Source organism: Alteromonas sp. CH_MED4-4 (assembly GCF_037029575.1).
GTDB lineage: Bacteria > Pseudomonadota > Gammaproteobacteria > Enterobacterales > Alteromonadaceae > Alteromonas > Alteromonas macleodii.
In genome coordinates this window covers 1-44,673 of sequence record NZ_JAYMEU010000036.1, presented here as the reverse complement: position 1 = coordinate 44,673, position 44,673 = coordinate 1, and the positions used below count along the sequence as shown (strand labels likewise).

Below are 44,673 nucleotides of genomic sequence, written 5' to 3'. Positions count from 1 at the left end.
ACCTCCAAGTCATCGACTCACCACCACAATGAGTCGGACAGTGCTTTCGCACTACGCGCCATGCCCGGCGCACAACGAAAAAAGCCCCGCATTAGCGGGGCTTAAACGAAGTAATAAGGCATTATTGTTATTGTTGTTTCGTTGCCTAATCGAGACTCTCTTACGAACGGCTGCTTGTGAAGTCTGGGTATGCTTCCAGACCACATTCGCTCATGTCTACGCCGTCGAATTCTTCTTCTTCGCTCACACGTACACCCATAACCGCTTTAATCACTAGCCATACCACTAGGCTCACTACGAATACCCATACAAAGATAGTCGCTGCACCAATTAGCTGACCAGAGATGCTTGAACCATCGTTAGTGAAAGGTACAAGGATAAGACCTAGAAGACCTACCACGCCGTGAACTGAAATTGCGCCCACTGGATCGTCAATCTTAAGCTTGTCTAGTGCAACAATGCTAAGCACTACTAAAATACCACCAAGGCCGCCGAACAAAGTAGCTTGTAATGGTGTAGGTGTTGAAGGCTCTGCTGTAATAGCCACAAGACCGGCTAGTGCACCGTTAAGTACCATAGTTAGGTCAGCTTTACCGAATAGAATGCGTGCTACGATAAGTGCAGCAATTGCACCACCAGCAGCTGCAGCATTTGTGTTCATAAATACAATCGCTACTGAGTTTGCACTTTCAACAGTTGCAGTAGCCAGTACTGAACCGCCGTTGAAGCCAAACCAACCCATCCACAGGATAAATGTACCTAAAGTTGCAAGCGGTAAGTTTGCACCTGGAATCGCGTTTACTTTACCGTCAGCGGTGTATTTACCCTTACGAGCACCAAGCACAAGAACACCAGCAAGAGCAGCAGCTGCACCAGCCATGTGAACAATACCTGAACCTGCAAAGTCAGAGAAACCAAGGTCGCCAAGCGTATACATACCGAATACTGCTTCGCCGCCCCATGTCCAAGCACCTTCCATTGGGTAGATGAAGCCCGTCATAACAACTGCGAATGCTAGGAATGCCCAAAGCTTCATACGCTCAGCTACCGCACCAGATACGATAGACATTGCTGTTGCAACAAATACTACTTGGAAGAAGAAGTCAGCAGAAGGTGCATATGTTGCTGGCTCTTCAGCGACACCTGTTGCGCCATCAGCCATGATACCGCTTAGGAATGGACCCCAGTCGCCGCCACCGTACATAATGCCGTAACCGCAAATCATGTACATAGTGCAAGCGATAGCGAATAGCGCCACGTTTTTAGTTAGAATTTCTGTGGTGTTTTTCGCTCGAACAAGACCTGCTTCAAGCATCGCAAAACCTGCAGCCATCCACATAACCAGTGCACCGCAGATTAGAAAATAAAAGGTATCTAGCGCATACCCAAGTTCAAAAGTGATTTCCATTATGGTTTTCTCCGCAAATATATCGTTGTGGCTTACAGCGCGTCGCTATCCGACTCACCAGTTCGAATACGAACGGCGTGTTCAAGGTCGTAAACAAACACCTTGCCGTCTCCAATTTTGCCTGTTTTGGCAGCGCCAACGATGGCTTCTACCAGGCGCTCTACTTGATCATCCTGAACAGCAATTTCCAGTTTGACTTTAGGTAGAAAATCCACCTGATATTCCGCTCCGCGGTAAAGTTCAGTGTGTCCTTTTTGACGTCCAAAGCCCTTCACTTCGGTCACGGTCAAACCGTCGATACCGATTTCTGAAATGGCTTCACGAACATCATCTAGCTTGAACGGCTTGATGATCGCTGTGACTAGTTTCATGAGTTGCTCCCAGTTTGTTTTGGTTATTCTGTGATTTATGGTCGTGTTTCCAACTATGGGAAGATAAACCAAGAGCCATGCCACAAATGATTAGCCAAATAAATCAAATACATACAAGCAAACGCTTCATGAACGCACAAAAATAATGCACACTAATGGTGCACTGTTAAAAATTTGCCCAATTTTGAAGCGGTATGAGGTTGCGGTAAGGTGAGAGGACTAAAAAGTGCGATGAAATTAGGATGGAACTATTCGATAGGGCCCATGGTCTGTTGTTTACTATGACGACTATCACCCCATCTTTCTTTGCGCCTGAGCGCAGCATTGAACACCATTCCGTTGCAAAGAAAATGGCGTGGCGCCCACTATTAATTTCGGGCTGTGCACATGTGTTTGGGGTCATCGTAGTGGTCATACTTTCTCAAATGGGCATCAACAACCAAAAAGCACGAGTAAATGTTTTGGAGCGAACGCCGGAGATAAGCGCCAGACTGTACTATCCCCCCGTTCCACGCCCTTCTGCCCAAGCTAAACCACAAGAAACTAAACCAATCGATGTTTCCCCTAAAAGGCAAGAAATTGAGTTGAAGCCTGACGCAACCAAAGCGACTGAAGCACTTGATAGTAAGAATGAAATTGTAGAAAGCCCTGCGCCCAAGCAGCAGAAAAATGCTGAGCCCGATACACAGCAGGTACCCATTGAAAGTAAGCCGACTAGTACACTGCCGTCGCCCACTTTATCAAAAGACGCAAATCGGCGCGCAGGCTCGTTGAATCTGTCGGTAAAAGATGGCGCCGCCCTCTATTTTGAAAAGTATCACAGTGACAAAGTCGCTGAAGACGCAGAACAAGCAGCAAAAGCATTTCAAGAGCGTAAAAATAGTCCTGTGCTTAGCGGGCCAAGCTCACAGCAAATACAAGCTAATGAAAATCGACGCCCTTCAAAACGCGTAAACTGTAGCAGTACGACCAATAAAACTTTGGCGATATTGAGTGGAATTGCTGGTGGAACCTTAGAATGCACCAAAATGGACGACCACAAACGTTTTATAGAAGCCAGAGTCAATAAACTTCCTAAAGACGAAGAGATTAACTAGTTGTCTCTATCAACGATTTACCGTCATGTGAGGTAAGCCCTTATCACAGTCACTTTCTTTTGAAAAACTTAGGGGGTCGCCCGAAATACGCTTTGAACCGGCGACTGAATGCTGCAACATCTTCATACCCTGTTAGCTGAGCTATACCCAACATTGGTGTATCGGTATTTCTAAGTAGTGCTTTGGCCTTTTCCATCCTCACTTTTACAAGGTAATCTCGTAAACTATGCCCGGTGGCTTCTTTAAAGCGTGTTTTGAATTGCGTTGTTCCCATGCAGGCTATCCGTGCTAACTCCACCTGTGTAAAGCCTCGGGCAAGGTCGCGATGAATATGGCTTAATACAGGAGTCATTCGCTTATCCATGCTGCATCCTTTCAAGGATGTTTCTAGCAAGGTTAAAAATAGCGCCAGTATTTCTTCATGGCCTTGGTCAGCAAACTGGCTAATTTGAATCTCTACAAACGATAAAAACGCCTGTAATGCGGACGTTACCTGAAATATCGGGTGCAACCTGTCATTTAAATTAACTGGCACATACTCCAAGTCCGCCACAATAAATTTTGACAGTTCGTTAGCGCTAAAATAATGGACCTCATTCGGCGCTATGCATACGCCTTCGCCTACGCCTACCCGCCCGCTAAAATTATCGATTTCTATCAAGATATGTCCGTTGATGGGCAGCACTAACTGAAAGTAGTTGTGTTTATGGCGGCACGTTTGCTTCGTATATGAGCGTACGGATAGCGATGGAATTGGGCTGTCAGTCATTTTATTGCTCCCAACAGTCCATAATAGGTAGTACTGATCTTTTGCCTAACTCACCGTTTATTTGCATCTATTTCCTTGCCGTTAACTCAGTACTCTCTGCCGTTAGATTAAGCACTTTTATTCATTTTGTCACAAATACGTGCAATATTTGATACGCCTAGGAAGGCGTCGAACACTACGTTTAAGGAATAAATATACATTTAAAATAAAGACAATAACGGAAAATAAATGAATATAAACTTACGTCAAATAGTCGGCTTGGCAGGTGCGTTTTTACCCGCTATCGCCATGGGTCAGGTCTCCAATGGAGACTTTGAAACATGGACGTCTGGCGCACCTAATTCATGGTCAACTATCGACTCCGGCATTAGTGTAGCTGAAAACTCGGTCTACTCATTCTCGGGAAGCAAGTCTGCTGCAGTTACCGTCAATACGACAACACAAGGTTCAACTGACTTCCGTCAGACAATCAATGTAACCGCCGGTCAAAATTATGAATTTTCAGTGAGGCTATATCACACTGAAGGTGCTGTAAAAGCACGCCTATATGTAGACGGTTATCAAGGTTATTCTGACAACAGCTTAACCGGAAACTGGCAACAGCTTACTTTCTCTTATTCCGCTACAGCGTCAAAAGAGATTGAGGTGGGGTTACGCTTTTATGATCAGACTGGCTTTGATGGGTCAGAAACCGTCTATGTAGACGCATTCGAGCCGACTACGCTTGGGTCAGGTGGCAATAACGGTGGTGGAAGTTCGTGTGCAAGCCATTCAGGCGTTTTGAACTTAACTACCGACAATTACGGCAGTGAAACCAGTTGGCAAATAACTAACGCAAACAACCAAGTTGAAGCCTCTGGCAGCAGCTACGCTAGCAACCAAAGTTATACTGAAGCGGTTTGCCTTACTGATGGAGAATATACCTTTACCATTAGTGATGCCTATGGCGATGGAATCTGCTGCTCCTATGGCTCTGGCAGCTATAACTTGCTAATAGAGGGCGTGTCTGTTGCTAATGGCGGCTCTTTCGGCGCGAGTGAAAGCACCAGCTTTAGCGTTGGCACAACGAGTGGCGGTGGCAGTGGTGGTGGTTCATCAGAACTCACTGGTTACTATGCAAGTGCCAACGGTCTGTCAGGCTATACGTTAAAAACCGAGCTTTACAACATTATCAAAAATCATAATACACAAAGCTATGGCGACCTTTGGACATTCTATATTTCATACACAAGCGACAGCTACTATGAAAATGACGGCTCCATTTTGGACATGTATTCAGAAAACCCAAATGGTAGTGACGCTTACAGCTACACGGCTGGTTCTGACCAGTGTGGCAGCTATAGTGGAGAAGGCAGTTGCTATAACCGCGAACACGCCTTCCCGCGCAGCTGGTTTGGCGGTGCAGTCTCGCCGATGAATACTGATGTTCATCACGTTTTTGCAACCGACGGCTACGTTAACGGTCGCCGAAGTAGCTATCCGTACGGTGATGTCGCAAGTGCTACTTATACGTCATCGAATGGTTCCAAACTGGGCGCTGGCTCTTCTGCTTCTGGTTATACAGGCACAGTTTTTGAGCCCATCGACGAGTTCAAAGGTGACTTCGCTAGAGCGTATTTCTACATGGCGACACGTTATGAAAACGTCATTGCAAATTGGGAAACGAATAGCACCTATGGCGACGCAGTGTTGAATGGTACGAGTGATCAAGTATTTGAAAGCTGGTTCTTAACTCTGCTTTTAAGCTGGCATTCTCAAGACCCTGTAAGCCAAAAGGAAATCGATAGGAATGACGCTGCCTTCAATTTCCAGAACAATCGAAACCCTTTCGTTGATCATCCAGAACTGGTAAACAACATTTGGGGTAATTAACTTCAACATGAGAAGAGCACGAGCGTGCTCTTCTCAACTCACACTTCCTCTGATTTCGCCTTTTCTGTTGGAGATAGCCCTGAAAACTGCCTAAAAAGAACCGTGATTTATCGGCATTATTCCTGATTGTATATTACCCATGTTTTAAGTACGCTAAGCTGCTATTTACTGGGGATTACTCTAACTGTAATACATAACAAAGGATATTCGACGTGGCCGCAGCTAACTTACTTGCCCTACTTGATGATATAGCAACGTTAATGGACGACATCGCAACCATGTCGAAAGTCGCGGCGCAAAAAACAGCGGGCGTCTTGGGCGACGATTTAGCGGTAAACGCCGACCAGGTCCAAGGCGTTAAAGCAGACCGAGAGCTACCTGTTGTATGGGCAGTAGCAAAAGGCTCACTTATTAATAAAGCAATATTGGTTCCTGCGGCATTAGCCATCAGTGCTTTTGTGCCCTCACTTATAACCGTCCTTTTGGTACTGGGCGGGTTATATTTATGTTTTGAAGGTGCAGAAAAACTGCTGCACAAATACCTTCCCCACGAAGATGAAGAGAAAACACGAGAAGCCAGAATAGAAGCGCTTACCCACGAAGATGTGGATATGGTAGCGTTTGAGAAAGATAAAATTAAAGGCGCTATACGCACCGACTTCATACTATCTGCTGAAATCATTGTTATTGCATTAGGTACTGTGACCGATGCAACACTTACTACGCAAATTGGTGTGCTAGTAGCATTAAGCTTAGCCATTACCCTTGGCGTTTATGGGCTGGTAGCGGCACTAGTTAAAATGGACGATGTTGGGCTTTACATGCTTCGCAAGTCGTTAACAGGTTCAATGAACACCCTTCAACGATTTATTGGCAGAGCGTTATTAGTTGCCGCCCCCGCATTAATGAAAACCCTTGCGGTTGTAGGCACTGTTGCTATGTTTTTAGTCGGTGGTGGCATCCTCACCCACAGCGTTGGCTTTTTGCACGTTATTACCGACTGGTTTACCGCACTTATTCCAGACGCATCGCTGGTTATGTCTATACTTGCTGATGGTGTTGTTGGTATTGCTGCTGGTGTGATCATTGCGCTAGTAGTGACAATGGTTTCACAATTGAGAAGTAAAGCGTCCTAGACCTATTCACTCTTTTATACATTGGCGGCGCCGCTCTTCTTTATAGACTAGCGCCCCTATTTCTGACCTTTCTCATGGTCACCAGTGTCGCTGCGCAAGTGTTAAAAAATTTGCGTTAGTCATTTTGACCACCTCTACATTAAATTCGCTAAATTTTAGTATTTCTTTAATCCCCCAATTCCACCTTCATTTTTTATCAAAAGTTAAAATTTACTAAATTCATATACTTACCTTATTTTTACGAGTTGGCACATCCCTCGCTATAAACTAATTGTTAATTGATAACGACTTATTATCGAAACCTTTAGCAACATGATAGCTGCCACGCAGTATGTTCAAGTGCAGTGTCTAACTTAATTTTTGGAGATTACTATGTTTATCGGTCGCAAAACTTTCACTGCACTAACTTTAGCAACTAGCGTATTGGGCGCATCAGCGTTCGCTGACGACACTCAGAACAACATTGTTTCGCATACAGATTTTATCGTTGAAAGCGCCATGCATGACGTAAAGCAGAACTTGGACCTAGGCGTGACTTATGACGTGTTAACTGCAAGCCATACGTTTGAGCCAGAAGTAGAAGAAGCAAATGCATTGGTTGCTGACATCACTATTACGCCGATTGAGCCTATCAGCTCAGACGATAACGACGCATAAGGAGAATGCACATGTTAACCGCCGCAACCTTATTTATGGTGGTACTCGGACCGGTTATTGCGTTTGTAGTCAGTGCGCTGGTGTTTTCAACAGCGCGCCTATTCCTTCAGAAAGGTCACTGAAAACGCAATAAAAACAAATAGGAACCTAACCGACTACCGCTAAAAGATTTGCCTTCCCTGGGCCTTTTACTCCAGAGGGAGATAGAAAGCACGGACTGTATCCCAGCCAAGTGATTGTGTTTTCTATCTTCTTACTGGAGTTTTTTTCATCCGAATATCCGTTCCCACCAGCTTTTATCATCCTTGTCGCTGTCTTTGTCTACAGGACGGCCTGAACAATCTTGTTGAGGTGGAGGAAGCACATCCAAAATAGCCGGTACGCTTAAACTCCCAGCACATCCTGCAACCACAACCGCGCCGGTCTTGGCGTCAAAATGTGCAATGCCTAAGCCTTTTGGGAAACGCCTTGATAATGACTTGGGTGACTGAGATTTCATGTAGTTTATAAAGACGGGCAAGGCCCCACCTGCACCGGTCAAATTAACCGGTTGGTTGTCATCATTGCCTACCCAAACCGTAACCACATTGTTTCTATCGAAGCCACTAAACCAGCTATCGCGGTAATCGTCTGTGGTGCCCGTTTTGCCAGCCATATTCACATTCCCAAAATTCCAACCGATGCGCTTCGCAGTACCTTCGGTGGTTACTTTATACAAGGCATAGTTGAGCAAATAGGTTGCTGCTTCATCGGTGCGCTGAGCAAAAAACTCCGCCTTTTTCCAAAGCAGCGCGTTATCTGCTGTTACTACAGAAGTCACCGTATGAAGAGGTATGTAACGCCCATCATTTGATAAGGTCTGGTACATTTGGTTTGTACTAAATGGTGTCAATTCAAAAGCACCAAGGGTCAACGACGGTACTTTATCTACGGGGGTGGTTACCCCTAATCGCTCTATCGTATCGGCTAGCGCATCAAGCCCTATCTGCATGCCTAAATTAACCGTAGGTATATTTAAAGACTCGACTAGCCCTTGAAGTAAAGGCACCTGGCCTCTGAATTCTTTATCGTAGTTTTGCGGGGACCAGGTTTTTCCATTTCGACTTTCAAGGGTAATGGGCTCGTCTTTAAGCGGCGTTGCCAGGTTAAATTGTGTAGGATCTTCTAGTGCGGTTAAGTAAACCGCAGGTTTAATCAACGAGCCTATAGGGCGTTTTGCGTCTAGTGCTCGGTTAAAGCCTTTGAACGCAAAGTCTTTTCCGCCAACGATGGCGCGTACTTCACCACTTGCACTATCTGTGACTACCATTGCGCCCTGTAATGGCACTTTCCTGTCTTTTTGCAAACCGTCTAGCGTACCCGACAATGCACTTTCAGCGCGGCGCTGGGCTACGATATCAAGTGTTGTAAACACTTTTACGCCCGAATCTCTTAAGCTAGGCTCAGCCAGAATTTCATTGAGTTCCCGACGAACCTGCTCCATGAAAGCAGGGTGTTTACCGCTTGCTAGGCTCGCCCCACTGGCGAGCCCTAACGGCATATTCACAAAACGTTCGTAGTCTTGACGACTAATTTCATTTTCATCAAACAGCATGCGCAGCACTAAATCACGACGCTCTTTCGTGCGCTCAGCATATTTGCGTGGGTTGTAATAAGATGGGCCTTTAATAATAGCAACCAACGTGGCTATTTCGGGCGTACTTAGCTCGTTAGCTGGTCGGTCAAAATAGAAATAGCTGGCAAGTCCAAAACCATGTACGGCCATATCGCCATTTTGCCCCAAAAACACTTCGTTTAAGTACGCTTCAATAATTTCTGATTTGCTGTAACGGGCATCAATGATCACCGCCATAATGGCTTCTTTTGCCTTACGCACAATGGAGCGCTCACGGGTTAAAAACATGTTTTTAACCAGCTGCTGCGTTAGCGTACTGCCGCCTTGAACCGTTCGTCCGGCTGCAATGTTTGCCATTAGAGCCCGCAATATTGAAAGCGGCGCAACGCCATGGTGATTATAAAAATTGCGGTCTTCCACCAGGGTTAGCGCTTTTGGCAACATTTCAGGAATGGTGTCTAACGTTACCAGCATACGGTCTTCTTGAGAGCCACTTGTCATGCGCGTCACTAACCAGGGTTCTAGCTTTGCAGAACCGTAAGGGCGACCTTGTGACTTGTCATAAATTTCCCCAATACGCGCGCCCTCCCACGTTATTACTAAGTGACGCAAAGGCTCTGCGCCTTCTGGAAACTGAAACGCGCGGCGCTGTACAGTCAGCACCTTATTTTGATAGCTGTATTCACCGCTACTGTCGGCAAAGGTTACCTTGCGGTAACCCAGCAAATTAAGCTCATCAATGACTTCTTGGGGCGTTATCTCTTCACCTTTGCTGATTTCCAACGGACGGGCGAAGATCTGCGCGGGAACTTCCCATTTATTTCCAGAGAACGCATGCTTAATTTGGGCGTCAAGGTAGAAGGCATACGCCCCAAGCACAACCAAACCAATAAGAGTGACTCGCCAAAACAGTTTGAAAAACCACGAGCGCTTGGCCGAGCCTTTGCCATTGCTTGATGCTTTACTTTTTGAAGATGGATTGTCTTTTGTCTGTCTTTTTGCCACGTGAAAACGCCATGAAGATCATTGAGGATGACATCGCACATATTGCGATATGGATTTAACGAACGCCTTTAAAACGTTAGTTTTAATAGTATCAACATTACCATTCGGGCCGCCTCTCAACAACTGTTTCCAAATATGCACACTCCGAATTTGTATACTTCTGAAACGTCCCATGGCGCTAATATGTTGAAGGACTAAAATGAATTTTACTCGCGTTTCACGGTCACAATGCGATAGCATGCTGGCAAGTAACACAGGAACCGTACTATGCGCTTAGCTTCATTTAAGTCTTCTTTTTTCTCTACTCGTTCGCCTAAAGGGGCCAAGTCTTACGCCTCATTTCTTCGACCGTCACTTCGCACGTCTATGGCGCTGCTTCTCGCGGGTGCGACAATGAATTCAGCGCTAGCCAATGAACAATTCGCTAGCTGCACTGCAGCGCTTGCTGATAAAGCCAAGCAGGAAGGGGTTAGCCAGCAGACTATCGATGATGTGTTTCCTCGTCTTGTTCACCAAGATCGTGTGATTGAGCTAGACCGAAGCCAACCAGAATTTGTACAAACCTTTCCGGGGTACTTCAGCAAGCGCGTTACCGACTGGCGTACCGAAAAAGGTAAAGAGATGTATGCAAAGCACGACAAGCTTTTGCATAAGCTAAGTGAAAAATACGGCGTGCCTCCTCATTATCTGCTTGCTTTTTGGGGGCTAGAAACAAACTTTGGCTCTTACAAAGGCAAAATGCCGGTACTCGATTCGCTTGCCACTTTAGCGTGTGATAAGCGACGAAGCACCTACTTCACCCAAGAGTTTCTTGTTGCTGTGAAATTAATGGAGCGAGAGAAGCTGCAAAAAGAAGACATGATTGGCTCGTGGGCCGGTGCCATGGGGCACACCCAATTTATGCCTTCGGCCTATACCCACTACGCTATTGATGGCGATGGCGACGGACAAATAAACTTGTGGGCAAGTGAAGAAGATGCGTTGTCTTCTGCGGCAAACTTTCTTGCCAACTTGGGTTGGGAGCGCAGCTTCCGCTGGGGTCGTGAAGTGCAACTGCCTGAGAACTTTGACTATCAAGAGTCAGGCTATAAAAATAGAAAATCTCTCAGTGAATGGCACGCCCAAGGCGTGAAAAAAGCTGATGGTTCTGAATTGGGCGAAGGCGATACTACAGCCTATGTTATTGTGCCAGCTGGTCACAACGGCCCTGCCTTTATCGCCTACAAAAACTTCCGCGTTATTATGCGCTGGAACAACTCAGAGTTTTATGCCATTGCCGTAGGTGTATTGGCCGACCGCATCGCTGGCGCGTCTGGCATTAAAGCCACGTTACCTGATCTACCTGCGTACAATCGCAAAGATATTATTGCCCTTCAAAGCAAGCTGAATGATTTGGGCTTTGATGTGGGTAAGCCTGACGGCATTATTGGCCCCGCCACCCGCGAAGGCATTCGCAATTACCAAATCAGTAACAACATGATTGCGGATGGGTTCCCAGGACTTGAAGTGATGGCTGCACTTAATATCGACCTTGAAACGACGACTTCTTAAATTTCATATATGATGCGCCATTTCTGGCGCGCATTCACTGTTTGGTATTTTCAGTGGCCTACAAGGTGTAAACCACTCACTTTGTTGGTTACTGAAAGTACTCAAACGTTAGGCTCGAAAAATAGGTTTCGAAATCTGCAGCCGAGCTATTTGTAAGTGGGACTCCCCAAACTGTATTCAGAATTACAGGTCCTTCGACGTCAAATTTAAATGTCGCCTTGCCCTCACTATCCGTTTTAACCGCTTGCTCTTTAGCGCTGTGATCAACCAAGGAATACGCATCGATAAGCGCGTTACTCAAAGGCTTACCTTTAAATAATACCTGAACAGATAGCGTGTTTCCTGCAAGCTTGTAAGGATGTTCAAGAGGCACTATTTCCAATGTGTGGCCAATGGGTTTTAATACGTTGTTCGTTACCGTATCGCCAACTTGCACAATGGTTTTCGCCTTTCTAGAGTACAGCTCTTTGCCGGCGATATCGTTTTGTCCCCTTGCCTCGCGGTGCGCCAATACCTCAGTTAAGCCTTCTTCTTTTGCATACTGATTAAACTTCTTCGCTTTTAATGTGCTTGTGGCGTGATAGCTTTCAAACCCTATGACGTGAGTACCGGATGGGAGCTTGGTTGTTTTTGCCATGCCCGGCAGCATTGAAGTTTTAGGTACAACACTGGCAGCCATATCAGTTACACCGTCAAAAGAGTAGGTGCGCAACGCGACTATTCTATCCCATGCAAGGTTCCAATGAGAGGTATCTTCCTTATGACCCACTTTAAACTGCAATGCCAGCGAATTCGGTTCTTGAGAACGATATGCTGTGGGTTCTAGCCAAAAATCGTGAGCTTGAACGTTAATTGAAGTAGCAAATAAAAAAGCAGCAGTGGCAATACAAGATAGTTTCATTGCGTAGTTTAACCTGTAAATAAGAGTGAGGTTTCATACTCCAACTTAGCGCAAGTTTCAGCGCACGACCACTGTCGTAAAAAACATACTGTGTACGAAACTGGCATATAGGAAAATGGCGTATAGATACTACTTTTGTTTAAAATAAACAAAAATCACCTGAAAACGATGGTTCGTGTAGCCGTATCAGCGCGCTACATATGCTTTTTTGTTTTGCTGGTCGGCGATGCATTTGCGGGGTCATCTGGCCAAAAGTGTTTTGGATAGCGCCCCTTCATTTCTTTTTGTATTTCCTTATAACTGCCATGCCAAAAGGCGGCTAAATCACTGGTGGTTTGTAATGGCCTACCTGCTGGCGACAGCAGCTCACATACAACGGTAATTCGCCCACCCGCTATCGTTAATGGCGTGCCTTGAGAATATAACTCTGGCATTTTGACCGACAGCACCACATCTCCATTATCGCGATAATCCAGGCTAGCCTCTCTGCCGGTTGGAATAGTCACGTGAGTTGGCAAGAGTGTGGCTAAGGCATCTTGTTGAGGCCAAGAAAGACCATTATTCAAGGCTGTTTTCCACGGTAACTGCTTAAGGTTTTTGATGTTTTTACAGTTTTTTAAGACGGGTGCTAAACTGTCTTTGGCCTCGTGCACGAGAGCGTTCAATGACAACGGCCACGGATCGGGTTCATCGAAGGCTTTGTCTTGTGGCAAATTGAGCTTCCCAGCCATTGCCACTCTTCGCCACCATTGCCAGTCTGCGTCAGAAAGCGGCCAGCTTGATAGAGGAAGTGAATCAAGATAGGCGAACCATGCGTTGCATAACGCATCATCCCAGAATGCTTTTTCACGACTTTTTTCCTGTCCAGAAACCGGTATGCTATTTAACGTTATCTCATAAAAGCCCGTACTTACTCTGGCTTCCATTACCCCAGTATCGCTGTTAAGAATAACGCTGCGCTTTTCTTTGAACGCGTCAGGAAAGGCTAAACGCAACCAGCTTTCAGGCACTGACTGTGCCAAGCGTATTGCCACCGTGCTTTTTATCAGCTGCCCATCAAGCACTGCCAGCCATGGTCCATCGCCATTTTCGCTCTCATTAAAAATGGACGCACTGCCAGCGGCAGTGAGCTCTGCACCTTTGCCACTTGCCAGCTTGTATTCGACTATACCGGTCTTAGGCTTACCATTTGTTGTATTCGAGCTCTCTGCCGATTTATCTGACGCACTGCGCCTATAGCCCACCTGCAAAGGAAATGCGATAGCGATACAAAGCCCAAGGGCTTGCTCGTCTAGTTCGTTAATATCAGGCTTAAAGCGTTGTGCTTTTCCTTCATTATTTTGCACGTAGCGCGCATAACGGGTAGCTTGCTGTGTAAGCTGACTGCGCGTGTTGCTATTGGCGTGGAGCAGCGCATCCATGACATTTGTTGCGCCACCTACACTGATATTACTCTCGCTAAGAGCCACAACAAAGGGAGCAGCGTGGCGAAGCGCTTCGTTGTCATCAGCACTAAGTCCATCAATCCCTTGTTTAACGGTCAGCAATAAGTGGGCTAAATGGGGCTGACAGGGTAACTGGGCCAGCGCTCTTCCATAGGGAGTAATGCTGGATTGTGAGATAGCATTAACCCGCTGAAGCTTTTGTTGTGCAACCTGTTGCTGCGCTTGTGTAGGCTTCGTCAACAATGCCAAGGTATCTGGGCTACTGCCCCAGGCTAAGGTATCAAGCAAAAAGCTACTTAAGTCTTCCTTTTCAATTTGCGCCGCATTGTGTTTGGCCAAACGCTCGAAGCTGCTTTTGCTACACAAACGATAGCAGGTTCCGGCCATTACACGCCCCGCGCGCCCCGCTCTTTGAATGGCGGATGCTTGCGAAATGCGCTGCTGGGTAAGCGCAGTTATGTCACTGGACGGATGATACTGAGCACTGTTTTCCCATAGGCTATCAATAACCACCGTCACGCCTTCAATGGTAAGACTCGTTTCAGCAATATTGGTAGATAATATGATTTTTCGTCTGCCTTGCGGGTCTGGCGTAATAGCGGCTTGTTGCACAGATTTACTCAACGCTCCATAGAGCATGTGAACGTCTATGCCCGCACTCTCAGCAACGCCTTTTATATCCTTAGCAACGGCATTAATGCTTCCTCGCCCAGGTAGGAAAACCAAAATATCACCGTCGTGTTCGCCTACTGCCTGCTTTATGATATTGCAGGTTTTGGGTACTAACTCATGCGCCTGCACATCTTGTGTGTAGCGAATGTCAACGGGAAACATGCGCCCTTGCGTATTCAAGTTCACTACTGGCAGTACGCTATGCGCATTGAGCAACATTTGAAGGGGTGCTACATCCAAGGTAGCCGACATTACAACTAATCGTAAGTCATCGCGAAGCCCCGACTGTACTTCAAGCGCTAGTGCCAAACCGAAGTCACTGTGAATACTGCGTTCATGAAATTCATCGAATACAATAGCAGCTACCCCAGCAAGCTCAGGGTCTTGCTGAATCATGCGAGTCAGCACCCCTTCGGTTATGATCTCAAGCCGAGTGGCAGACGATGTTTTCGACTCCCCCTTAATGCGATAGCCAACCGTTTCGCCCACATTTTCATCTAATTGCCTAGCTAAATAGTCCGCAAGGTTTCTCACCACCACGCGCCGTGGCTGCATAAGTAATATTTTTCCTTTAAGCGATGATTTCAGCAGTGACAAAGGAAGTACGGTGGACTTTCCCGCGCCCGGAGGAGCCCCTATGATGACGTTGCTAGCGGCTACAGCTTCTTCAAGCGGCGTAACGAGTTCATAAGCGGGTAAGTGAGAAAACGGCTGTAACATAAAGGGCATAAAGGTGTTATAAGTTGATGGGTATAGTGTACCTGATTTGAGCAATGCACCCGAACATCACTGCTATTTTTTTAAATTTGGCAAATAGCTTAATACTTGCGTCTTGTTTTGGAAATCGCAGGTAGCGCCATGATAAGCTTAAGTTTGTTTGGACATTAACGTGATGTACAAGCTAAAGGGCAAATTGGAAGGAGGAAAGCTATGCGAAGCTTTATTGGTTTAGATCTTAGCGCCACAGAAAAACTTGCTCTAGATAGCTGGCGCCAACAGGCATTGCCTGAAGTTATGCCTCGGCAATGGGTAAAAAGCGAGTCTACCCGTTCTCGAAAGTCTACCAATGCGCGCTACGAGCACACCAATAGCCAAGGGCCCGCGCAACCGTACGCAGTGCCGGCGGCGAACTTCCACATAACGCTTAGCTTTTTAGGTGAGATAAATCATCGGCAGCACGAAGCGTTGGTGTATGAACTCGATCAGCTTGTGAGCGAACCCTTTTCTCTAACCCTCGATGCGACGGGATTATGGAACGGTCCTAAGATACTCTTCGCTTCGCCGACAGATGCGCCAAAGGCGCTAGGTGAACTCGCCAAATTGTCGCGAAAAGCAGCCCGCAAGGCGGCAATAGAGGTAGAAAGCAGAGAATATAAGCCTCACGTTACGCTTGTCAGAAAGGCTACGTCGAGCTTGCCTCTTCCCCTTTACAGCCCCAGTGTAGACGTTCACGTTTCGGCATTTCACCTTTTTGAGTCTGTCTCTACACCGCAAGGGGTAGTCTACCCTATCCGCCAGTCTTGGCCGTTGAAACACAATATGTCGGTGAGAGAAAAGCTGCGCCGAGGGATAACCGACGAGTAAAGGCAAACGCAATACCGTGCTGATTTGGGTAAACTGATGCCCATTTGACTCGCACCTTTTCAGCTTAAGACCTCGTGTGATTATGAGTTATAGCAATTTAAGCTGGTTTTAAATTACCTATAGCCTTTACAACGCCTAGCGTCACGGGTAAAAAGATAGCCTGTTTTTTTATTCAAACTGCCCACATGCAACAAACATTTAGATTAGTTATAGACTGCCCTGACCAAATCGGGCTAGTTGCCAGCGTGTCGCAATTTTTAGCCGACCATAACGCTACCATCGTTGAAGCCAGCCATCATACCGATTTACAGACTGGCCGCTTTTTCATGCGCCATGAAATTAGTACCGACTCGCTAAAGTTAGATCATCAAAGCTTTGTTAAAGAGTTCACCCCACTTGCTAACGAATATCAGATGAACTGGAAGCTGAGCGACTCTAGCAAAAAGCAGCGCGTTGCGCTGTTAGCTAGCCTTGAGTCTCACTGTTTAGTTGACCTGCTTCACCGCTGGCACACAGGCGAACTACACTGTGATATTCCGGTGATTATTGGCAACCACCCGCAAATGAAACAGTTTGCAGACTGGTACAAAGTCCCTTTTCATTGGGTAGACTTTAAAGCGTTAGGTAAAGAGACCGCTTTTGCTCAAATCACGACCTTACTTCAAGAATACAAAATTGATTTGACCGTGCTTGCCCGCTTTATGCAAATTTTACCTGACACGCTTTGCCAAGAATTGGAAGGCAAAGCCATTAATATTCACCACAGCTTCTTACCCAGCTTCGCAGGCGCTAAGCCATACCAGCAAGCCTATGATCGCGGCGTAAAGCTAATCGGCGCAACCTGTCACTACGTAACTAAAGATTTAGATGAAGGCCCTATTATTGAGCAAAGCGTTAAGCGTATTAGTCACAGCGACAGTGCAGCTGATATGGTGCGTAAGGGTAAAGATTGTGAAGTAACGGCATTAGCTCATGGCGTGCGCTACCACTTAGAAGACCGCGTGATTATTCACAGAAATAAGACCGTGGTGTTTGCGTAAGTTTTTACACTGATAAAATAAAAAAAGCCCGCGAGTAAACATTACTTTCGGGCTTCTCTTTACACTTTTTTCGCTCTACACTTTTTTTGCTTTACACTTTTTTCGCTTTATTTAGACATTCTTTTTTACGTTGTTAAATCCATCATCACCAAGCACCTCTTGAAGTCTCGCTTTTATTACGGCTTCCTTATGAGGGTAGTGAAAGTCAAACCCTTTACCGTTGCCGCTTTCCAAAATGACTCCAAGGTAATGGTGAGAAAAATTAAGCGCATAGATAGTATTGGCGTTCACCCTGAGGGGTTGGCGATCAAGTCCCTGTAAAAAGTGAAACACCACAAAATCACCATCTTTTTCTATCAATTTTTCAATGGGATATCTATTGCCGAAGCGCCTGCTTCTTAAATAAGAGAAAAAGCCTATACATAGCCCAACACTACCTAGGGTAGCCGCTAGTTTAACTTCACCTTCTGCAGTGATATTTAAAATAAAAAGAGCCAGTAGAAATACTGGAACACCAAGAAATAGTGCCTTGTCGATGGGTTTGCGTTGCATCGTCTTCCCTGTGAAATTTTGATTCCCTTTAAAGACGCAATAAATCACAAAGCGGCTATGGTTTCAATACAAGCAACGGTTTCAATACGTCCACTTTCTTGTCATTAGGTTAGTGCAGTTATCGGTCTGACATGAACTACTTTACGCTTCAAACAGGGCTGGTGCGCATGGCACGTCTTAGCTTCATGTAATACCACAGGTTCGAGGCTGCAAACAGGGCTTCAGTAATGGCTAATCCCCACGTTTGCGTAATTATTCCGTACGCAGTGAAGTTGATGGAGCCAATAATCATGCATACCCTTAAACCCGCTTCCTTACAGTGAAGTTCACCAAACCGGTACGCCATAAAAGTTAACACCGGCATAGCTTCAACTAACGATGTTTTACCGATTAGGTTATTCACCGTCAGCACAATAACCATCATAGAGATTAATGTAATGTAGGTTGCCACAGGAGACAGAAGTTTTTGTTTTATTAAACGATAACTGGTACTCAGCCCCGCCACCGTAATTACTACAGCTCCTCCCCACGCTTGCTCGAAAACCAAAAGTGAGCCAATAGCAATACATAACCCTAAATTCAGTAGCAGTAATTTACGTTCAGTGTTCGACCAAAAGGAAGCCAAAGCGAATGCAACGGGAAACGCGTGAAGAAGTAATTCAAACATGATGATCACAGTAAAAAAGTCAGTGGTTTACGAGCTGCGGAAGACAGCTATTCAGAACGCGCGCAGTGTAATTTCCAACCAGCATAAAGCCAATCAAAATTTGACCAATTTCGACGAATTGCATATCAGCGCGATTTCTCTTCAAACCGCTGTGCTGCAAGGAATTACGTTAAAGAGCATTTAACTTATTTTTACATTATCTTAAGATGGTTTTTGTCATAAAACGTATAGATAAAAACAGACAGGAAAACTCATGGGTAAATTTAAATCATCACTCACCGCTATGGCGGTTGTGGTTGCACTCGGTGCATGTTCAGAACAAAAAGCACCTGAGACCACCAGCACAGATGTACAAAATACAGCGACATCTCAACAAGCACAGTTTGATAACGTGCTGCTTCAAGAGTTTAAAGGCCCGTACGGTGGCGTGCCTGCTTTCGATAAAATGAATTTGGAAGATTTGAAGCCTGCGCTAGAAAAAGCCATGGAACTGAATCTTAAAGAGATCGAAGCCATCGCAAATAACGAAGCGCCACCAACCTTTGAAAACGTCATTGTTGAAATGGAGCGTGCAGGTGCAGAGCTTGGTCGCGTATTCACGTATTACGGCATTTGGAGCTCAAACAAGTCTAGCCCTGAATTCCGCGAAATTCAGGCCGAGATGTCACCAAAACTGTCAGCTTTCTTCACTCAAATTACGCAAAATGAAAAACTATTTGAAAGAGTGAAGACGGTGTACGAGTCTGATGAACTGAAATCGCTCACGCCAGAAGAACAGCGTATTACGTGGATGACATACAACAGCTTCGCGCGCAACGGTGCGACGTTAGATGGCGAAGCGAAAAAGCGCTATGCTGAAATTAACCAAGAACTTGCTACGCTGCACACCAAGTTTTCTAACAACGTGCTAGCAGACGAAGAAAACTACGTTACTTATATTACTGAAGACCAGCTTGACGGCCTACCTGCCTCATTTGTAAAGGCAGCAAAAGCGGCTGCCGAGTCTCGTGGCGAAGAAGGTAAATACGCGATCACCAATACGCGTTCGTCTATGGACCCGTTCTTGACCTACTCAACCAATCGTGAGCTTCGCGAAAAGGTATGGCGTACTTATTATAACCGCGGTGACAATGCCGACGATTTTGATAACAATGACATTATCAAGCGCATCCTAACCCTTCGAGATGAGCGCGTTGAGCTGTTGGGTTACGAAAATTACGCACAGTGGCGTTTAGAAGATCGTATGGCGAAGAACCCAGAAAACGCCATGGATCTGATGATGAAAGTATGGCCTGCCGCTATTGCTCGCGTTGAAGAAGAAGTGGCCGACATGCAAGCCATTGCCGATGAAGAAGGTGCAGACATCACTATTGCACCTTGGGACTACCGCTTCTATGCAGAAAAAGTGCGTCAGGCGAAATACGACCTGGACTCAAACGAAGTAAAGCAGTACTTACAGCTTGATAAGCTGCGCGAAGCGATGTTTTACGTTGCAGGTCGCTTGTTCAACTTCAACTTCACACCTGTTGAAGAAGGCAAAGTACCCGTTTTCCACGAAGACGTGAAAGTATGGGAAGTAACTGACAAAGACAGCGGTGAGCATATCGGTCTTTGGTACCTTGACCCATTCTCACGCCAAGGTAAACGCTCTGGTGCTTGGGCAACGACGTATCGCTCTTACACCACGTTCGATGGCAAGAAGACCGTATTGTCTTCAAACAACTCGAACTTCGTGAAAGGTGCTGATGGCGAAGCTACACTTATTTCGTGGGATGATGCTGAAACCTACTTCCATGAATTTGGTCATGCTCTTCACTTCTTAGCGTCTGACGTAGAATACCCGTCTTCGCATTCTGGCGTACGCGATTACACTGAGTTCCAGTCTCAGTTATTAGAGCGCTGGTTGACCACCGATGAGGTAATCAACAACTATCTGGTTCACCATGAAACAGGCGAGCCAATTCCAGCAGAACTAGTTGAGAAGATTAAGAAGGCCTCAACCTTCAATGAAGGCTTCAAAACCACTGAGTACATGGCTTCTGCCATTATGGACCTGAAGTATCATACTACCGATCCTAGCAAGATTGACCCTGATACTTTTGAGCGTGAAGAGCTTAAGAAGCTTGGTATGCCAGAAGAAATCGTTATGCGTCACCGTTCACCTCACTTCGGTCACGTGTTCTCGGGTGAAGGTTATGCTGCGGCCTATTACGGCTACATGTGGGCAGAGGTTCTTACTGCTGACGCAGCAGAAGCCTTTATGGAAGCACCGGGTGGTTTCTACGATAAAGAAGTAGGCGATCGCTTAGTGAAATATCTATTCGCCGTACGTAACGCAATGGATCCAGCTGAAGCATATCGCAAGTTCCGTGGTCGTGACGCCAAGGTAGACGCATTGATGCGTGACCGTGGTTTCCCTATTCCTAAGGAAAGCAAAGAGTAAGTTAACGTCCTTACCCTTCCTAGGTCCTGTTGTTATTCGCTGTACATCAAAGAGCAACAGGCCCTAGCTGTGGCTAATTAAATATTTAGCTTCAGTACGCCATTGGCCCTCTTGTTTTCTTCGTAAAGCAGAGGGCTTTTTTGTAACTGACGTTTTTGTAAAGCCTCATCTTTCTATTGACCTATTGGTCAATTATGCTTCACAATCTCTTTGCCCTAGCAAAAAGTATAAACTTTGCAGGGAAAAGGTCGATAACTTGTCTGCGCTTTAAAAATAACAATAGCACTAGCGTAAGAATCAGAGAGTAGTACTGACCCGCCTAGGACTCAGTATCAGACGTTGCTGTGCCTGCAATGCCACGTCACCCTTGATCATAAATTTCAGCATTAACTTACGTGGTCGAAAGTCATGACTTTCAGTATAAAACAAAAACTCATTATTTCTCTTATTGTGGCGGTGCTCGCTGCTGCTATTCTTGTAGGTTCTATTAGCCAATGGATTGCCCGTGATCTCGTTAAAGAGAACATGGAAGAACTTCAGCTTCCTTCATTACTTAAACAAGTTGGTAACCGAGTGGACAGGGAAGCAAGTGTAATGCTTACCGTTGCTCACGGCATTGCTTCTAACCCCGACATTCTTGCCTGGTCGTCGGCAGGCGCAGATAGCGCTGGCGAACGCCGTCTCCTTAGCTATTTAAGTAATATCGTTGAATTTAACGATTTAACGGTAGCCTCATTTGTAGACAGAACCACCTACAAATATTGGAACCAAGATGGTTTCTTGCGGGTGCTACAAAACGATGAATTTGATGGGTGGTTTTTCGCTTACAAAAATAGCGGCGAACCAATTTCACTAAGCCTATACAACGAACCGGGCCAAGGTTACCGACTTTTTGCGAATTACCAGCAAGTAAACGGCAGAGGTATGTCGGGTGTCGCTAAATCGGTCGATGAGCTGCTAGATATCATCAATGCGGTGAAAATTGCGCAAACCGGCTTTGTCTTTCTTGTTGACGGAAACGGCACCATTATCGCGCATCCCAATACCGAGTTATTAGGAAAGGCTAAGTTAGCGTCCATAAGCGATTCAAGCACATCAGGGCAACTACTCAATCGTCAGAGCTTTGCTATGGCCACCAGTGACGCGGCAGGCGACACGCAACTGTTTGCCAGTACCTATGTGGAGAAAGCCGGTTGGTACGTGGTTGCACAAGTACCCGAGCATGAGCTTTACGCATCACTAAATGCAGGCAGTCGCCAGATTATCATTTGGGCTTTGGTGATAGCAGGCGCTTTCGCACTTATTGGTATTTGGCTAGCAGGCACGCTTACCAAGCCACTTGAATCACTAGCCGATGTTTTCCAGCAGCTTGGCAGAGGACAAGGCGACTTACGCTCTCGTATTCCTATGCCAGAACAAAAGGAAATTGCCCGATTAGTGGAAGGGTTCAATAACTTTATTGATCACCTTCACGGCACCATTTCGCAAGTGGCGAAAACAAGTCACGCACTAAAGGCGTCAGCACAAGATGTTGCGAAGCAGTCTCATCAAACAGAAAACTCTACCAAGAGCCAGCGCGATCAAACCTTACAGGCGGCAGCCGCGTTAACAGAGATGGGCAGTACGGTAAATGAAGTAGCCCAGTCAGCTACCCATGCTGCGCAAAATGCGAATATGGCTACAACTAATTCCGCTCACGGTCGAGAAATTACCCAACGTGCAGTACACGCGATAAACGGTCTTTCGGGTCAAATTCAAGATGTGTCTCGGGTTATTCAATCGCTAGATGAACACACCGCAGCCATTGGCGGTATCCTCGATACAATTCGAGGTATTTCAGAGCAAACCAATTTACTTGCGCTAAATGCTGCTATAGAAGCAGCTCGGGCTGGCGATCACGGCCGAGGCTTCTCAGTCGTTGCTGATGAGGTGCGAACACTTGCACAACGTGCCGCTCAAGCGACTGATGAAATACAGGTGAAGATCGATAAGTTTCAGCAAGACTCTAAATCTGCCGTTTCGCAAATGGAGTCAAGTCGAGCACGCACAACCGATGTGGTAACCGCAACCAATGAAATAGACAAATTGCTTCAAGATATCGCCGAAGAGATTGCTCACATTAATGATGTGAACACGCAAGTGGCGACGGCTACGGAAGAGCAAGCCACGGTGGTTGAAGATATCAGTCGAAACATTAATGACATTAGTGCATCAAGTGAAGAAACCCTGAATGCGACTAAGATATTGGTTAGCGTGAGTGACAAGCTCGATGAACTGGCGCAAGAACTCTCGTCTGAAGTGAGCAGATTTAAGCTATAAGTTTACTTATGCCTTATGAATGGCAAAGCGGTGAGATAACACAACCTTATGCGCCACCATTTAGAAAGTGATGGCGTATTCTACTTTTACTTGATTGTCACGGCTGGAACGCCATGGCAATTGCATTGATGCTCCTTCACTTTCCCACGACTCTCTCATAGCTCCAACAGTAAGAAGGTGCTTGTCTTCCTTGAATGGAATTTCTACGTAAAGGCCTGCTGATGTACTGGTAGGCAGACGAATTGTATCGGCAACCGGAATGCTCATCTCATGACGGGGGCGTACTTTATGGCTTAACCCCAACCGATAATCACCTCTATCCCACCAGCTAACCACTTCAAATTCGTGGCTTCTGACACGCTGAGACATAACACCGTAGTCAAGCAACCCTTTGTTGTAATGGACAATGGCTTCAACGTTAAACATTGGCGCCAGTTTTTGGCTAAATGCAAGTTGATACTGCTTTTGTTTGCAGCCTTTGAACTTAATTTTATTCTTAGTGAGAGTTAGGGAAAACGTATCGTCACTGTCTGAATATTTGTTGAGCCATTCTTGTGCCTTTTCGACCACAGAGGCATTAGCTGCACCCGCCAATAAAAAACATGGACAAAAGCACATTGCTAAAAAGGACTGGTTTAAACGTCTCATTTTTCGCTGCCTCTCAAATTGTGGTTGGCTACAACTTATTCGATCACAATTTCAGTATAGACAGGAAAGTAGGCAGTTGGGTATTAGCCATTTTACTAACATCGACTAAAAGATAACTTTAAAAGAACAGCTGCTGACAATGAAAGAGCGCTTATTCACAACCGTGAATAAGCTTGGGGGGATTGGCTGCCAGACTTCAATCAGCTCGCTTTTTTATAGCGTTGCTCGTTACGGCGTTACCTGTTTTGGCGCTACTTGTTATGGCATCACTCTGGCGCTAGACAACGATGCTTCGCGCCCTTCCGTAGCTTCTTCGCTGAACCAATATGTGCCGCTATTATCCACGCATATGCCTTCAACTTGTTTATATTGCTCAAGCGGCCATACATCAAGAAGGGCAAAGTCGCTTGATACTTGAGCCATGAAAGTAGCAAAGTTTCCAAATGGATCTGATTTGTAGCCGGTGATAACAAACCTATTTTGGTGCTGATCGAAGTCTACCCCAGTTACCACGCCCGGCAGTCCATCAATGGACGCAAACGTACTAATGGTTTGCTCAGCTTCGTCTTCGTTCACTTTATAGATATGGGTTATACCAGTTTTCCAACTTTTAGAAAAAAGAAGCAGGTCATCGCCATGCTTAACCATCGCCTCTGAGTCAAAATCATGTGCATAAGGAATGTTATTCGAAGCGTCATTACCCTCGTATTTCAATGTAATAGAGGTGATGTCATTCACATTTGAGCGGTTTACTTTATGTATTTCGACCTGCTCTCTTTTGCCTTTATTGTTTCCCACATCCGCAATGTAAAACGATGAAGCGTCAGCGGTTATTGCTTCCCAGTCTTTATTGGTGAGCGGTAAGCGCGTTCGTTCAATAATTTCACCCTGGTAATTTATACGATAAATGATGGGAGCATTACCTGAGTCATTTAATGAGTACATGCCGTCCGTTTCGCAAAATAGACCCGATGTTTCTGAAAGTTCTTCCGGCAACTCAACGATATTTTTTATTTGTAACTGTGCAGAAGGGATGGGATATTGAACTGCGCATGCCGATGCTAGTACAAGCGATGCTGATAAAGCCGCGAATTTAAAGTGAGTGTTCAATGAAAGGCTCCGAAAAGAACGATAAGTGACGAATAATATCAAACCTACCCACTCTCTAACATGCATTTTAGTGCGCTAAATAAGGTCTATTGGTCTAAACTTTTAGCCCAAGCGTATATCGCTATAAACTTAGGTTGGCCTAAAGTCTCTGTATGACAAATGTTTAGGCTGATATACCATGGAATAATATCAACACGTTAAGGACTCACTTTGTCAGACCCGCTTCTTTCACTCGTTGCAGTTGGATTGCTGTCAATTACCTGCCAATACTTAGCCTATAAGGTTAGGCTCCCTGCTATTTTACCGTTGTTAATTGTCGGTATTGTGGTTGGCCCTGTTTTTGGCGTGCTCAACGCGGACGACTTATTCGGTGATTTGCTGTTTCCTGTCGTTTCTCTCTCTGTTGCCATTATTCTTTTTGAAGGGTCACTGACGCTGAAGTTCAGCGACATCGCGGGTCATGGGAACATGGTTCGAAACCTTTGCTCTGTGGGCGTGGTTGTAACCTGGCTTGTCGCAGCCACTGCAGCGCACTACAGTCTTGATCTTACTTGGCAGCTATCCTTCCTATTCGGAGCCATTGTTACCGTAACAGGCCCCACGGTTATAGTGCCCATGCTCAGAACCGTGCGACCGAAAACGAATTTGGCCAATATCTTACGCTGGGAAGGGATTGTCATAGACCCTATCGGCGCTCTGCTCGCCGTACTGGTTTTCGAGTTTATCGTTGCATCGCAAGAAACCGCCATTACCCATACGCTGATAGCGTTTGGCAAAACCATTGGAATTGGCTCCGTACTTGGTCTCGCTTCTGGCTATCTGCTTGGCCTGTCTATTCGCAAAGACTGGATACCGCACTATTTGCTTAACACCGCAGTGTTAACCGTTATTCTGGGTGTGTTTGCAGCGTCTAATTATGTTGCGCACGAGTCTGGCCTTTTGGCCGTTACCATATCTGGTATGGTACTGGCTAATATGAAGGACGTAGACGTAGAAGACATTCTTGAATTTAAAGAAACCCTCAGTGTTTTACTTATTTCAGGCTTATTTATTCTGCTTGCAACGCGTTTGAACTTACAATCGGTAGTGGATGTAGGTTGGGGCTCCGTTGTAGTGCTTGCCGCCATTATGTTTGTGGCTCGACCTTTGTCCGTATTGGCGTCTTCCGTCGGTACCGGACTCAAGTTAAACGAATTAGCCTTGCTAAGCTGGATTGCACCTCGCGGTATTGTTGCAGCGGCGGTATCAGCCCTTTTCTCTTTAAAGCTTGAAGAAATTGGCTATGAAGGCGCGGGTATTATCGTTCCTATTGTCTTTATGGTGATTATTGCAACAGTGGTAGTACAGAGCCTTACTTCACGCACTGTTGCGTCGCTACTTAAGGTGAGAGCGCCTGCGCCAACTGGCTATCTGATTTTCGGTGGCAGTAAATTCAACCGCGCCTTAGCGACGGAAATGATAAATCAAAAGCTAGACGTTACCATTGCAGATACTAACTGGGACGCAATAAGAGAAGCGCGTATGAAGGATATCCCAGTATATTTTGGCAACCCAATGTCTGACCATGCAGCGCGACATCTTGATCTGAATACATTCGGTACCGTGCTGATTATGTCGCCTTATAAACAGCTTAACCCACTTATTGCTTATCACTTTGAATACACGATGGGCAAAGACAAAGTATGGGCGCTGACAAATAACGAACAATCTACGCGACCAAGTCACCAAGTTAGCGAACAATACGCGAAAAAACTTACTCTGTTCGATGAAGGCGTTACTTATGGGTATTTAGCATCGGCCATTGCCCGTGACTCAATGGTGAAAACCACCCGTTTATCTGAAGAGTTTACTTACGAGCAGTACATTAAACAGTATGGTGAGCGCGCTACACCTCTCATTGCGATCAACGCTGAAGGTAAGAGCTATACTTTTATCAACGGTAACAGTATTCAGCCTAAAGCAGGATGGCGTCTGATTAGCTTGATTGAACCAGAACGAAAAGAAGAAAAAGTAGAAGTGCAAAAGTAAGAAAACCTCCTGCCCACCGGCAGGAGGTCTCTCCCTGGAAAACGCGCAACGCAGTGCCCTTTTTAAAAGGTGCATATTTATTTGGATTTTACTGTTGTTACGCTGTCGCACACTTTATAGCAAGCAGCGAACCAACTTTGACAATCCTTGTATAATCAAATAGATAGCTAAAAACCAAGTCCCTATTCATTATCTTTTAGCTGTCACAGCGCCTAATTTGGTGCATCAGACGCACAAATGCGGGGTTCCTTTTTTGTTCAATAACAACGAGTTGCTGTTTTTGACTGACGGCATTTAACGAATACTGCGATGTATACACGCTAAAGTAGAATCTAACGCGCCGCTGTTATCCTGTAGTACCTTTTTACCGGCCATTCCCGCTTTTTCAGCTTTACTGGGTGATTCAAGCCATTCTTGTACCGTTGAAGAAACGCGAGAAGCATCTTCTACAATGCTTAATGCGCCACATTCTTTTAAATAGTCGCAGATAACAGGGTTATTATAGGTGTGAGGCCCCATCATTATTGGCAACGAGAATGCTGCCGGCTCAAGGGCATTATGGCCGCCTCTATCGGCAATAGAGCCGCCAACAAAGGCAAATGTTGCTACCGCATAAGCATGATTTAACTTACCCATTTCATCCAACAGGATAACGTTCACATCGTCTGGAACGTTATCCACCTCTGAACTTTTGACGAAGTTCAAATTATGCCTTTCAAGTAATTTTGCTACGGCTTCAAAACGCTCTGGATGGCGAGGGACGATAATCACCCGTAGTTGGGGGTTCTCGTCCCATAAAACCTTTGCAGATTCAACGATAACGCTCTCTTCAGGTTCGTGCGTGCTGCCTGCAACTAGTATTGGCCTTTCACCCTTAGCTAACCCAAGAAAATGTGCAGAAGAGCTCGCTGTCTTTGCGGCTTGATCAAACTTAATATTATTCGTGAGGGTTAGCTTATCTTGCGCAACACCAAGCCAAGCATAATTATCATAGTCTCTCTGCCCTTGAGCACATACGTGAGACAGCTTAGCCAACATAGGGTTAAATAGCTGTCCGATTTTTTTATAACGTTTGGCCGATCGCTCAGTCATGCGAGCATTTATTACCATAACGGGAATATTGCGCTTCCAGCACACGTGAATAAGGTTTGGCCATAGTTCAACTTCTGTAATCATTACTGCTTTGGGCTTAATGCGTTTCAGCATTGAAGACATAGTCAGCGACAAATCATAAGGCAGATAGAAATGGTGAACGGTGTCTTTGAATATATCTCGAACGCGAGCAGAGCCTGTAGACGTGGTTGTAGTAACGGTTATTTGCGCGTCTGGCTCGTGTTGCATTATTCGCTTTATTACGCATGAAGCAGCCACGACTTCCCCCACTGAAACACAGTGAAACAAATAGCCATTCTGCTTGAGCGGCTTTGGGACTATACCAAAACGCTCAAATCTCCCTCGATGCGAGTCATCGCTTGCTTTCGTGGCTTTTATCAATAAATGAATAAATGCGAAGGGAATGGCAATCGCCAATACAAGCGAATATCCCCACCGGCAGAGCGTTTCAAGTAGAGTAGGTTTATAGCCACGTGTATTGGCAACAACCATAAATACATCCTTTTTGATACAGATACTTCGACGGCACGACTACAAGTGATCGACTATCGATGTTGAATTATGCTTTTCAAATACGGTGTGCTGGGCACTGCGAAACACCCACTCCCAGCGATAAGCAGGTAATTCTAGCTATCTAGTGCCGCAGTTCCCGATAGATTCTTTCGACATTGTAGTGGCTAAATAGCCCGCGTCTAGGGCAAAGCGACCCTATACGTAAGTAAATAGTGTATATGAGAAAGGCAATAATATATTGATCACTCGCTTTATGCGTATAGCGATGTTTAAACAGCAAGATATAACCACAACCATATAAGAAAAGCCGCAAAAAAACGGTCTTAAATAAAAAAGCAGCGTATACAGAATATTAAATAAATTTTAAGGAAGGCATTTGAGTATACGCGTCCTTCACATGGAACTTGGCATACATCTTCACGGTGGCGCCGAACAAGTTGCATACCTCATCAATGCGTTAGAGCACCATGATGATATATCACTTCACTTGGTTTGCGCTGAAGACAGTGAGATTCGTCATACGGCTTTTGGGTATTGTGAAACGCATACCATTAAGTATGCCGGTGAGTCAGACTTCCTATGTGTAAAGCGTTTACTGGAAGTCGTAAATGGGGTTAACCCAGATATTATTCATGTGCACAGCGAACGGGGTTCGGATGTATGGGGTGCCATGCTGGCCAAAATTTCAGGTGTGCCTACGGTTTGCACAAGGCGAATAGATAACCCCGAAACTCACTTTTCATTTTATAAGTACAAACAGTTCGATGCAGTTATCAGCGTATCTGAAGGTGTGAGGAAAGTGGTTTCACTACATTGTGAAGGCGTAGAACATCAGCGCGTTATATATCCAGCAGTAGACTTAACAGAGTATTCCCAACGCAAAGATAGCGGTTGGCTGCGACGTACATTCTCTATTCCTGAAGACCATATCGTCATTGCAAACTTCGCTCAGTACATATCTCAAAAAGGGCAAGCGGATATCATTTTGGCTATGCACGATGTATTGAACAAGCATGAAAATGTAACCTGTTTATTGTTTGGCGAGGGAAATCTAAAAGAGAGCTATCAATCACTTATAGAACGCCACAAGCTAGACGAGCATGTGAAGCTTTGCGGTTTTACTAAAGAGGTAGCTAAAATACTCCCTAATGTAGATATTCTAGTTCATCCTTCCTATTCAGAGGGTTTAGGCGATATTTTACTTCAGGCAGGTGCTAATAAATGTGCAGTGTTATCTAGTCCTGTGGGGGGAATACCCGAAGTTATCAAGCATAAGGAGACAGGTGTAATGGTAGCGCCGGGAGATATTGACGGAATTGGGGAGAGCTTAATTAGTCTAATTGAAGCCCCTGATGAAAGAGCACAATATGGAGAGGCTTTGTATAAGCTTGTCACAAGTAAATTTGGTATAGAAAGGATGTCCAATGCCTACGCTGATTTATACAAGACGCTAGTCTTCAGCGGCGCTGATAATGAACACGCTTAAACCTAGGTAGCACGTATAAGAAACTGCAGATACAAAAAAGCCGCTCGAGAGCGGCTTTTTTAAGACTTTGAAAAAAGTTAGCGATTAAACGCCAGCTTTCTCAACAACGTCAACTAGCATCCAAGATTTGCTCTTAGATAGTGGGCGACATTCACGTACTGTTACTACGTCACCTTTATTGCATACGTTGTTTTCGTCGTGGGCGTGAAGCTTAGTAGAGCGCTTGATGAACTTCCCGTAGATTGGGTGCTTAACAAAACGTTCAACTACAACAGTGATAGACTTATCCATCTTGTTGCTAACCACACGACCTTGTACTGTACGAATTTTTTGCTCAGTCATTACGCATCAGCCTTTTGAGTCAGAATGGTTTTAACACGCGCGATGTTACGACGTACTTTTCTCAACTGATCAGTTTTTTCAAGCTGACCTGTTGTGTGCTGCATGCGTAGGTTGAACTGTTCGCGTAGCAGGTTAATCAACTCTGCGTTCAGCTCTTCTACGCTCTTTTCTTTCAGTTCAGTCGCTTTCATTACATCACCGTCCGAGTTACAAAGGTTGTTTTAAATGGCAGTTTAGCCGCTGCCAATTCAAACGCTTCGCGTGCAAGATTTTCAGGAACACCTTCCATCTCATATAGCACACGACCAGGCTGAATTTGGCATACCCAGTACTCAACGTTACCTTTACCTTTACCTTGACGCACTTCTAGAGGCTTCTCAGTAATTGGCTTGTCAGGGAAAACTCGAATCCAAATTTTACCTTGACGCTTAACGTGACGAGTCATAGCACGACGCGCTGCTTCGATTTGGCGCGCAGTCATTCGACCACGACCAACTGCTTTAAGGCCGTAAGTACCAAAGGCAACAGTATTACCCGCTGCTAAGCCGCGGTTGCGGCCTTTGTGCATCTTACGGAACTTCATGCGTTTTGGTTGTAACATGATTAGCCCTCTCGCTTAGCGTTGCGGCCTTTCTTCTTAGGTTGAGCAGCTGGTGCTTGCTCTTGAGTTGTAGGTAGACCACCTAGAACTTCACCTTTGAAGATCCATACTTTAACGCCGATGATACCGTAAGTAGTTGACGCTTCAGAGGTTGCGTAATCGATATCCGCACGGAAAGTGTGCAGAGGAACGCGACCTTCACGGTACCATTCAGAACGTGCAATCTCTGCTCCGCCCAAACGGCCGCTAACTTCAACTTTGATACCTTTCGCGCCTAGACGCATTGCGTTTTGTACTGCGCGCTTCATAGCACGACGGAACATAACACGACGCTCTAGCTGGCTAGAGATGCTGTCAGCTACTAGCTGGCCATCTAGCTCTGGCTTACGTACTTCAGCGATGTTGATCTGAGCTGGCACGCCGGCTAGCTTAGATACGTAGTTACGCAACTTCTCTACGTCTTCACCTTTCTTACCGATTACAACGCCTGGACGAGCAGTGTGAATAGTCACACGGATGCTCTTAGCAGGACGCTCGATCACGATTTTAGAAAGTGAAGCGTTCTTTAGTTGCTTAGTCAGATACTGACGTACCTGATGATCGTTATACAGGTTGTCTGCATAGTCTGCAGTATTAGCGTACCAGGTAGAAGTCCATGGTTTGCTGATACCCAGGCGTATACCTGTAGGATGTACCTTCTGTCCCATTATCTACTCCTAGTTATCCGCTACAACCACAGTGATGTGACTGCTGCGCTTGAAGATACGATCAGCACGGCCTTTAGCACGTGGCTTGATACGTTTCATAGTTGGACCTTCGTCAACGAAAACTTTAGACACGCGTAATTCGTCGATGTCTGCGCCTTCGTTGTGCTCTGCGTTAGCAATCGCAGATTCCAATACTTTCTTTACTAGCGCTGCGCTTTTCTTCGGGCTGTACGCAAGAAGCTCTAGAGCTTTCTCAACGTGCATTCCGCGAATTTGATCCGCAACCAAGCGTGCCTTTTGAGCCGACGTGCGGGCAAAACGGTGTTTAGCTAATGCTTCCATCTTCCTACCCCTTAACGTTTAGCTTTCTTATCCGCGACATGGCCGCGGTAAGTACGCGTTGGCGCAAATTCGCCCAACTTGTGGCCGACCATTTCGTCACTAATAATGACAGGTACATGTTGGCGACCGTTATGGACCGCAATGGTCAACCCAATCATATCTGGGATGATCATAGAACGACGAGACCAAGTTTTGATTGGTTTACGTTCGTTCTTTTCCACTGCAGCCTCTACCTTCTTCAGCAAGTGAAGGTCAATAAAAGGACCTTTCTTGAGAGAACGTGGCATGGTGAATCCTCGCTATTACTTGTTTCGACGACGTACGATAAGCTTATCAGTACGCTTGTTGCTTCGGGTTTTCTTACCTTTGGTAGGAACACCCCAAGGAGTTACTGGGTGACGACCGCCTGATGTACGACCTTCACCACCACCGTGTGGGTGATCAACCGGGTTCATGGCAACACCACGAACGGTAGGACGAACACCACGCCAGCGTGTAGCACCAGCTTTACCTAGTGAACGAAGCATGTGCTCTGCATTGCCAACTTCACCGATAGTGGCGCGGCAATCAGATAGAACTTTACGCATTTCGCCAGAGCGTAGACGTAGGGTAACGTAGTTTCCGTCACGTGCTAGGATCTGAGCATAAGCACCAGCAGAACGTGCGATTTGCGCACCTTTGCCAGGCTTCATTTCAATTGCGTGTACAACAGTACCTACAGGGATGTTACGCATAGGTAGAGTGTTACCAGACTTGATCGGAGCGTCCGAACCAGACTGGATTGCATCACCTGCTTGCATACCCTTAGGAGCCAGAATGTAACGACGTTCACCGTCTGCGTACAATACTAGTGCAATGTTTGCAGAACGGTTTGGATCGTATTCTAAACGCTCAACTTTAGCTGGAATGCCGTCTTTGTTGCGTTTAAAGTCGATTACACGGTAGTGTTGCTTATGACCACCACCAATGTGACGAGTGGTAATACGACCATTGTTGTTACGACCGCCAGATTTGCTGTTCTTTTCAAGCAAAGGTGCGTACGGTGCACCTTTGTGCAGGTCAGGATTTACGACCTGAACAACGTGACGACGACCGGCAGAAGTTGGCTTAGCTTTCAATAATGGCATTTCTAATCCCCTTCTTACTCAGCACCACCGACAAAGTCGATGTCCTGACCTTCTTTAAGAACCACGTAGGCCTTTTTCCAGTCGCTGCGCTTACCGAAAGACATGCCGTGACGCTTGGTTTTACCCTTAACGTTCACAGTACGAACACCTTCAACTTCAACTTCAAACAGTTTTTCAACTGCAGCTTTGATTTCGGCTTTGTTCGCGTCTTTAGCTACTTTAAATACAACTGTGTTGTTCGCTTCAGCAGCCATTGTAGACTTTTCTGAAACGTGAGGTGCTACTAGCACCTTCAGTAGACGTTCTTCTTTCATGCTAACGCCTCCTCAAGTTGTTTAACCGCATCAGCAGTCATTAGCACTTTTTCAAATGCAATCAAGCTCACTGGGTCGATGCCTGCTACGTCACGTACGTCAACTTTGTACAAGTTGCGCGCCGCTAGGAACAAGTTCTCATCAACTTCAGGAGTAACGATTAGAACGTCATTTAGTTCATATTCGTTAAGTGCAGAAATAAGAGCTTTAGTCTTAGGTGCGTCAACACCGAACTTCTCTACAACAACCAAACGGTCTTGACGGATTAGTTCAGACAGGATGCTCTTGATCGCACCGCGATACATTTTCTTGTTAACTTTTTGGTCAAAGTCACGAGGCTTTGCTGCGAAAGCACGGCCACCGCCAACCCAAATTGGGCTACGGATTGTACCAGCACGAGCACGGCCAGTACCTTTTTGACGCCATGGCTTCTTACCGCCACCACGAACTTCAGCGCGAGTTTTCTGCGCTTTTGTACCCTGACGAGCACCTGCACCGTAAGCTACAACTACCTGGTGTACCAGGGCTTCGTTGAATTCACGTCCAAAGGTCGCTTCGGATACTTCAAGAGCGCTTTGCGCGTCTTTCAATGTTAATTCCATCAGTTCACTCCCCAGACGTTACGCTTTAACAGCTGGCTTTACGATTACATCGTTGCCAGTTGCGCCAGGTACGGCACCTTTAACTAGGATAAGGCCGTTCTCTACGTCAACACGTACAACTTCCAAAGACTGAGTAGTCACTTGCTTGTTACCAAGCTGACCAGCCATTTTCTTGCCTTTGAATACTTTACCTGGTGATTGGTTTTGACCAATTGAACCAGGAGCACGGTGTGACAAAGAGTTACCGTGTGTCATACGCTGAGAACTGAAGTTCCAGCGCTTGATAGCACCTTGGAAACCTTTACCTTTTGATGTACCAGTTACATCAATTTTCTTAGTGTCGTTAAAGATTTCAACAGTGATTTCACTGCCTACTTCAATATCGGCACCTTCGTTTTCTTCTAGGCGGAATTCTACTAGAGTGCGTCCAGCTTCAACACCAGCTTTAGCAAAGTGACCTGCTTCAGCTTTGTTGATGCGGTTAGCTTTCTTAGTTCCAGCAGTAACCTGAAGAGCGCGATAACCGTCAGTTTCCTCAGTACGAAGCTGAGTAACGCGGTTTGGGGTCGCTTCAATAACAGTCACAGGGATAGACGTACCATCTTCAGTGAAGATGCGAGTCATACCCACTTTACGACCGACTAGACCAATCGCCATTGTTATAACCCTCTCTTATTAGCCCAGGCTGATTTGAACATCAACGCCAGCAGCCAAGTCCAAACGCATCAACGCGTCAACTGTTTTATCAGTTGGCTCGATGATGTCTACCAAACGCTTGTGAGTACGGATTTCATATTGATCACGCGCGTCTTTGTTAACGTGCGGAGAAATCAGAACTGTATAGCGTTCTTTGCGAGTAGGTAGAGGAATAGGACCACTTACCTGAGCACCAGTGCGTTTCGCAGTTTCAACGATTTCAGCCGTAGACTGATCGATCAACTTGTGATCAAACGCTTTCAAACGAATGCGAATTCTTTGATTTGGCATCGATTAAGCTCCAATCGAAAGAACAAAAAAATTCACCCTTTCTCTTCCATTTATTCCGGAAAGAAAGGATGTGCGTAAACCGATGGTTCCCAATCGGAACCCTGTTCTTTTTTCTAGCACGCCAGCAACAGGCTAATCAGTGATGATGAATCCGTTACTTCGGCGACCACCCTAAAAGCAGTGAGGTCGCGGCTAAAAATTACGTGCCCTAATTGGGCAGTGGGCGCGAATTATACAGAAAGGCAGAAGCAATGCAAGAGGCAGTTTGCTTTTTATACACATATTTTTACGCTATACCAGTGTATGTAACTGTCTATAAGTAGTATTGTTGCTTTCGTGGTATAGGTATATCTTGTTACCCTAGCTTAACAGGCACTTGTAACGCCAAATGCATAAAGGACTAGGCGCCAACATTATTAGTAGTGAGAATATGGAAGTAGTGAATAACCAGCAAACTTTTGCACAAATAAAACGCATTCTAAATAACCACTCCACGTTACTGGATGCATATGGTTTATTAGAGCCAATTATCCTCGGTTTGTTTGATGCCCAGCGTATGAGTATTTTTCAACGTCGACGTCAGCATCAAGATTTGGTCGCGAGATTTAAAACGGGTAAAGAGACGCTGGAAATAAAAGTGCCAATTAGCCCAATGTCGATTGCTGGTTATGTTGCCCTATCACAAAAGGCTGTGGTTATTGACGACCCGTATAATCCTGCACTACTTCAAAGCATTCACCCTCGCCTGCGCTTCGCCGACAAGTTCGACAAAGACAATGACTTTAAAACCCAGAACATTTTATGCGTACCTATAATGAATGCGGGCGTGTTGATGGGTGTTATCCAAATCATCAACAAAGTCAGTGGTGGTTTTACTGAAGAAGATTTAAAGCTAGGCAATGCCCTTGCACTTATTCTTGGCGACAAGTTCAGATTTGAATTAGGTGGCACAAACAACCCTTTCGATCTACTAGTCCACAAAAGCTTATTAGACGAAGCTACATTAAACGATATTCAAAGTTCTACTCCAGACATTCGCGCTCTTATACAGCGTCTTGTATCGGAACACCGCATCTCTGAAGAAGAAATTGGCAACTCGCTTTCTATTCACTATCAGGTGCCTTTTATTCCTTATTTACCTGATAAGTATCACAGGTTCGAAAATGAAAGCCGTCTGAATGTTTCTTATTTAAAAAGAAACTATGTGGCTGTCATTGCCGATGCCCATGACAAGCCCATAGTATTGATGGCTGAACCTAATAATGCGGCGCTACTTATGGAAATAGAGAGCGCCATGGGTATTGATAGCTACGAGATAGCTGTCAGCCTACCAAGCTTAATTCTTCAATACCTGGGTGAAAATAGCGGTGGCGGTGGCCCCGGCGAGATGAGTGATATTCTCGACGAGATTGGTACATCAACTGAAGATAACGACGACCAGGTCGATGAACTTTCTGACGACGCCCCTGCTGTGGTGCGCTTAGTAAGCCGTATTCTGCACGATGCAAAAAGACTCAACGCGTCAGATATTCATATAGACCCAGAGAAAAATGCGCCCACTCGTGTACGTATGCGCGTGGACGGTGTGTGCCGCGACATGAACCAAGTGCCTAATTCGCACCACAGTGCGGTTATTGCACGCATAAAGATAATGTCGAATTTGAACATTGCCGAAAAACGCGTACCTCAGGATGGCAAACTCGCGTTTAGAATGAATGGTCAACTTGTTGAAGTTCGTGTTGCCACCATTCCTACGGTTGCCGGTGAAGGTGTGGTTATGCGTATTCTGGCATCTGGCGGTGCGATGCCTATTGATAAGATGAACTTGGCACCGAACAACCGTGCGCGTTTAGAAGAAATGATTAAGAAGCCTCACGGCATTCTTCTCGTTGTTGGGCCAACGGGTTCAGGTAAAACCACCACGCTTCACGCTATATTGGGATATTTAAACACGCCTGAAAAGAAGATTTGGACCGCTGAGGACCCGGTGGAAATCACGCAACCCGGCCTACAACAGGTACAAGTAAGCCCCAAGATTGGCTTCAACTTTGCTGCTGCCCTGCGCGCATTCTTACGTGCTGACCCTGACATTATTCTTATTGGTGAGATGCGTGATAAAGAAACCGCGCATGCAGGTATTGAAGCCTCGTTAACCGGTCACTTAGTACTGTCTACACTGCATACTAACTCAGCCCCTGAAACGATTACCCGTTTACTTGACTTGGGTCTCGACCCTGTGAACTTCTCCGATGCCTGCGTGGGTATACTGGCTCAACGTCTTATTCGAACGCTATGTAGTAACTGCAAAGAAAAGTACATCGCCACTGAAACCGATATGGCCTTTATTGAGCGCCAGTATGGTCATGCGCACATGGCGGAGCTGAATATTCAGACGCCACTAGAGCTTTACCGCGCTAAAGGCTGTGAAGAATGTGGAAACACGGGTTACAAAGGTAGAACAGGGGTACATGAACTACTAGGTATGACGCCAGAGCTTCGGTCAATGGTGTACAAAGAAGCCAGCGTCGCCGATATGAAGTCTCAGGCTGCTGCTGATGGCATGCGCACCCTCGTTCAAGACGCAATTTTCAAAGTTTTGAAAGGCGATACTGACCTAGCACAAGTCCAAATTATTGGTGGAGATTAATCACTCTACTCTTAAAATTTTTAGTAACATAAAACAAATACTGTACTTTTAGACGGTTCACTATGAGTGTGAATTGCGTTATAAATTTATCAAAAAGAAGGGATACTACATGAAAAATCTATTAGCAATAGCTGCCGTTTTATCTTCAGTTGTACTTTCAGCCCCTACGCTGGCTCAGTCGCATACTAAGAATCATATTTGGAAATCCGAATATTTATCTACTTTAGAATTGGGCTTGCACGCCCTGAAGGCAGAGAAGTATGAAAAAGCACTGGAGAAGCTGACTGCTTCTGCAAAAATGGGAAATAAAGAAGGCCAATATTACCTCGCGCAAATGTATTTCCAAGGATGGGGGACGCCCGTTAATTATGAAGAAGGCTGGCTCTGGTTGAATGTTGCAATGGAACAAAAAACCGCTGAATGGAACCGTTCTTACCGACAGATAAAGAATGCTTTACCTGAAGACTACATCAATGCTTTAGAGCCTTATGTAGAAGAATATATCTCTCTTTACGGTGCACAAGCCCAAGATTTGAGATGTGAGACACGCGCTGCCATCGGCTCGAATATTAAAGAAGTAATCTGCGAAAAACGCTATTACTAACATCACATGGCATAGCGACTTCTCACTACAGAGAAGTCGCTAACCATTACCCTTAAACGTGCTATTTCTTCAAGTATTCTCTTATCACGTAATGCAGAATGCCGCCGTTTTCAAAGTAAGTGAACTCGTTTGATGTATCAATTCTGATATCCATCGTAAACGTTGTTGTTTTTCCTTCATCCGACACGGCTTTAACTTCAACCTCAGTCTGCCCACGTTCAACAGCGTTAATAGAAAAAGACTCATTGCCTTTAAGCTCCAAAGAACTCGCGCTATCACCTGACTTAAATTGAAGTGGCAAAATCCCCATTCCAATCAGGTTAGAGCGGTGAATTCTCTCGTAGCTCTCGGCTAATACTGCTTTCACCCCCATCAAAGAAGGGCCTTTAGCAGCCCAATCTCGACTCGAGCCAGTACCGTACTCTTTTCCACCAATAACAATGGCTGGTACGCCATCATCTTTGTAACGCATAGCAGCATGGAAAATAGACATACCATCGCCACTTGGGAAGTGTGTGGTAGCACTGCCTCTTGTGCCGGGTGCTAATTGGTTTTGAAGACGCACGTTAGCAAACGTACCTCTCATCATAACCTCGTGGTTACCACGACGCGATCCATAAGAGTTAAAGTCTTTAGGCTCAACCCCTTGGGCCTGCAGGTACTCTCCGGCTGGGCTATCTTCTGCGATGGCGCCGGCTGGAGAAATATGGTCGGTAGTAATCGAATCGCCCACCTTAACCAAGCATCGTGCGTTTTCAATTGCAGTTAGAGCCTCTGGCTCTTTACCCATTACTTCAAAGAAAGGTGGATGCTTAATGTAGGTTGATTCTGGCCAGTCGTAGACCGATGTTTTACTCACCTGCAGCTCATTCCATTCACCGCTTCCTTTAAATACATCTGCATACTTTTCTTTAAACAAATCACCGGTGACGTTTTCCGCTATGTATTGCTGAATTTCGTCTTCGGTAGGCCAGATGTCTTTTAGATATACCGGAGAACCATCACTCGCCTGCCCCAACGGCTCTTCAGTGATATCTACATTCATGTTCCCAGCCAACGCGTATGCAACAACCAGTGGTGGTGATGCAAGGTAGTTTGCAGCCACATCAGGATGGATACGCCCTTCAAAGTTGCGGTTACCAGATAAAACTGAGGTAACCGTAAGTTTCGCTTTTCTAATGGCGTCGGTAATGGCATCAGGTAGCGGTCCAGAGTTACCAATACACGTAGTACAGCCGTAGCCAACCAAGTTAAAGCCTAGTGCTTCAAGTGGGTCCATAAGACCTGCATCTTCTAGATACTGAGTAACAACCTGAGAACCAGGTGCTAATGAAGTCTTAACCCACGGCTTACGAGTTAGCCCTTTTTCTGCTGCTTTCTTCGCAAGCAAGCCTGCGCCAACGAGTACAGATGGATTTGACGTATTAGTACAGCTGGTGATAGCAGCTATTACAATAGCGCCATCTTCAAGGTTGAACTTGCTTCCTCTGAACTCCACGAACGAGTCGTGTTCTTCGTCCACCTCGTCTGTTGTACCTAACCCCGCTTCCGCGATGAGATCGGTTTCTTCATCAAGCACTTTCACGTCAATTTGCGAACGATGCCACTCTCTAAATGCCTCTGCTGCATTATCGAGGGCAATTCTATCTTGAGGACGCTTAGGTCCAGCAAGTGAAGGAACCACTTCATCTAAGTTAAGTTCAAGGGTCTCATGATACTGGGCATCTTTTGAGTGGTCGTCGTGCCATAAGTGGCTGAACTTTGCATATTCCTCAACAAGGGCAATTTGATCTTCGTCTCGGCCGGTGAGTCGCAGGTAATCTAGCGCAACATCATCAATAGGGAAGATACCGCAAGTAGCACCATATTCGGGCGCCATGTTTGCGATGGTGGCACGGTCTGCCGTAGTAAGATGCTTAAGACCCGGTCCATAGAATTCTACAAATTTTCCAACAACGCCATGTTCACGTAGTTGTTGTGTGATAGTTAGCACCATGTCGGTGGCAGTTACGCCAGCAGGTAACTTACCTGAAAGCCTGAAGCCAACCACTTTTGGTAATAACATTGTTACTGGTTGACCCAGCATCGCCGCTTCTGCTTCAATGCCTCCCACACCCCAGCCAAGTACGCCAAGGCCATTAATCATAGTGGTATGCGAATCTGTCCCTACTAGGGTATCTGGGTAAACCAACGTTTCCCCATCCTGTTCCTTAGTAAAGGCGCAACGAGCAAGATACTCTAGGTTAACCTGATGCACGATACCGCGACCAGGGGGAACCACTTTGAAATTGTCAAAGCTAGACTGACCCCATTTTAGAAATTGATAACGCTCTCTATTTCGCTGAATTTCAATGTCGGTATTCTTTTCAAGCGCATCGTCTTCAGCAAAATGATCTACCATTACTGAGTGGTCAATAACCAACTCTACTGGATTGAGGGGATTAATCGCCTGAGCGTCGCCACCTAAACGATTAACCGCATCGCGCATGGCTGCTAAATCAACAATAGCAGGCACACCCGTAAAATCTTGGAGGATGACGCGTGCGGGAACAAAAGACACTTCGTGATCAACGTGATTATCTGTGTCCCACTTTGCTACTTGCTCAATATCGTTGCTGTTAACAAACTCTTGGTCTTCATGACGAATCAGGTTTTCCAAAAGAATTTTGATACAAAACGGAAGCCTGTCGAGCGCATATTTACTGCCTATACCGTCAAAATTAACCGCCTTGAAGTTTTTGCCGTTTACTTCAAGCTGCGAAAAAGACTTATATGTCATACGCTCACCATCCTTCTTTGCCTGTTCGTGAATATTGTGTACGTTTCAATTTTGCCAACGCAAGAAACGAGCAACGTGTTTTTCGTCGCCTTATTTTCCAATTTGTACGGCCTAAACATGAAAAAAAGTTCACCTACTATTAGTAATGGCATCGCTTTTTTAGCTATTTCTCATTATTGGTTTAAACAGATGGATTATGAAGAAGCGCTATAACAGCTGGAAAAAGCTGACTAGGGCAGATAGCGCTTATTGGTAAGTAAGCTTGGCACACTTTATATTGAGGCTAATTGGTAAGAAAACTTCGCGTATGCACAGAGTACTTGATGATTAATATGGTTTACAAATATGCAACATTTCTGTTTTCTTATAACGCACCAAACGGTATGCTTAAAAGAAGGTTAAACATTAAATGTCTTAATACATGCTTAGGAAAGCTTTGAGATATACAAGCATAAGTAGTAAGCAATAACAATAATAACGAAGTTATCATGACACACCCGCTAGTTAAGAAGTACAACCTTGCACCTCACCCCGAGGGAGGTTTCTATCGTCAAGTTTTCCGTTCTGAAAACGAAACTAAATCGTTTGTGCACAATGCTAGTCGTCCCGCGCTTACTCATATTTATTTTCTTCTACTAAAGGGACAAGTAAGTCGTTTTCATCGCGTGTTACATGATGAAGTGTGGAATCACTACGAAGGGGCTCCACTACAACTGTTTCAACTTGAAAAACAACAGTTGTGGGAACGTCGCATTGGTGGGCAAAGCACGGACTATGTTGAAGTTGTTAAAGCAGGGAATTTTCAGGCAGCCGCAACGATGGGTGATTACTCACTTGTTGGTTGTACAGTAGCACCTGGCTTCGACTTCGAAGACTTTAGCTTTATTGAAGAGCCATCAATGAAAGAGTGGATAAAAGTTGCTCATCCAGACCTTACCCGTTTTATATAATATATTCCCAAGTTATAGTGATAAACACACGTCTTACCTGCGATTTTGTACCAGCATAAACTGGATTTTTAAGCGCCAATCAAGGATGATAACAGCAGATTTTTAAATATACGTCTGAACGTCCAATTTCTGGAATTATCTCAGACTATTTCACTCTAACGCCGCAGGTAACCCAACTATGTATAAATTGGTACTTATTCGTCATGGAGAAAGTCAGTGGAACTTGGAAAACCGTTTCACAGGCTGGCACGACGTTGACTTGACCGACACTGGTGTAGCACAAGCAAAGACCGCAGGTCAGCTTCTTAAAGATGCTGGATTTACATTTGATCAGGCTTATACGTCTGTACTTCTTCGCGCAATTAAAACACTTAATATTGCACTTGAAGAGATGGGTCAGCACTACCTTCCAGTTGAGCGTCACTGGCGTCTGAACGAGCGTCACTACGGTGCGTTAACAGGTCTAGACAAAGCAGAGACTGCCGCTAAGCATGGTGAAGAACAGGTTAAAATCTGGCGTCGTAGCTTCGACATCCCACCTCCGGCCGTTGAAGATGATAGCGAGCACTTCCCAGGTCACGATCCGCGTTACAACAATGTAGATGCTGACATCTTGCCACGTGGTGAAAGTCTAAAACTAACTATCGAACGTGTACTACCATACTGGCACGACGTTATTCGTCCAGACATCCAAGCAGGCAAGCGCGTAATTATTGCTGCGCACGGCAACAGTCTTCGTGCTCTTGTTAAGTACCTTGATGGTATGTCAGACGAAGAAGTGTTGGGTCTAAACATTCCTACAGGTGTACCGCTAGTATACGAACTAGATGAAAACCTTAAACCAATCTCTAAAGAATATCTTGGCGATGCTGACGCTATCAAAGCAATGATGGATGCAGTCGCTAAGCAAGGCAAAGCGAAGTAATCGAGTGCCTTTTTAGATACGAAAAAGCCTGCGTTCGCAGGCTTTTTTAATGGGTGTCTGATTAGACTAGTTTGGCACTTTCACCAACCAATTGTGAGTGTCTTCAGCCTTACCCCATTGGATATCATTTAACGCTTGTCTTAGCTTCATCGTTACTGGGCCAGCTTCTCCGTTACCCACCTGATACTCTTTATCATTGTGAATAAAAGTACCTACCGGCGTAAGTACAGCCGCTGTACCAGACAGTGCTGCTTCAGTGTTCGGTTTGGCTGAACGCTCTAGTAGTTCGTCTACAGTAATATCACGCTCGCTCACTTTCATGCCGTGGTCTTTGGCAATTTGAAGAATCGTTGCTCGGGTCACACCGTGTAGGAAGCTAGAATCTAACCCTTTGGTAATGATTTCATCACCATCGATAAGCAGGAAGTTAGCAGCTCCGGTTTCTTGTACATCGCCATTAGGGCAAAACAGAATTTGATCAGCCTGAACTTCTGCACGCGCTTTAAGAATAGGAGGCAACGCACTGGCGTAGTTACCACCGCTTTTTACCATTCCCATGTGCGGCGCACAGCGCATGCCTGTTTCGTCAAGCAACAAGCGAAGTGGCTTCAAACCGCCAGCAAAGTAATCACCAACCGGCGATAACAGGACGTATAGCATAGAACTTGCTGATGGCGCTGCCGCTTTACCGATAGACGCTTCTGTGCCGATATGCGTAGGGCGGATATACATAGAACCTGGAGGCTCTGGAACCTCAGAGGCATATTTTGCAACAATATCGATGATCATCTTTTCGACTTGCGCTTTGTCTATTTCAGGCAAGTTAAGTAGACGGCTACTTTGAGCAAAGCGCTCAATATTCTTATCCATTCTAAAAATGTTGATGCTGCCATCTTCGTGCTTAAATGCTTTCAATCCTTCAAAGCATGTACTTGAGTAATGAAGCACGTGTGCACCAGGGTGCAGCTGAATACTATCTGCACTGACAAATTCGGTGTCAGTCCACTTATCGTTGACAAAGGTAGCAAGTGCCATTTGTGGCATGAATACTGTACCGAATACGGCCATTAGTTTGTCCTATTTACTTCGACTAGAAAAATACTCGACAGAGTTTACCAAAAAACGCTCACTTTGCTAAAAGTAAGTCAGATCTATTAAGGCTTTTATCGAATAAGAATGTCTACAAATACTGACAACACAAAAATAATGGGGTCAGAGTACATTTTTACTTATCTAACAAATGGGGTCAGAGTACTTTTCAAGCTCATAAGAAGTTAAGACTTTAATTACACCGCCCTTGTTTTACATCTTTAATACCTTTGCCTAAGCTGGCGAACTATAGAATTTTAGCTCACCTTCAAACTCGTAATTACACACACTACTGGCATAAAGAAACGAGCGATCTCTATATCCCAGAAAAATAGGGTCAGAGTACATTTTTTTGATTTATCAGTACTGGACGAAAAATGTATGACTACGCTACGGTATTTAGCGTAATAAAGTACTCTGACCCCTTTATTTTGAATCGATGTGTTGTACCGTCTGTGAAATCAAACGTCACACTAAAAAGCTGAGAAAGAGAACTACGGAGATCGTTGAAATCTTAATATTGGGGTTTTGCTGAGGGAATGGGGATTAATGTACTCTGACCCCATTTTTTCTTTCTTCCAATCGAGTAGGAGGGAGTTTTACAACTCCCGTCCTCTCACACCACCGGGCATACGGTTCCGTACCACGGCGGTTC

At 45.4% G+C, this 44,673-nt stretch carries 40 protein-coding genes; 16 read left to right on the top strand and 24 right to left on the bottom strand.

All coding sequences use genetic code 11. From position 1 onward, the window contains the following. Positions 1-160: 160 nt before the first annotated feature. Together WA381_RS18720 and glnK are read right to left on the bottom strand one after the other, a co-directional pair. The gene (locus tag WA381_RS18720; protein WP_014948004.1) at positions 161-1,408 is read right to left on the bottom strand and encodes an ammonium transporter; all 1,248 of its coding nucleotides are present in this window, start codon (positions 1,406-1,408) and stop codon (positions 161-163) included. A gap of 32 nt (positions 1,409-1,440) precedes the next feature. Beyond that, positions 1,441-1,779: a P-II family nitrogen regulator gene (gene glnK, locus WA381_RS18715; RefSeq protein WP_012516988.1), complete on the bottom strand. Its 339-nt coding sequence runs from the start codon at positions 1,777-1,779 to the stop codon at positions 1,441-1,443. Positions 1,780-2,021: 242 nt separating this feature from the next. Here glnK and WA381_RS18710 point away from each other — a divergent pair, with 242 nt between their 5' ends. Beyond that, entirely contained in the window at positions 2,022-2,876 is an 855-nt protein-coding gene (locus tag WA381_RS18710) for a hypothetical protein (protein WP_156085824.1), read from the top strand. A 49-nt stretch (positions 2,877-2,925) separates the two neighbouring features. Here WA381_RS18710 and WA381_RS18705 read toward each other — a convergent pair whose 3' ends face one another. Then, the gene (locus WA381_RS18705; RefSeq protein WP_014975463.1) at positions 2,926-3,645 is read right to left on the bottom strand and encodes an AraC family transcriptional regulator; all 720 of its coding nucleotides are present in this window, start codon (positions 3,643-3,645) and stop codon (positions 2,926-2,928) included. A 228-nt stretch (positions 3,646-3,873) separates the two neighbouring features. Here WA381_RS18705 and WA381_RS18700 point away from each other — a divergent pair, with 228 nt between their 5' ends. From WA381_RS18700 to WA381_RS18690, 3 genes are all read left to right on the top strand, one after another. Next, positions 3,874-5,517, top strand: coding sequence for an endonuclease (locus tag WA381_RS18700; RefSeq protein ID WP_156085823.1), 1,644 nt, complete (start codon positions 3,874-3,876; stop codon positions 5,515-5,517). A gap of 212 nt (positions 5,518-5,729) precedes the next feature. Further along, positions 5,730-6,653, top strand: coding sequence for a DUF808 domain-containing protein (locus WA381_RS18695; RefSeq protein WP_156085822.1), 924 nt, complete (start codon positions 5,730-5,732; stop codon positions 6,651-6,653). A 372-nt stretch (positions 6,654-7,025) separates the two neighbouring features. Next, entirely contained in the window at positions 7,026-7,310 is a 285-nt protein-coding gene (locus WA381_RS18690) for a hypothetical protein (protein ID WP_014975460.1), read from the top strand. Between the two features lie 268 nt (positions 7,311-7,578). Here the strand turns inward: WA381_RS18690 and mrcB are convergent, their stop codons facing one another. Further along, on the bottom strand, positions 7,579-9,930 hold the full coding sequence (gene mrcB / locus WA381_RS18685; RefSeq protein ID WP_014975459.1) for a penicillin-binding protein 1B: 2,352 nt from the start codon (positions 9,928-9,930) through the stop codon (positions 7,579-7,581). 267 nt (positions 9,931-10,197) lie between these two features. Between mrcB and WA381_RS18680 the strand changes: the two genes are divergently transcribed. Then, positions 10,198-11,481: a lytic murein transglycosylase gene (locus tag WA381_RS18680; RefSeq protein WP_156085821.1), complete on the top strand. Its 1,284-nt coding sequence runs from the start codon at positions 10,198-10,200 to the stop codon at positions 11,479-11,481. Positions 11,482-11,569: 88 nt separating this feature from the next. Here WA381_RS18680 and WA381_RS18675 read toward each other — a convergent pair whose 3' ends face one another. Together WA381_RS18675 and hrpB are read right to left on the bottom strand one after the other, a co-directional pair. Next, positions 11,570-12,382, bottom strand: a complete 813-nt coding sequence (locus WA381_RS18675; RefSeq protein WP_156085820.1) for a DUF4198 domain-containing protein — start codon at positions 12,380-12,382, stop codon at positions 11,570-11,572. Between the two features lie 194 nt (positions 12,383-12,576). After that, positions 12,577-15,273 carry an ATP-dependent helicase HrpB gene (gene hrpB / locus WA381_RS18670; RefSeq protein WP_156085819.1) on the bottom strand — a complete coding sequence of 899 codons (2,697 nt, stop codon included), beginning with the start codon at positions 15,271-15,273 and terminating at the stop codon, positions 12,577-12,579. A gap of 156 nt (positions 15,274-15,429) precedes the next feature. Between hrpB and thpR the strand changes: the two genes are divergently transcribed. After that, a complete protein-coding gene (thpR, locus tag WA381_RS18665) occupies positions 15,430-16,083 on the top strand; it encodes an RNA 2',3'-cyclic phosphodiesterase (RefSeq protein ID WP_156085818.1) in 654 nt (217 codons plus the stop codon). A 185-nt stretch (positions 16,084-16,268) separates the two neighbouring features. Then, positions 16,269-17,123: a formyltetrahydrofolate deformylase gene (purU, locus tag WA381_RS18660; RefSeq protein ID WP_156085817.1), complete on the top strand. Its 855-nt coding sequence runs from the start codon at positions 16,269-16,271 to the stop codon at positions 17,121-17,123. A gap of 111 nt (positions 17,124-17,234) precedes the next feature. Here the strand turns inward: purU and WA381_RS18655 are convergent, their stop codons facing one another. Next, on the bottom strand, positions 17,235-17,675 hold the full coding sequence (locus WA381_RS18655; protein WP_039225121.1) for a hypothetical protein: 441 nt from the start codon (positions 17,673-17,675) through the stop codon (positions 17,235-17,237). Positions 17,676-17,823: 148 nt separating this feature from the next. Further along, positions 17,824-18,342: a YgjV family protein gene (locus WA381_RS18650; RefSeq protein ID WP_156085816.1), complete on the bottom strand. Its 519-nt coding sequence runs from the start codon at positions 18,340-18,342 to the stop codon at positions 17,824-17,826. On the opposite strand from WA381_RS18650, the gene WA381_RS18645 reads away from it, so the two are divergent. The 3 genes from WA381_RS18645 (at position 18,341) to WA381_RS18635 (ending at position 23,104) form a co-directional block, all read left to right on the top strand. Continuing rightward, positions 18,341-18,526, top strand: coding sequence for a hypothetical protein (locus WA381_RS18645; protein WP_014975451.1), 186 nt, complete (start codon positions 18,341-18,343; stop codon positions 18,524-18,526). The genes WA381_RS18650 and WA381_RS18645 overlap by 2 nt on opposite strands. Before the next feature lie 69 nt (positions 18,527-18,595). Then, positions 18,596-20,785: a M3 family metallopeptidase gene (locus tag WA381_RS18640; RefSeq protein ID WP_156085815.1), complete on the top strand. Its 2,190-nt coding sequence runs from the start codon at positions 18,596-18,598 to the stop codon at positions 20,783-20,785. A 408-nt stretch (positions 20,786-21,193) separates the two neighbouring features. Further along, positions 21,194-23,104, top strand: a complete 1,911-nt coding sequence (locus WA381_RS18635; RefSeq protein ID WP_061439211.1) for a methyl-accepting chemotaxis protein — start codon at positions 21,194-21,196, stop codon at positions 23,102-23,104. Between the two features lie 60 nt (positions 23,105-23,164). Here the strand turns inward: WA381_RS18635 and WA381_RS18630 are convergent, their stop codons facing one another. Continuing rightward, on the bottom strand, positions 23,165-23,752 hold the full coding sequence (locus WA381_RS18630) for a hypothetical protein (RefSeq protein ID WP_014947986.1): 588 nt from the start codon (positions 23,750-23,752) through the stop codon (positions 23,165-23,167). A gap of 258 nt (positions 23,753-24,010) precedes the next feature. After that, a complete protein-coding gene (locus tag WA381_RS18625) occupies positions 24,011-24,862 on the bottom strand; it encodes a hypothetical protein (protein WP_069943601.1) in 852 nt (283 codons plus the stop codon). 210 nt (positions 24,863-25,072) lie between these two features. Here WA381_RS18625 and WA381_RS18620 point away from each other — a divergent pair, with 210 nt between their 5' ends. Beyond that, complete coding sequence (locus WA381_RS18620; protein ID WP_156085814.1) at positions 25,073-26,890, top strand: cation:proton antiporter; 1,818 nt, start codon at positions 25,073-25,075, stop codon at positions 26,888-26,890. Positions 26,891-27,184: 294 nt separating this feature from the next. On the opposite strand, the gene WA381_RS18615 is transcribed toward WA381_RS18620, so the two are convergent. Continuing rightward, the gene (locus tag WA381_RS18615) at positions 27,185-28,495 is read right to left on the bottom strand and encodes a 3-deoxy-D-manno-octulosonic acid transferase (RefSeq protein ID WP_156085813.1); all 1,311 of its coding nucleotides are present in this window, start codon (positions 28,493-28,495) and stop codon (positions 27,185-27,187) included. 397 nt (positions 28,496-28,892) lie between these two features. Here WA381_RS18615 and WA381_RS18610 point away from each other — a divergent pair, with 397 nt between their 5' ends. After that, on the top strand, positions 28,893-30,002 hold the full coding sequence (locus WA381_RS18610) for a glycosyltransferase family 4 protein (protein WP_156085812.1): 1,110 nt from the start codon (positions 28,893-28,895) through the stop codon (positions 30,000-30,002). 84 nt (positions 30,003-30,086) lie between these two features. On the opposite strand, the gene rpsQ is transcribed toward WA381_RS18610, so the two are convergent. The 11 genes from rpsQ to rpsJ are packed head-to-tail and all read right to left on the bottom strand — an operon-like array spanning position 30,087 to position 35,024. Continuing rightward, positions 30,087-30,344, bottom strand: a complete 258-nt coding sequence (rpsQ, locus tag WA381_RS18605; RefSeq protein WP_014975444.1) for a 30S ribosomal protein S17 — start codon at positions 30,342-30,344, stop codon at positions 30,087-30,089. Next, on the bottom strand, positions 30,344-30,535 hold the full coding sequence (rpmC, locus tag WA381_RS18600; RefSeq protein ID WP_014947980.1) for a 50S ribosomal protein L29: 192 nt from the start codon (positions 30,533-30,535) through the stop codon (positions 30,344-30,346). The genes rpsQ and rpmC overlap by 1 nt, the downstream gene beginning before the upstream one ends. Beyond that, positions 30,535-30,945, bottom strand: a complete 411-nt coding sequence (gene rplP / locus WA381_RS18595; protein ID WP_014947979.1) for a 50S ribosomal protein L16 — start codon at positions 30,943-30,945, stop codon at positions 30,535-30,537. Before rplP ends, rpmC begins: the two co-directional genes overlap by 1 nt. A 2-nt stretch (positions 30,946-30,947) precedes the next feature. Further along, positions 30,948-31,652, bottom strand: coding sequence for a 30S ribosomal protein S3 (rpsC, locus tag WA381_RS18590; protein ID WP_014947978.1), 705 nt, complete (start codon positions 31,650-31,652; stop codon positions 30,948-30,950). 9 nt (positions 31,653-31,661) lie between these two features. After that, positions 31,662-31,994, bottom strand: coding sequence for a 50S ribosomal protein L22 (gene rplV / locus WA381_RS18585; RefSeq protein WP_014947977.1), 333 nt, complete (start codon positions 31,992-31,994; stop codon positions 31,662-31,664). A gap of 11 nt (positions 31,995-32,005) precedes the next feature. Further along, positions 32,006-32,281, bottom strand: coding sequence for a 30S ribosomal protein S19 (gene rpsS / locus WA381_RS18580; RefSeq protein ID WP_012516961.1), 276 nt, complete (start codon positions 32,279-32,281; stop codon positions 32,006-32,008). A gap of 15 nt (positions 32,282-32,296) precedes the next feature. Then, positions 32,297-33,121 (bottom strand): 50S ribosomal protein L2, encoded by an 825-nt coding sequence (gene rplB / locus WA381_RS18575; RefSeq protein WP_014947976.1) that lies wholly within the window; start codon positions 33,119-33,121, stop codon positions 32,297-32,299. Positions 33,122-33,135: 14 nt separating this feature from the next. Beyond that, complete coding sequence (rplW, locus tag WA381_RS18570; protein WP_012516959.1) at positions 33,136-33,435, bottom strand: 50S ribosomal protein L23; 300 nt, start codon at positions 33,433-33,435, stop codon at positions 33,136-33,138. Next, positions 33,432-34,037, bottom strand: a complete 606-nt coding sequence (gene rplD, locus WA381_RS18565) for a 50S ribosomal protein L4 (RefSeq protein WP_012516958.1) — start codon at positions 34,035-34,037, stop codon at positions 33,432-33,434. Before rplD ends, rplW begins: the two co-directional genes overlap by 4 nt. Positions 34,038-34,055: 18 nt before the next feature. Next, positions 34,056-34,694: a 50S ribosomal protein L3 gene (gene rplC / locus WA381_RS18560; protein ID WP_014947975.1), complete on the bottom strand. Its 639-nt coding sequence runs from the start codon at positions 34,692-34,694 to the stop codon at positions 34,056-34,058. Between the two features lie 18 nt (positions 34,695-34,712). Next, a complete protein-coding gene (gene rpsJ / locus WA381_RS18555) occupies positions 34,713-35,024 on the bottom strand; it encodes a 30S ribosomal protein S10 (RefSeq protein ID WP_010179497.1) in 312 nt (103 codons plus the stop codon). Positions 35,025-35,412: 388 nt separating this feature from the next. On the opposite strand from rpsJ, the gene WA381_RS18550 reads away from it, so the two are divergent. Together WA381_RS18550 and WA381_RS18545 are read left to right on the top strand one after the other, a co-directional pair. Then, positions 35,413-37,671, top strand: coding sequence for a GspE/PulE family protein (locus WA381_RS18550; protein ID WP_014947974.1), 2,259 nt, complete (start codon positions 35,413-35,415; stop codon positions 37,669-37,671). 109 nt (positions 37,672-37,780) lie between these two features. Continuing rightward, positions 37,781-38,275, top strand: a complete 495-nt coding sequence (locus WA381_RS18545; RefSeq protein ID WP_014947973.1) for a sel1 repeat family protein — start codon at positions 37,781-37,783, stop codon at positions 38,273-38,275. Between the two features lie 61 nt (positions 38,276-38,336). Here the strand turns inward: WA381_RS18545 and acnA are convergent, their stop codons facing one another. Continuing rightward, on the bottom strand, positions 38,337-41,054 hold the full coding sequence (acnA, locus tag WA381_RS18540) for an aconitate hydratase AcnA (protein ID WP_156085811.1): 2,718 nt from the start codon (positions 41,052-41,054) through the stop codon (positions 38,337-38,339). Positions 41,055-41,542: 488 nt separating this feature from the next. Here acnA and WA381_RS18535 point away from each other — a divergent pair, with 488 nt between their 5' ends. Together WA381_RS18535 and gpmA are read left to right on the top strand one after the other, a co-directional pair. Next, a complete protein-coding gene (locus tag WA381_RS18535; protein ID WP_039225136.1) occupies positions 41,543-42,004 on the top strand; it encodes a cupin domain-containing protein in 462 nt (153 codons plus the stop codon). Positions 42,005-42,182: 178 nt separating this feature from the next. Further along, complete coding sequence (gene gpmA / locus WA381_RS18530; protein ID WP_014947970.1) at positions 42,183-42,929, top strand: 2,3-diphosphoglycerate-dependent phosphoglycerate mutase; 747 nt, start codon at positions 42,183-42,185, stop codon at positions 42,927-42,929. A gap of 66 nt (positions 42,930-42,995) precedes the next feature. Here gpmA and WA381_RS18525 read toward each other — a convergent pair whose 3' ends face one another. Then, a complete protein-coding gene (locus WA381_RS18525) occupies positions 42,996-43,997 on the bottom strand; it encodes a branched-chain amino acid aminotransferase (protein ID WP_014947969.1) in 1,002 nt (333 codons plus the stop codon). Between the last annotated feature and the right edge of the window lie 676 nt (positions 43,998-44,673).

Bases quoted from the DNA above. Each gene is read 5' to 3' on its own strand.
- glnK (WP_012516988.1), bottom strand. From the start codon at position 1,779: ATGAAACTAGTCACAGCGATCATCAAGCCGTTCAAGCTAGATGATGTT.
- rplP (WP_014947979.1), bottom strand. From the start codon at position 30,945: ATGTTACAACCAAAACGCATGAAGTTCCGTAAGATGCACAAAGGCCGC.
- WA381_RS18545 (WP_014947973.1), top strand. From the start codon at position 37,781: ATGAAAAATCTATTAGCAATAGCTGCCGTTTTATCTTCAGTTGTACTT.
- WA381_RS18640 (WP_156085815.1), top strand. From the start codon at position 18,596: ATGGGTAAATTTAAATCATCACTCACCGCTATGGCGGTTGTGGTTGCA.
- acnA (WP_156085811.1), bottom strand. From the start codon at position 41,054: ATGACATATAAGTCTTTTTCGCAGCTTGAAGTAAACGGCAAAAACTTC.
- WA381_RS18710 (WP_156085824.1), top strand. From the start codon at position 2,022: ATGGAACTATTCGATAGGGCCCATGGTCTGTTGTTTACTATGACGACT.
- WA381_RS18675 (WP_156085820.1), bottom strand. From the start codon at position 12,382: ATGAAACTATCTTGTATTGCCACTGCTGCTTTTTTATTTGCTACTTCA.
- purU (WP_156085817.1), top strand. From the start codon at position 16,269: ATGCAACAAACATTTAGATTAGTTATAGACTGCCCTGACCAAATCGGG.
- WA381_RS18525 (WP_014947969.1), bottom strand. From the start codon at position 43,997: ATGGCCGTATTCGGTACAGTATTCATGCCACAAATGGCACTTGCTACC.
- WA381_RS18720 (WP_014948004.1), bottom strand. From the start codon at position 1,408: ATGGAAATCACTTTTGAACTTGGGTATGCGCTAGATACCTTTTATTTT.
- rpsC (WP_014947978.1), bottom strand. From the start codon at position 31,652: ATGGGACAGAAGGTACATCCTACAGGTATACGCCTGGGTATCAGCAAA.
- gpmA (WP_014947970.1), top strand. From the start codon at position 42,183: ATGTATAAATTGGTACTTATTCGTCATGGAGAAAGTCAGTGGAACTTG.
- WA381_RS18635 (WP_061439211.1), top strand. From the start codon at position 21,194: ATGACTTTCAGTATAAAACAAAAACTCATTATTTCTCTTATTGTGGCG.
- WA381_RS18645 (WP_014975451.1), top strand. From the start codon at position 18,341: ATGATGATCACAGTAAAAAAGTCAGTGGTTTACGAGCTGCGGAAGACA.
- rplV (WP_014947977.1), bottom strand. From the start codon at position 31,994: ATGGAAGCATTAGCTAAACACCGTTTTGCCCGCACGTCGGCTCAAAAG.
- WA381_RS18690 (WP_014975460.1), top strand. From the start codon at position 7,026: ATGTTTATCGGTCGCAAAACTTTCACTGCACTAACTTTAGCAACTAGC.
- rplD (WP_012516958.1), bottom strand. From the start codon at position 34,037: ATGGAATTAACATTGAAAGACGCGCAAAGCGCTCTTGAAGTATCCGAA.
- rpsS (WP_012516961.1), bottom strand. From the start codon at position 32,281: ATGCCACGTTCTCTCAAGAAAGGTCCTTTTATTGACCTTCACTTGCTG.
- WA381_RS18650 (WP_156085816.1), bottom strand. From the start codon at position 18,342: ATGTTTGAATTACTTCTTCACGCGTTTCCCGTTGCATTCGCTTTGGCT.
- rplC (WP_014947975.1), bottom strand. From the start codon at position 34,694: ATGGCGATTGGTCTAGTCGGTCGTAAAGTGGGTATGACTCGCATCTTC.
- rplB (WP_014947976.1), bottom strand. From the start codon at position 33,121: ATGCCATTATTGAAAGCTAAGCCAACTTCTGCCGGTCGTCGTCACGTT.
- thpR (WP_156085818.1), top strand. From the start codon at position 15,430: ATGCGAAGCTTTATTGGTTTAGATCTTAGCGCCACAGAAAAACTTGCT.
- rpmC (WP_014947980.1), bottom strand. From the start codon at position 30,535: ATGAAAGCGACTGAACTGAAAGAAAAGAGCGTAGAAGAGCTGAACGCA.
- WA381_RS18550 (WP_014947974.1), top strand. From the start codon at position 35,413: ATGCATAAAGGACTAGGCGCCAACATTATTAGTAGTGAGAATATGGAA.
- WA381_RS18630 (WP_014947986.1), bottom strand. From the start codon at position 23,752: ATGAGACGTTTAAACCAGTCCTTTTTAGCAATGTGCTTTTGTCCATGT.
- WA381_RS18615 (WP_156085813.1), bottom strand. From the start codon at position 28,495: ATGGTTGTTGCCAATACACGTGGCTATAAACCTACTCTACTTGAAACG.
- rpsJ (WP_010179497.1), bottom strand. From the start codon at position 35,024: ATGCCAAATCAAAGAATTCGCATTCGTTTGAAAGCGTTTGATCACAAG.
- rplW (WP_012516959.1), bottom strand. From the start codon at position 33,435: ATGAAAGAAGAACGTCTACTGAAGGTGCTAGTAGCACCTCACGTTTCA.
- WA381_RS18705 (WP_014975463.1), bottom strand. From the start codon at position 3,645: ATGACTGACAGCCCAATTCCATCGCTATCCGTACGCTCATATACGAAG.
- WA381_RS18680 (WP_156085821.1), top strand. From the start codon at position 10,198: ATGCGCTTAGCTTCATTTAAGTCTTCTTTTTTCTCTACTCGTTCGCCT.
- WA381_RS18655 (WP_039225121.1), bottom strand. From the start codon at position 17,675: ATGCAACGCAAACCCATCGACAAGGCACTATTTCTTGGTGTTCCAGTA.
- WA381_RS18700 (WP_156085823.1), top strand. From the start codon at position 3,874: ATGAATATAAACTTACGTCAAATAGTCGGCTTGGCAGGTGCGTTTTTA.
- rpsQ (WP_014975444.1), bottom strand. From the start codon at position 30,344: ATGACTGAGCAAAAAATTCGTACAGTACAAGGTCGTGTGGTTAGCAAC.
- WA381_RS18535 (WP_039225136.1), top strand. From the start codon at position 41,543: ATGACACACCCGCTAGTTAAGAAGTACAACCTTGCACCTCACCCCGAG.